Source organism: Clostridia bacterium (assembly GCA_017394805.1).
Classification (GTDB): Bacteria; Bacillota; Clostridia; order Christensenellales; family CAG-1252; genus RUG14300.
The window spans coordinates 1-57,671 of the sequence record JAFPXC010000011.1 but is presented as its reverse complement, the minus strand read 5'-3'; the positions used below and the strand labels follow the sequence as shown (position 1 = coordinate 57,671).

The 57,671-nt window shown below is 47.9% G+C and carries 58 protein-coding genes (1 of these 58 running past the window's edge); 33 read left to right on the top strand and 25 right to left on the bottom strand.

Going from position 1 to position 57,671, the window contains the following annotated elements; translation table 11 throughout:
• From infB to II896_02630, 12 genes are all read left to right on the top strand, one after another.
• On the top strand, window positions 1–939 hold the 3' portion of the coding sequence (infB, locus tag II896_02685; protein MBQ4443552.1) for a translation initiation factor IF-2. It extends 1,701 nt beyond the left edge of the window; the window shows 939 of its 2,640 coding nt (coding positions 1,702–2,640); its start codon lies off the left edge, out of view; its stop codon occupies window positions 937–939.
• 7 nt (window positions 940–946) lie between these two features.
• On the top strand, window positions 947–1,321 hold the full coding sequence (rbfA, locus tag II896_02680) for a 30S ribosome-binding factor RbfA (protein ID MBQ4443551.1): 375 nt from the start codon (window positions 947–949) through the stop codon (window positions 1,319–1,321).
• Complete coding sequence (locus II896_02675; protein ID MBQ4443550.1) at window positions 1,308–2,261, top strand: DHH family phosphoesterase; 954 nt, start codon at window positions 1,308–1,310, stop codon at window positions 2,259–2,261. The genes rbfA and II896_02675 overlap by 14 nt, the downstream gene beginning before the upstream one ends.
• A gap of 11 nt (window positions 2,262–2,272) precedes the next feature.
• Window positions 2,273–3,130, top strand: a complete 858-nt coding sequence (gene truB, locus II896_02670; GenBank protein MBQ4443549.1) for a tRNA pseudouridine(55) synthase TruB — start codon at window positions 2,273–2,275, stop codon at window positions 3,128–3,130.
• The gene (locus II896_02665) at window positions 3,118–4,026 is read left to right on the top strand and encodes a hypothetical protein (GenBank protein ID MBQ4443548.1); all 909 of its coding nucleotides are present in this window, start codon (window positions 3,118–3,120) and stop codon (window positions 4,024–4,026) included. The genes truB and II896_02665 overlap by 13 nt, the downstream gene beginning before the upstream one ends.
• On the top strand, window positions 4,019–4,885 hold the full coding sequence (locus II896_02660) for a TIM barrel protein (GenBank protein ID MBQ4443547.1): 867 nt from the start codon (window positions 4,019–4,021) through the stop codon (window positions 4,883–4,885). The genes II896_02665 and II896_02660 overlap by 8 nt, the downstream gene beginning before the upstream one ends.
• A 117-nt stretch (window positions 4,886–5,002) precedes the next feature.
• A complete protein-coding gene (locus tag II896_02655) occupies window positions 5,003–6,052 on the top strand; it encodes an aminopeptidase P family protein (protein MBQ4443546.1) in 1,050 nt (349 codons plus the stop codon).
• A 10-nt stretch (window positions 6,053–6,062) separates the two neighbouring features.
• Window positions 6,063–6,632 carry an elongation factor P gene (gene efp / locus II896_02650; protein ID MBQ4443545.1) on the top strand — a complete coding sequence of 190 codons (570 nt, stop codon included), beginning with the start codon at window positions 6,063–6,065 and terminating at the stop codon, window positions 6,630–6,632.
• 237 nt (window positions 6,633–6,869) lie between these two features.
• Complete coding sequence (gene polA, locus II896_02645; protein MBQ4443544.1) at window positions 6,870–9,395, top strand: DNA polymerase I; 2,526 nt, start codon at window positions 6,870–6,872, stop codon at window positions 9,393–9,395.
• Entirely contained in the window at window positions 9,392–9,964 is a 573-nt protein-coding gene (gene coaE, locus II896_02640; protein MBQ4443543.1) for a dephospho-CoA kinase, read from the top strand. Before polA ends, coaE begins: the two co-directional genes overlap by 4 nt.
• An 89-nt stretch (window positions 9,965–10,053) precedes the next feature.
• On the top strand, window positions 10,054–10,590 hold the full coding sequence (locus II896_02635) for a lytic transglycosylase domain-containing protein (GenBank protein MBQ4443542.1): 537 nt from the start codon (window positions 10,054–10,056) through the stop codon (window positions 10,588–10,590).
• Window positions 10,591–10,651: 61 nt separating this feature from the next.
• On the top strand, window positions 10,652–11,917 hold the full coding sequence (locus II896_02630; GenBank protein ID MBQ4443541.1) for a serine hydroxymethyltransferase: 1,266 nt from the start codon (window positions 10,652–10,654) through the stop codon (window positions 11,915–11,917).
• A 291-nt stretch (window positions 11,918–12,208) separates the two neighbouring features.
• On the opposite strand, the gene II896_02625 is transcribed toward II896_02630, so the two are convergent.
• Together II896_02625 and II896_02620 are read right to left on the bottom strand one after the other, a co-directional pair.
• Window positions 12,209–13,513: a hypothetical protein gene (locus tag II896_02625; GenBank protein ID MBQ4443540.1), complete on the bottom strand. Its 1,305-nt coding sequence runs from the start codon at window positions 13,511–13,513 to the stop codon at window positions 12,209–12,211.
• 161 nt (window positions 13,514–13,674) lie between these two features.
• Window positions 13,675–14,454 (bottom strand): metallophosphoesterase, encoded by a 780-nt coding sequence (locus tag II896_02620; GenBank protein MBQ4443539.1) that lies wholly within the window; start codon window positions 14,452–14,454, stop codon window positions 13,675–13,677.
• Between the two features lie 142 nt (window positions 14,455–14,596).
• Here II896_02620 and II896_02615 point away from each other — a divergent pair, with 142 nt between their 5' ends.
• Complete coding sequence (locus II896_02615; GenBank protein MBQ4443538.1) at window positions 14,597–14,998, top strand: hypothetical protein; 402 nt, start codon at window positions 14,597–14,599, stop codon at window positions 14,996–14,998.
• A gap of 714 nt (window positions 14,999–15,712) precedes the next feature.
• On the opposite strand, the gene II896_02610 is transcribed toward II896_02615, so the two are convergent.
• The 3 genes from II896_02610 to II896_02600 all read right to left on the bottom strand — a co-directional run bounded on the left by II896_02610 (window position 15,713) and on the right by II896_02600 (window position 18,192).
• The gene (locus tag II896_02610; protein MBQ4443537.1) at window positions 15,713–16,036 is read right to left on the bottom strand and encodes a hypothetical protein; all 324 of its coding nucleotides are present in this window, start codon (window positions 16,034–16,036) and stop codon (window positions 15,713–15,715) included.
• 204 nt (window positions 16,037–16,240) lie between these two features.
• Complete coding sequence (locus II896_02605; GenBank protein ID MBQ4443536.1) at window positions 16,241–17,788, bottom strand: recombinase family protein; 1,548 nt, start codon at window positions 17,786–17,788, stop codon at window positions 16,241–16,243.
• The gene (locus tag II896_02600) at window positions 17,788–18,192 is read right to left on the bottom strand and encodes a recombinase family protein (GenBank protein ID MBQ4443535.1); all 405 of its coding nucleotides are present in this window, start codon (window positions 18,190–18,192) and stop codon (window positions 17,788–17,790) included. Before II896_02600 ends, II896_02605 begins: the two co-directional genes overlap by 1 nt.
• Before the next feature lie 846 nt (window positions 18,193–19,038).
• Here II896_02600 and II896_02595 point away from each other — a divergent pair.
• Complete coding sequence (locus tag II896_02595; protein ID MBQ4443534.1) at window positions 19,039–19,347, top strand: hypothetical protein; 309 nt, start codon at window positions 19,039–19,041, stop codon at window positions 19,345–19,347.
• Window positions 19,348–19,359: 12 nt separating this feature from the next.
• Window positions 19,360–19,620, top strand: coding sequence for a hypothetical protein (locus II896_02590; protein MBQ4443533.1), 261 nt, complete (start codon window positions 19,360–19,362; stop codon window positions 19,618–19,620).
• Window positions 19,621–19,683: 63 nt separating this feature from the next.
• Here II896_02590 and II896_02585 read toward each other — a convergent pair whose 3' ends face one another.
• Window positions 19,684–20,880 carry a cation:proton antiporter gene (locus tag II896_02585; GenBank protein ID MBQ4443532.1) on the bottom strand — a complete coding sequence of 399 codons (1,197 nt, stop codon included), beginning with the start codon at window positions 20,878–20,880 and terminating at the stop codon, window positions 19,684–19,686.
• Window positions 20,881–21,501: 621 nt separating this feature from the next.
• Between II896_02585 and II896_02580 the strand changes: the two genes are divergently transcribed.
• From II896_02580 to II896_02495, 18 genes are all read left to right on the top strand, one after another.
• Window positions 21,502–21,822 carry a hypothetical protein gene (locus II896_02580; GenBank protein ID MBQ4443531.1) on the top strand — a complete coding sequence of 107 codons (321 nt, stop codon included), beginning with the start codon at window positions 21,502–21,504 and terminating at the stop codon, window positions 21,820–21,822.
• Between the two features lie 26 nt (window positions 21,823–21,848).
• Window positions 21,849–22,202: a hypothetical protein gene (locus tag II896_02575; protein ID MBQ4443530.1), complete on the top strand. Its 354-nt coding sequence runs from the start codon at window positions 21,849–21,851 to the stop codon at window positions 22,200–22,202.
• A gap of 63 nt (window positions 22,203–22,265) precedes the next feature.
• The gene (locus II896_02570; protein MBQ4443529.1) at window positions 22,266–23,150 is read left to right on the top strand and encodes a hypothetical protein; all 885 of its coding nucleotides are present in this window, start codon (window positions 22,266–22,268) and stop codon (window positions 23,148–23,150) included.
• Window positions 23,151–23,167: 17 nt separating this feature from the next.
• Window positions 23,168–24,199: a hypothetical protein gene (locus II896_02565; protein MBQ4443528.1), complete on the top strand. Its 1,032-nt coding sequence runs from the start codon at window positions 23,168–23,170 to the stop codon at window positions 24,197–24,199.
• Between the two features lie 32 nt (window positions 24,200–24,231).
• On the top strand, window positions 24,232–24,798 hold the full coding sequence (locus tag II896_02560) for a hypothetical protein (GenBank protein ID MBQ4443527.1): 567 nt from the start codon (window positions 24,232–24,234) through the stop codon (window positions 24,796–24,798).
• A gap of 61 nt (window positions 24,799–24,859) precedes the next feature.
• A complete protein-coding gene (locus tag II896_02555) occupies window positions 24,860–26,551 on the top strand; it encodes a hypothetical protein (GenBank protein ID MBQ4443526.1) in 1,692 nt (563 codons plus the stop codon).
• Window positions 26,552–26,562: 11 nt separating this feature from the next.
• The gene (locus II896_02550; protein MBQ4443525.1) at window positions 26,563–26,712 is read left to right on the top strand and encodes a hypothetical protein; all 150 of its coding nucleotides are present in this window, start codon (window positions 26,563–26,565) and stop codon (window positions 26,710–26,712) included.
• Window positions 26,705–28,831 carry a hypothetical protein gene (locus II896_02545; protein MBQ4443524.1) on the top strand — a complete coding sequence of 709 codons (2,127 nt, stop codon included), beginning with the start codon at window positions 26,705–26,707 and terminating at the stop codon, window positions 28,829–28,831. Before II896_02550 ends, II896_02545 begins: the two co-directional genes overlap by 8 nt.
• A 46-nt stretch (window positions 28,832–28,877) precedes the next feature.
• Window positions 28,878–29,891, top strand: coding sequence for a hypothetical protein (locus II896_02540; protein MBQ4443523.1), 1,014 nt, complete (start codon window positions 28,878–28,880; stop codon window positions 29,889–29,891).
• Between the two features lie 329 nt (window positions 29,892–30,220).
• The gene (locus II896_02535; protein MBQ4443522.1) at window positions 30,221–30,496 is read left to right on the top strand and encodes a hypothetical protein; all 276 of its coding nucleotides are present in this window, start codon (window positions 30,221–30,223) and stop codon (window positions 30,494–30,496) included.
• Between the two features lie 10 nt (window positions 30,497–30,506).
• Entirely contained in the window at window positions 30,507–30,812 is a 306-nt protein-coding gene (locus tag II896_02530; GenBank protein ID MBQ4443521.1) for a hypothetical protein, read from the top strand.
• A gap of 126 nt (window positions 30,813–30,938) precedes the next feature.
• A complete protein-coding gene (locus tag II896_02525; GenBank protein ID MBQ4443520.1) occupies window positions 30,939–34,229 on the top strand; it encodes a DEAD/DEAH box helicase family protein in 3,291 nt (1,096 codons plus the stop codon).
• Window position 34,230: 1 nt separating this feature from the next.
• Complete coding sequence (locus II896_02520) at window positions 34,231–34,872, top strand: DUF4391 domain-containing protein (protein MBQ4443519.1); 642 nt, start codon at window positions 34,231–34,233, stop codon at window positions 34,870–34,872.
• A gap of 15 nt (window positions 34,873–34,887) precedes the next feature.
• Entirely contained in the window at window positions 34,888–36,828 is a 1,941-nt protein-coding gene (locus II896_02515; protein ID MBQ4443518.1) for a site-specific DNA-methyltransferase, read from the top strand.
• Window positions 36,828–37,766, top strand: coding sequence for a DUF2971 domain-containing protein (locus II896_02510; GenBank protein MBQ4443517.1), 939 nt, complete (start codon window positions 36,828–36,830; stop codon window positions 37,764–37,766). Before II896_02515 ends, II896_02510 begins: the two co-directional genes overlap by 1 nt.
• 3 nt (window positions 37,767–37,769) lie before the next feature.
• On the top strand, window positions 37,770–40,853 hold the full coding sequence (locus II896_02505) for a DEAD/DEAH box helicase family protein (protein MBQ4443516.1): 3,084 nt from the start codon (window positions 37,770–37,772) through the stop codon (window positions 40,851–40,853).
• A gap of 5 nt (window positions 40,854–40,858) precedes the next feature.
• The gene (locus II896_02500) at window positions 40,859–41,311 is read left to right on the top strand and encodes a topoisomerase DNA-binding C4 zinc finger domain-containing protein (protein ID MBQ4443515.1); all 453 of its coding nucleotides are present in this window, start codon (window positions 40,859–40,861) and stop codon (window positions 41,309–41,311) included.
• 244 nt (window positions 41,312–41,555) lie between these two features.
• Entirely contained in the window at window positions 41,556–41,966 is a 411-nt protein-coding gene (locus II896_02495) for a hypothetical protein (GenBank protein MBQ4443514.1), read from the top strand.
• Between the two features lie 159 nt (window positions 41,967–42,125).
• On the opposite strand, the gene II896_02490 is transcribed toward II896_02495, so the two are convergent.
• The 19 genes from II896_02490 to II896_02400 form a co-directional block, all read right to left on the bottom strand.
• Window positions 42,126–42,569 (bottom strand): hypothetical protein, encoded by a 444-nt coding sequence (locus tag II896_02490; protein MBQ4443513.1) that lies wholly within the window; start codon window positions 42,567–42,569, stop codon window positions 42,126–42,128.
• Window positions 42,566–42,895 carry a hypothetical protein gene (locus tag II896_02485; GenBank protein ID MBQ4443512.1) on the bottom strand — a complete coding sequence of 110 codons (330 nt, stop codon included), beginning with the start codon at window positions 42,893–42,895 and terminating at the stop codon, window positions 42,566–42,568. The genes II896_02490 and II896_02485 overlap by 4 nt, the downstream gene beginning before the upstream one ends.
• 28 nt (window positions 42,896–42,923) lie before the next feature.
• Entirely contained in the window at window positions 42,924–44,237 is a 1,314-nt protein-coding gene (locus II896_02480; GenBank protein MBQ4443511.1) for a PcfJ domain-containing protein, read from the bottom strand.
• A gap of 3 nt (window positions 44,238–44,240) precedes the next feature.
• Window positions 44,241–44,900 (bottom strand): PcfK-like family protein, encoded by a 660-nt coding sequence (locus II896_02475; GenBank protein MBQ4443510.1) that lies wholly within the window; start codon window positions 44,898–44,900, stop codon window positions 44,241–44,243.
• A 15-nt stretch (window positions 44,901–44,915) separates the two neighbouring features.
• The gene (locus II896_02470) at window positions 44,916–45,134 is read right to left on the bottom strand and encodes a hypothetical protein (protein MBQ4443509.1); all 219 of its coding nucleotides are present in this window, start codon (window positions 45,132–45,134) and stop codon (window positions 44,916–44,918) included.
• Between the two features lie 393 nt (window positions 45,135–45,527).
• A complete protein-coding gene (locus II896_02465; protein MBQ4443508.1) occupies window positions 45,528–46,052 on the bottom strand; it encodes a hypothetical protein in 525 nt (174 codons plus the stop codon).
• Window positions 46,053–46,066: 14 nt separating this feature from the next.
• A complete protein-coding gene (locus II896_02460; protein MBQ4443507.1) occupies window positions 46,067–46,486 on the bottom strand; it encodes a hypothetical protein in 420 nt (139 codons plus the stop codon).
• A gap of 608 nt (window positions 46,487–47,094) precedes the next feature.
• The gene (locus tag II896_02455; GenBank protein ID MBQ4443506.1) at window positions 47,095–48,750 is read right to left on the bottom strand and encodes a DUF4368 domain-containing protein; all 1,656 of its coding nucleotides are present in this window, start codon (window positions 48,748–48,750) and stop codon (window positions 47,095–47,097) included.
• Entirely contained in the window at window positions 48,747–48,998 is a 252-nt protein-coding gene (locus II896_02450) for a transposon-encoded TnpW family protein (GenBank protein MBQ4443505.1), read from the bottom strand. The genes II896_02455 and II896_02450 overlap by 4 nt, the downstream gene beginning before the upstream one ends.
• Window positions 48,999–49,042: 44 nt before the next feature.
• Entirely contained in the window at window positions 49,043–49,282 is a 240-nt protein-coding gene (locus tag II896_02445) for a hypothetical protein (GenBank protein MBQ4443504.1), read from the bottom strand.
• Between the two features lie 1,001 nt (window positions 49,283–50,283).
• Window positions 50,284–50,706, bottom strand: a complete 423-nt coding sequence (locus tag II896_02440; protein ID MBQ4443503.1) for a hypothetical protein — start codon at window positions 50,704–50,706, stop codon at window positions 50,284–50,286.
• Window positions 50,707–50,741: 35 nt separating this feature from the next.
• The gene (locus II896_02435) at window positions 50,742–51,326 is read right to left on the bottom strand and encodes a deoxynucleoside kinase (protein ID MBQ4443502.1); all 585 of its coding nucleotides are present in this window, start codon (window positions 51,324–51,326) and stop codon (window positions 50,742–50,744) included.
• Between the two features lie 64 nt (window positions 51,327–51,390).
• Window positions 51,391–52,158 (bottom strand): sugar phosphate isomerase/epimerase, encoded by a 768-nt coding sequence (locus tag II896_02430; protein ID MBQ4443501.1) that lies wholly within the window; start codon window positions 52,156–52,158, stop codon window positions 51,391–51,393.
• 98 nt (window positions 52,159–52,256) lie between these two features.
• Window positions 52,257–53,192 (bottom strand): glycosyltransferase family 2 protein, encoded by a 936-nt coding sequence (locus II896_02425; protein ID MBQ4443500.1) that lies wholly within the window; start codon window positions 53,190–53,192, stop codon window positions 52,257–52,259.
• A gap of 2 nt (window positions 53,193–53,194) precedes the next feature.
• Window positions 53,195–53,821, bottom strand: a complete 627-nt coding sequence (locus II896_02420; GenBank protein MBQ4443499.1) for a methyltransferase domain-containing protein — start codon at window positions 53,819–53,821, stop codon at window positions 53,195–53,197.
• The gene (locus II896_02415; protein ID MBQ4443498.1) at window positions 53,818–54,324 is read right to left on the bottom strand and encodes a nucleoside deaminase; all 507 of its coding nucleotides are present in this window, start codon (window positions 54,322–54,324) and stop codon (window positions 53,818–53,820) included. The genes II896_02420 and II896_02415 overlap by 4 nt, the downstream gene beginning before the upstream one ends.
• A gap of 4 nt (window positions 54,325–54,328) precedes the next feature.
• Window positions 54,329–55,747, bottom strand: coding sequence for a terpene cyclase/mutase family protein (locus II896_02410; protein ID MBQ4443497.1), 1,419 nt, complete (start codon window positions 55,745–55,747; stop codon window positions 54,329–54,331).
• A gap of 3 nt (window positions 55,748–55,750) precedes the next feature.
• Entirely contained in the window at window positions 55,751–56,299 is a 549-nt protein-coding gene (gene folE, locus II896_02405; GenBank protein ID MBQ4443496.1) for a GTP cyclohydrolase I FolE, read from the bottom strand.
• A gap of 23 nt (window positions 56,300–56,322) precedes the next feature.
• A partial coding sequence (locus II896_02400; protein MBQ4443495.1) for a putative DNA binding domain-containing protein occupies window positions 56,323–57,671 on the bottom strand: 1,349 nt, incomplete at its 5' end.

Here is a 57,671-nt window from a genome sequence, read left to right as displayed (position 1 = left end):
CTCGACAAGAATATCGGCTCGGTGGCCACTATCCTGGTGCAAAACGGCACGCTGCACGTGTCCGACTTCGTGGTGGCGGGCGCCGTGACCGGCAAGATCAAGATGATGCTCGACGACAAGGGCAACAGCGTCAAGCAAGCCGGTCCCTCTATCCCCGTGTCCGTGCTGGGCTTCGACTCGGTGCCCAACGCGGGCGATCAATGCGTGGTGGTGGAGGAGAAATTCGCTCGTTCCATCGCCGAGGAGCGCAAGATCAAGGAGCGCGCCGAGCGCTTGAAACGCACCAATAACAACCTTGAAAATATCTTCAAAGAGATGACCGAGGGCAAGATGAAGGAACTCAACCTCATCATCAAAGCCGACGTGCAAGGTTCGGTGGAAGCACTGTCGCAGGAGTTGAAGAAGCTGACCAACGAAGAAGTGAAGGTGAGCATCATTCACTCGGGCGTGGGTGCCGTCAACGAGTCGGACGTCGTGTTGGCCGCCACTTCGTCGGCCATCATCATAGGCTTCAACGTGCGTCCCGACGCCAAAGCCAAATTGGCGGCGACGAGAGAGCAGGTCGAGATCCGCAACTACCGCATCATCTACGACGTCATCGACGATATCAACATGGCCCTCAAGGGTATGCTCGCGCCCAAGTTCCGCGAGAACCTCTTGGGACACGCCGAAGTGCGCAACGTTTTCCACATCAGTTCGGTGGGCACCATCGCCGGCTGCTACGTGACGGACGGCAAGATAGAGCGCAACGCGGGCGTGCGCTTGCTGCGTGACAACGTGGTCATTTACGAGGGCAAGTTGCAGAGCCTGCGCCGCGTGAAAGACGACGTGAAAGAGGTCATGCAGGGCTTCGAGTGCGGCGTCGGTCTGGAGCGCTACAACGATATCAAAGTGGGCGACGTGATCGAGTGCTACGTGATGGAGCAAATAGAGAATTGACAAGGATATGAATATAGATAGAGTTAATAGTGAATTGTGTCATCAAATCAGTCTGATCGTGCTGCACGAATTGAACGATCCCCGTGTGGACGGCAGTTTGCTCACGGTGATGGAAGTGCGCACGACGGCGGATTTGAAATATGCCAAAGTGTACGTGAGTTATATGGGCGACCCCGCCAAAGCCGAGGAAACCTTCGAGGGGCTCAACCATTGCGCGGGCTTTATCCGTCAACTGTTGAAGACGAGGGTGAAGATCCGCACCTTGCCCGCCTTGACCTTTATTCACGACACGTCCATCGCCTACGCCGCACACATGAGTAAAATCATCGACGAGGCCACGGCGACCATCAAAACCGAAGGAGAGGACGATGGAGAGAATTAAACGATTGGTAGACAAAGCCAAAACGGTGGCCGTTGTGTCGCACGTCAATCCCGACGGAGATACGGTCGGGAGCGCGTTGGCGCTCGTTGCCGTGTTGCGCCGCGTGGGGAAAGACGTGGTCAGCGTATGCGAACACGCATTGCCCGAAGATTTGTCAGCGTTGCCCAACGCTGACATTTTTGCGAAAGGCGACTTGGATCGCGTGTACGACTTGGCCTTTTGCGTGGACGTGGCCAGCCCCAATATGCTGGGGCAGGCGAGCCGCACGGTAAAAGCCGCCCGTCATACGGTGTGCATCGATCACCATCTCAATCACGATTTGATGACGGAAGTCGACTACGTGGTGGAGCGCGCCGCCAACACCGAAAATATGTACGATTTTTTGGCCGAATATTACCTGTCGTATATCGATAAAGAGGTGGCGGAATGTCTGTATACGGGGTTGGTGACCGATAGCGGCGGCTTCAGCTATTCGTCCGTGGACGAACACACGCATTACGTGGCGTCCAAGTTGCTGGCCTACGGCATCGACAACGAGCGGATATGCTACGAGCAGTTGCGCAAACAGAGTTTGAAGTTTATCCGCGCCCGTTCGGAAGCGTACGCAAAGGCATTATATGCCTTCGGCAATCGCGTGGCCGTCATCGTGTTTACACGCGAATTGATGGCGAAATACGGGGTGACCACGGCCGACCTGGTGGGGCCGTTGGTCGAGATAATGCGCGCGGAAGAAATCGTGTTGGCCGTGAGCATGGTGGAGATAGATAAGGAACGCTACAAGATAAGCGTCCGCAGCAAAAAACCCGTGTCTGCCGCTAACGTGTGCAATACCTTCGGCGGCGGCGGGCACTTCTGTGCGGCGGGCTGTCAGTTGAGCGGGTCCGAGGGCATCGTGATTGATATGCTGCTCGAGGCCATCGGCAAAGAACTTCCCGATTGACGGAGGGAACGGTGAACGGATTTTACAACGTGTACAAAACCCCTGATATGACTTCGTCGGACGTGGTCGTCAAGTTGCGCGGTATTTTGCGCACCAAGACGGGCGTGCGTTTTAAGGTGGGGCATCTGGGCACGTTGGACCCCGTGGCGGAGGGCGTTTTGCCCATCGCCGTGGGCAATGCCACCAAATTGTTCAATTATATGCTCGACAAGCGCAAGACCTACCGCGCCACGTTCGTGTGGGGCGAGGAGACCGATACGTTGGATAGAGCGGGGCGCGTGACGGCGACGGGCGAACGCGTCGAGGACGCAGAGCGCGTGCTGGCGGCCGCACGGTCACAGGTGGGCGTTATACGCCAAACGCCGCCCGCCTACAGCGCAAAGTCCGTTGGCGGCCGTCGCGCGTACGATTTGGCGCGGCAGGGCGTAGACGTGGACTTACCCCAAAGCGAAGTGACCGTTTGGTCGATAGACCCGGTAGCGCACAACGCTAGCGAGTTTACCTTCGATATCACTTGTTCGGCGGGGTGCTACGTTCGCTCGATTTGCCGCGATATGGCGAGGGCTATGGGCACGGTAGGCTATATGAAAAAGTTGGTGCGCACCCGTTCGGGTGAGTTCGGGATAGAGGGCGCCGTCGCCCTGTCGGATGTAGAAAAAGATTTGGCCAACGGGTTCGTGCCCCTTGCGGCGTTCGCGCGTGATCTCGCGGTGTACGACGTGCCCGAAACGTATCGCAAAAACGTAGAAAACGGGGTACCGTACCCCATCCATATCGACCAGCCATACGCGCGGATAGACCTCGGCGGCGTGCCTTACGCCATCGGGCACTCCCAAGATGACGTTTTGAAAGTAATATGCAGATTGTAGATATCGAACACGCGGATATTGCCAAAAAGACGGCGCTTGCCTTGGGCTATTTCGATACCTTCCACTTGGGGCATCAAATGTTGCTGTCCGCCGTTTCGGCGAGCGGCTACGTGCCTGCCATGTTTACGTTCGAAGGGGATTTATACGGCGCGTTGGGGCTGGAAACTTTGCCCATTTATACGTGGGAAAGCCGTATGCACTACGCCGAGAAATACGGCGTGCGATACGTGGTGAGTATGCGGGCGGACCGCGCCCATCTCGGGCTGTCGCCCAAGGCCTTCTTTGCCTTGCTGATGCGGGCGAATCCCGCGCTCATCGTGTGCGGAGAGGACTTCCGCTTCGGCAAAAACGCGGTGGCGGGCATCGAGGAGTTGCAGAGTTATTGCGCCGCGCACGGCGTGGCGTTTCGCGCTTTTCCCTTGCTCAAAGACCACGGCGGGCTGAAAATCGGCACGTTCGGCATTCGCAAAGCGCTCGAGGCGGGGGATATGCAAAAAGTTTCCGCATACCTCGGCCGCACCTATACCCTCGTCGGCACGGTGACGCACGGCAGAGCGGACGGCGCCAAGTTGGGATTTCCCACGGCCAACTTCCCTTTGAACCCCTATTGTCAAACGCCCGCTATGGGCGTGTACCTTGCGGGGGTGTATGTCATCGACCGATGGTATCTCGCCGTGTGCAATGTGGGTACGCACCCGACCTTGGGAGATATGAGCGTCAACGTGGAGTGCTATCTGTTGCACTATCAAGGGGACTTGTACGGGCAGGAGATAAAGGTGCGATTGCACGCAAGACTCAGGGATATACGGACGTTTGCCACCAAGGAAGAATTGGCGGCGCAGATAGAGAAAGATTGCCAAGAGGCGGAACGAATGATGGGAGGCGTATATGATTAAATTCGGCCCGAGCGGTACACCCGAAGATTTTACACAAAACCCCGCATATAAAGGCACGGTGGATATGCCCAAGTACGTAGAGGCGTTGGGGCTCGATTGCTTCGAGTACTCCTTCGGCAAGGGCGTGCGTATAGGCGAAGATACCGCCCGCGCCATAGGCGCGGCGTTTGCCGAAAAGAATATCGAAATCAGCGTGCACGCGCCGTATTTTATCAATTTCGCCAACCCCGAGCGGGAGAAAATAGAAAACAGTTTCGGCTACGTGACGGCCTCGTTGGAAGCCGCCCGATTGATGGGGGCAAAGCGTTGCGTGTTTCACCCCGGCTCCCCCCTCAAGCGCGACAGAGCCGAGGCGGTGGCCGATATGCAGAAGAACGTGGCCGAATTGGCGGAGATATTGCACCGGAGCGGATTGGACGACTTTTTGGTCTGTCCCGAGACGATGGGCAAGCAAAATCAACTCGGCTCGGTCGAGGAAGTGGCAGACCTTTGCCGCATCGACCGGATATTCGTGCCCTGCGTGGACTTCGGTCACGTCAATGCGCGCGAGGGCGGTTCGCTCAAGACCGTGGACGATTTCAAGCGCGTGGTGGACGCGTTCGGCCGAGCGCTCGATTGGGACCGCGTGAAGAATATGCACGTCCACTTCTCCAAGATCGAATACACCGACAAAGGGGAGAAGTGCCACCTGACGATGGCCGATACCGTGTACGGCCCCGAATTCGAGCCGTTGGCCGAGGTAATGGTGGAGTACGGTATGACGCCGTATATCGTCAGCGAATCGGCGGGCACGCAAGGCGCGGACGCCCGCTTGATGAAGGATATCTACCTCAAATGCCTCGGTACGCGGGCGAATTAGCGCGGAAAAGGCAGAAAAATCGCCGAAATCGAGCGAGAACGTGAAAAAAATCTTGCAAAATATTCAATTATAATTTATACTTAGAAATGTAGGAAAACGGCAACGAAGAGGTGGCTTATGTTAGGAAAAGTTTTACGCGATTTGGGCGTTGACGCGATACTCGTCAATTCGCCGACCAACACCTTCTACTTCGCGGGGTACAACAACCCCGAGTGCGTCTTGGTGATGTACGAGGACGCCGCCGTCTACTACACCGACGCGCGCTACACCGCCGAGGCCAAAGCGGTCATTCCCGTTGACTTCGATTTGAAAGACGTGCGTTGCACCGATTTCGACACCATCACCGCAGACATAGCGGCGCACGGCGTCAAGAAGTTGGGCGTCGAGATGGACTACTTGGTGGAGAGCGGCTTCCAAGCCGTCGCGGATCGCTTGCCCGCGGTCGCGTTCGTCAACTGTTCGGCGGCGTTGGCCGCTTGCCGCACGGTCAAGACGGACAAGGAGATGGATTGTATTCGCCGCGCCGCCAAGGCGAACGACGTCGCATTCGACAATCTCTTGGGGCAGGTCAAAGAGGGTATGACCGAGTTGGAAGTGGCCTACCTACTGCAATACGAGTATATCAAAGCGGGCGGCGAAGGCATAGCCTTCGACACGATATGCGTCTTCGGCGATCACACCGCTTTTCCGCACGGCCACCCAGGCCATCGCCGTTTGCAAAAAGGCGATATGGTCACGTTGGACTTCGGTACCAAGGTGGGCGGCTATTGCTCTGATATCACGCGCAACTTCTGTTTGGGCGACCCCGGCGAGGAATACAAGACCGTGTTCCATCACGTCCTCACCGCCAACAAGATGGGCATCGAGGCGGGATTTGCGGGCGTCAGCGCGCAATACTTGGACAAAGTGGCCCGCGACTACCTCGAGTCGGTCGGCTTGGGCAAATATTTTACGCATAGTTTGGGGCACGGCGTGGGTATCGACATCCACGAAACGCCCTTCCTGAATACGAAAACAAAGGATATCATCGCCAAGGGCATGACCTACACCATCGAGCCCGGCGTATATATCAACGGCAAGTTCGGCGTCCGCATAGAGGATCTGCTGTACATGGGCGACAGTCCCGAGTTGCTCAGCCGTTGCAACAAAAACTTGATAATATTATAGGAGGCATATTATGGGATTTATTTTAGCAGGTGATTTTAGAAAAGGCGTTACTTTCGAGTTGGACGGCAACGTGATGACCATCGTCGACTTCCAACACGTCAAACCCGGCAAGGGCGCGGCGTTCGTGCGTACCAAGATCAAGAACGTCATGACCGGCGCCGTGTTGGAGCGCACCTTCAACCCCACCGATAAATTCGAGACCGCGCTTATCGAGCGCAAAGACATGCAATACAGCTACACCGACGGGGAGTTCTATTACTTCATGGATCTGGAGACCTTCGACCTCATCCCCCTCAACTACGACATTTGCCAAGACGCGTTGAATTTCATCGTCGACCAAAGCAACGTGACCGTGTCTTTCTACAAAGGCAAAGCGTTCTTGGTGGAGCCCGAGACCTTCGTCGTGCTGCAAATCACCGTTTGCGAGCCCGCCGTGCGCGGCGATACCGCCACCAACGGCACCAAGCCCGCCACGTTGGAGACCGGCTACAAGATCCAGGTGCCTATGTTCGTCAACGAGGGCGACTACATTCGCGTGGACACGCGTGACGGCGCCTATATGGAGCGTGTGAAGAAATAAGCAATTTGCACTTGCCACGGGCGGCATCGCCTTCGGGCGTGCGTGGGCGCGCAAGCGCACCGAATATGCACTCGTCATAAATCCCGATATTTTTTTGCGCGCACGCCACGTTCGTTTCGGTCGTACCGAACGATAAGAACGTGGGAAAACAGCCAACCTACGCCACAACTTTGCGCGGGTTGGCTTGTATTTTATAAACAAATAGGGTATAATTAGGAAAACGATGCGAGGTCTACTATGAAACTGTTACTGTTGGATAGCAATAGTTTGGTCAATAGGGCGTACTACGCCATGCCGTCTTTGCGGACGGCGGACGGCGTGGCCACGGGCGGCGTGTACGGGTTTATGGCTATGCTCGCCAAGTTGTTGGACGAGGAGAAGCCCACGCATATCGCCTGCGCCTTCGACGTGCACGCTCCTACCTTCCGCCACAAATTGTACGCCGAGTACAAGGCGGGCAGGCGGCCTATGCCCGACGAATTGCGCGCGCAGATACCTCTCCTCAAAGAGTTGTTGACGGCGATGCGCCTCCATATCGTGGAGTTGGCGGGGTACGAAGCGGACGATGTGCTGGGCACTTTGTCCAAAGAGGCCGATATGCCCGTCGTCGTGGTGTCGGGCGACAAGGACGTTTTGCAGTTGGTGAGCGACAAAGTGACCGTATTGCACACCAAGAAGGGCATCACCGACGTGATCGCCTACACGCCCGAGCGGCTCAAAGAGGACGGATTGGAGCCTTGGCAGGTGCCCGAACTCAAAGGGTTGATGGGCGACAGTTCGGACAATATCAAGGGCGTGGCGGGCGTAGGCGAAAAGACAGCCAAGTCCCTCATCGAAGCGTACGGCAGTCTGGACGGCGTGTACGCGCATATCGACGAAATAAAGGGCAAGTTGCAAGAAAAATTGGCGGAAGGGAAGCAAGACGCCTATTTCTCGCGCGATTTGGCGACCATTTGCCGCGAGGTACCTTTGACGATTACGGTGGCCGACTGCAAAGTGAACGGCGTATTTCCTGCCGAAGCGCAGACCTTGATGCGCTCGTTGGAATTCAAAAAATTGACGGATAGATTTACTTTTGAAGATGGTGCGCCCGCCGTGGCGGACGTCACGTTCGACAGAGTGGAAATAGCGGACAAAGCGGCCCTAGAAGGGGCGTTGGCCCGGGCCAAAAACGCCGCGCGTTTCGCGTTGGTGCAAGTGGACGGCACGTGGCATTTCGCCACGGGCGACGGCAAAGAGTACGTCGTGAAAATAGGCGACGATATGTTCGCCGAATTGGATACCGAAACCGTGGCGCGCACGTTGGCCGAAGTCCTTGCGGACGACAAGGTGACCAAAGTGCTGTTCGACGGCAAGGCAACCTACTACCAATTCCGCGAGTATTGCGGCGCGTTCCCCACCGAGGACGTCAGCCTGGCCTCGTACGTGCTGGACGCCAACCGCGCCTTCGGCAAGTGCGAGGATTTGTTGGAATACTACGGATACACGGCCGAATGGGCGGCGTCGGCTTTGCTCGTCGTCTACGACGGCATTATGCAAAAACTTGCCGAGGCTTCCGTGGTGCACGTCTATCGGGATATCGAATTGCCTTTGATGCCCATATTGTACGATATGGAGTGCGCGGGCTTCAAGGTGGACGTGGACGTACTGAAGGCGTTGGGCGACAAATTCGGCGCCGAAATCAGCGAGATAAGCAAGGATATCTACCAATTCGCGGGGGAGGAGTTCAACCTCAACTCGCCCAAACAGTTGGCCGTGGTGCTATTTGACAAGCTGGGGCTTCCCACGGACAAAAAGCGTTCGACGGGCGCGGACAAGTTGGAGCACCTTTCTCTCTTGCACCCCATCGTGCCCTATATCCTAAGATATAGGAAGATAAGCAAATTGCAGTCCACCTACGTGTCGGGGCTGCTGCCCCTTTTGGACGCCAACCATCGCTTGCACACCGTGTTCAAGCAGGCGTTGACCGCGACGGGCAGGCTGTCTTCCACCGAGCCGAATTTGCAGAATATCCCCGTGCGCACCCCCGAGGGCAAGCAGATCCGCAAGGCGTTCGTGGCGTCGGATGGCAATCGACTGGTCGTGGCCGACTACTCACAGATAGAGTTGCGCCTGATGGCGCACTTCTCCGAGGACGCCAATATGCTGGAGGCCTACCGCGAGGGGCAGGATATCCACGCGGCCACCGCCGCCAAGGTGTACGGCGTGCCCATCGACGAGGTGACGCCCGAGATGCGCAGTTCGTGCAAGGCCGTCAATTTCGGCATCATCTACGGCATCAGCGACTACGGCCTCAGCGAGAATATCGGCGTGTCCGTCAAGGAAGCAAAGCAGTTTATCGAAAAGTATTTCGAGTTGTACCCCGGCGTGGCCAAATATATGCACGACGTGGTGGAAGTGGCCAAAAAACAGGGGTACGTCACCACCTTATCGGGGCGCAAGCGCTCCATTCCCGAGTTGACTTCCGCCGTGTACAACGTGCGTGCGTTCGGCGAAAGAGTGGCCATGAACACGCCCTTGCAGGGTACGGCCAGCGACGTCATCAAGATCGCCATGATCAAGGTGTTCCGTCGGTTGCAAGCCGAGGGGTTGCGGGCCAAAATGATATTGCAGGTGCACGACGAATTGGTGATCGATACGCCCGAGGCCGAGGTAGACCGCGTGCGCGCCATTCTCAAAGAGGAGATGGAATCGGTGTACGACTTGAAGGTGCCTTTGGTCGCGTCGGTCGGCGTGGGCGATAATTGGGTGGAAGCGAAATGAGATATAGAGTGGGTATATACGGCGGTATGGGGTGCGGCAAGTCCACCGTGCTGCGGCACCTCGCCGAAGCGGGCGCCAACGTGTTGGACGCGGACAAGATCAACGCGCAGTTGCCCCAAGACGCCGCTTATCTCGAGGCGGTGGCGGCGGTGTGTCCCGAGGCCGTTCGAGAGGGGCGGTTGGACAAAGCCGCTCTGCGGCGGTGGGTGCTTGCAAGCGACGAGAATCGCCTTGCGTTGAACGCCATCGCGCACCCGAGGATAGCCCAAATCATAGAACGGCGTGCGGAAAGTGGTCTATGGTTCGTCGAAATATCCGTGTACGTGCCCGATTTCGTCCGAATGGACGAGAGTTGGCACGTAGTGTGCGCCCCCGACGAGCAGTTGAAGCGCGTTTTGGCGCGCGGAGGCTGGACGGAAGAGGAGGCCAAGCGAATGATGGCGGCGCAAACCCAAGGGGGGCTTGCCCCCGCGGACGCCGTGATCGTGGCGAACGACGGCACGACGGCAGACCTATTGCGTCAAGTGGACGAGCGTTATGCCGCATTGCGCCGAGAGTACGGCGCGTAAAGCCCGTTAAGCGAGAGAATAAGCGTCTTCGGCTGTGGTCGAGGGCGCTTTTCGTTAATATTGGGGGCGGCTACCATCATACTATTAGCATGACAGTACGGTTTTGGGTGATCGCGGTGGCTTGCGTGGCGGTGTGCGCGGTGGCGGTCGCCGTTTGTGTTTGTTGCGTGCCGCCTTTGTATATGCGTAGCGTTCGGCGATACGAGCCGCTCTTTCGCGAAGTCGCCCAAGCGGAAGGGGTGAACGCCTCTACGCTGTTGGCGGTGGCCAACGCCGAGAGCGGATTCGATCCCGAGGCCCGATCCAAAGCGGGGGCGAAAGGCATCGCGCAGTTGATGCCCGCCACGGCCGAATGGGTGGCGAAAAGGGCGGGGTTAGCATACGACGAGGCCCTGCTGTACGATGCGGAGTACAATTTGACCGTCGCCGCCAAATACCTCGCGTATCTCGGCGGCAAGTTCGAGGGCGAATGGGTATTCGCCGCCTACAACGCGGGCGAAAACGCGGTGCGCGCGTGGCTTGCGGAAGGGATAAGCATAGAGGATATTCCCTACCGCGAGACGAGGGAGTACGTGCGGAAGGTGACTTTGCTCGAGAAACGCTATCGGCGCATATTGGGCGGATAAAAGCGAGAGAAATAGGGCGATACGGGGCTATTCGTGTTGACACGGCCCTTTTCAATCGGGTATAATAATAATTACTTACGGAAAACAAGCGCGCCAACGCGTGGGGAGGAATACTTTGAAAGAGAAGATTTTTCAAGCCATCGAGAGAGAGGAAAACAGACAAAAGAACTTCGTCGAATTGATCGCAAGCGAGAACTTCGTGTCGCAGGACGTCTTGCGGGCGGCGGGTTCGGTTCTCACCAACAAGTACGCGGAGGGCTATCCCGAGCGGACGTCCGTCGAGGCGTTCCAAAAGGAGTTTCCCGATTACGTGCATACGGGTAGCACCGGCAGGTACTACGGCGGCTGTGAAAATATCGACTATATCGAGTTGTACGCTCGGTATATGTTCCAAAAGGCGTTCCGCACCGATTATCACGTCAATGTGCAACCGCATAGCGGTTCGCAGGCCAATATGGCCGCGTATATGGCCGTGCTCAATCCCGGCGACACCATTCTCTCTATGAGTCTGGACAACGGCGGTCACCTCACGCACGGCAGCGCGGTCAACTTCAGCGGCAAGACCTACAAGATGGTGTTCTACGGCGTCACCGACGAGGGCGTCATCGACTACGAGGATATGCGCGCCAAAGCGTTGGCGTGCAAGCCCAACCTCATCTTGGCGGGTGCGTCGGCTTACAGCCGCATCATCGACTTCGCCCGCTTCGCCGAGGTGGCCAAAGAGGTGGGCGCCTACTTCATGGTGGATATGGCGCATATCGCGGGTTTGGTGGTCGCGGGCGACCATCCCAGCCCCTTCGGCTTGGCCGACATAGTGACCACGACTACTCACAAGACCTTGCGCGGCACGCGTGGCGGCTTGGTGTTCTGCCGTCCCGAATTGGCGCGCAAAGTGGACTCCGCAGTCTTCCCCGGTATGCAGGGGGGCGGTTTGCAACACGTGGTGGCTGCCAAGGCCGTGACGGCGTGCGAAGCGTGCACAGAGGAATATCGCAACTACATTCACCAGGTCGTCAAAAACACGGCGGCCATGTGCGACGAGTTTCTCAAGATGGGCTACGACGTGGTGACGGGCGGCACGGACAATCACCTGTTCCTCATCGACTTGTCCAAGAAGTTCCCCTCGATTTCGGGGCGCATGGTGCAGGATGAATTGGACAAGCACGGCATCACCCTCAACAAGAATTGCATTCCCAACGAGAAGCGTTCGCCCCGCGAGGCGTCGGGCGTGCGCGTGGGTTTGGCGGCCATGACCACCAAAGGATGGAAAGAAGAGGAATGCCGCAAGTGCGCTCGTCGCATCGACGAAATTATCCGCGCGATGTAGCGAGCGAGTGAAGTTTTGCCTTTGGCAAAGCGAAGTTGCTTCGCGGTGAAGTTCAAGGCATAGCCTTGAGTGAAGTGCGCCTATGGCGAGTTACGGTGGTAGAGTGAATTGCCGCTAATTGCGGCGTGAATTGGCCTGCGGTCGTGAATTGATACCCTTTGGGTATCGTGAATTGCACGCTTCGGCGTGCGTTGCGGTGAGAATAGAAAGGGTTCTTTCTATGAGAGAAAGAACCCTTTTTCGTTGGCGTCGAACGTGGCGGCGTAACTACGTGCGCATGGTTCGTGAGGCTCATGGGGTGACGATTTGACCCGAGAAGAGTACCACGCCCTCACGATCGGTGACGAGGAAGCCGAATGGGCGATCCAACACGAAGTCGGCGCGTACGGTATCGAACATTCCCGCCGAAGCGTTCTTCATCGCAATAATGGTGACGGCCGCGCCTTCCACGCCTTTTTTGTCTACGTTAAGCACAACCTTGTGCTTGATGTCCGACACGGCGAGGGGTTGGTCGGTGAGGTCGGAGCCAAAGCCGTTGAACGCCGTGGGCAAATAGTGATTGTGTTCCAAAATATCTTTCAGGGGCGTATCGCTCTCCACGCGGAAAGAGGGGAAGATGCAACGGGTTTCGTAGTTGACGTCGCCTTTGCGGGCGCCGTAGTCGGTGGTGGCGTTGATTTGGGCGAGCGACTGCGCGCTCATCGCTTCGGCAAGGGTGCGCCCCTCTTTGGGCAGTATCAATTTGAAGCGGTAGCCCGCGTCGGTGGTGGTATAGAAATAGGTGGCAGAGTCCGTCTCTTGCACCGTGCCGCTCGTATATTTGCCGATGAGGAATTCGGTTTCTTTGTCCTCGGCGGGCGCGTGGAAGGTGCGCGTTTCCGTCGCCAAATCGCGGCTGTCGAAGTTCCACAGGTCTTTGAAATAAAGGGTGTTGACGATGGCGAGCAGGGTGTCCGCCGTGAGGCCGAAGTCTTGGTCGATAAGCCCCCTCGTCATTTGCTTGATGAAGGCGCGGATATCCTTGTTGGCCTGCTTGTTGTCGTCCGCGAAGGGGGTGCGGTAGGCGCGGCAATAGAGCGCCTCGGCGATGCGATCCAACGCTGTTTGGTTGGTCGTCAGCGCGTTGTCCAGCCAAATGGAGTTGTTGACGTCCACCTTGGTGACCAACGTGCCCTTGCCTACGCCCTCGTATCGCTCGTTGATGAGGCCCATAAAGAGGTCGCCCGTTTTGGCGATCTCCGCATCGCTCATACCGAAGAGCGCGCGAATATCCGCTTTGATGGCTTCGTCGCCCAAATTGTACAGAATGGCCGTCGCCATATAGACCGAGAGGGGAGAGAAGACGTAGTCGTCCTCCGCACCCTCGGCGCACAAGGCGTAGAGTTTGGCCGAGAAGTCGGAGAGTTTAGTACGGAACGCTTCGTCGGTCGAAGCGGTCGCGTCGCCCGAGGCGGCGTAGTTGACTTTGTTCAGGGCCGTGGTGGACGCGGACAGCCGCACGACGCCGGCCTCTGCGGGCGTGGTGCAGGCCACGGCGGCGCACAATAGGCTGCCAATGAGCGCGAGGGACAAGAGTATGCGGAAAAAGCGTTTCATTTCTATCTCCTTTGCCGTACGGTACGGCTACGAATAGATTGTACCACAGTCTTATCGTCAAATCAAGTCGAGATGGCGACGGGTATTCGACTATATAACGAAATAAAACGCCGTTTTACTCACCAAAAAATGAAAAAACGGCGTGCGAAATGAAAATATTGTCAGTCGTCCACGACCAGCACGTTTACCTTGCCCGATAGTGCCGTGCACGCGTCGATGGCGATGACGCCGTCAGCCCGATAGGGGGAGAAATCCGCTCCCGCTCCGAACTCTTCGGGCGCGCCGTCGAGGAAGTGCCCGTACGAGCAATGCCAATGCCCGCATATCACGGTCTTGTCGGGTACGAGTATGCCCGCCCGCGCTGCGTCAATGCCGTTGTACCAACGCGCCTTGTTCCACCTGTCGAGGGTGGCGTCGCGCCAGGCGGGGTCGTAGAGGAATTGTCCGTGCTGTCCTATGGAGGAGAGGTCGATCATGGGTATCCAACCGTGGACGAACACATAGTGTTCGGTCTCGTAGTAGTCGTGCATTTCGGGCATCACGATCCGCATGAACGGGGTTTGACGCATACGCGAGCGTATTTGATAGGGCTCTTCGATCATAGTGCCTACCGAACAGCGGCAGAGGTCGGCGACCGTCTGCACCGTGCGATTGCGATAGTGGTGGGTATAATGCAATCCCAATTCGGCATAGGCGGCGAGATCGTCCACCAAGTCCTCCAAAAGGTCTTCGTGGTTGCCGCGCACCAAAATGACTTCGTTTTTCATAAGGAGGTCGTAGACGAAGTCCTGCATTTTTACCGTCTCTTTGCCTCTGTCCAATAGGTCGCCCAACATCAGGAGTTTTTTCTCTCCAGCATAGTCAAAATAACCCGCTTGGGCGAGGGCTTCTATCATAGGGGTATAAAATCCGTGTACGTCGGCGACTACGTAGAATCTCATAACTATCTCCTTTGATACAGTTATAGGCGAAACGCGCAAAAAACGCAAGCATACGGTGTTGATTTCGGCGAAAAATAGTTGTATAATCTAAGAAGAGCGAACGATGTGCGTGAGCGTCGGATGAATTTGACAAGGAGTGACTATGGGTATTATCGAAAACGAGAAGTTGCAGGCGGGCGAGCGGGTGGTATTGACGCCCGAAAGAAGCAAAACGCCCTTGTTTTGGTCTTGGGTGGTCGGCGTGCTGTTTTGTTGGTTTTTCTTCATTCCGCTCATCAAGGCTATTCGGGACACCAAGCAGTTCGCGGCCACCGAGTACGTAGTGACCGACCGCCGCCTCGTCGTTAAATGCCTGTGGCCCAAAGACGCGTTCAAAGAGAAAGACCTCGCCACCGTCGAAAAGATTCTCGTCAAGAAGAATGCGTTTGGCTTCGGCACCCTGACCTTTGCGGGCAAGGGCGGCGAAAATATCTATTTCGTCAACGTCAAAAACCCCGAAGACGTCCAACGCGAGGTGGAAGCGCTATCTGGCAATCGTGCGTAAACTTTTTTGTTGACATTTTCCAAAACGCGGACTACACTTGGGTTAAGAGGGATTTGCGTTAATAGTTGCCAACCGGTCATGCAGTTGGGGATTAACTTGCGCGAGTCCTTTTTTTATGCTTTCGCACCGTCTTGCGAAAGGATATCCGTGATAGCAGGGCGAGTTCCTCGCTACGCTCGTAACCGTCCTGTCCCTCCCCAGTGGGGGCCTGCACCATCGTATTTTACGCTCATTGCATTCGTACAAGGATAACCGTGATAGCAGTACAAGCCTTTCGCTACGCTCAAGACTGTCCTGCCTTGCCCCAAGGGTTCCGTCACCACCAAGCAACCTTCCGTGCCTAAAGGCACTCGCTTTTTTATGCCCTCGCACCGTCTTGCGCAGAGCGCAGACCGTCGCGGGGCATAAAAAAAGCAACCTTCGGTTGCAAAGGTTGCTTGGTGGTGCCCCAAGGGTGATTATGCTTTAGGCTTTTTGGCGGAACGCGCTGTCAGTGTACTTGAAATGGGCAATACGTCATCGGAAAACTGTAGCATTTCGGTCGCACTTTATCAGCACTTCACTATCACTTTATTCTATAGGCATAGGTTGTTGCACGCACCATAAAAAAGCCCGATGCCGGGGGACAATTCCTCAACATCGGGTTTCAAGCGGTTCGTGTAGCGATATGGTTGTACTATGATTTGCTAGCATTTGCTAGTAAACGCAAGCACTTTAATCCACGGGCGTTTCGTCCTGCTTGGTGTTCTTTGCTACCTCTTTGGCTGCCAATTCTGCCAATCGTTTTTCTTCGCGTTTTCTGTCGTAGAACGCCGACACGGCTTTGAAGAAATACGGCTTGATTTCACCGTAAAACAGGTGCCTATCGTCAATCTCGAAATACACTTCACCGTCGTCTTCGTCGATATTGTTGGGTAGACAAAAGACGTTTTTGATTTGCTCTGCAACCGCGAGCGCGCATTCACGTTCCCACGGGCGGAACGAGATGATGCCATAACTCAAAGTGTCGTAGGTGTCTGCTGAATAACTGATATACATATCTAATCCTCCTTCCGAATGGTTTTCGGTACAGGCGCCCCCGAGCGCGTTGAGACGCCACAACAAAGGGGGAACTCCCAAGGGGACAAGAATTGCCCTTTGGCAGTGGTGGCTCAATGTGCTAGACTGTACAAAAAAGAAAACCCCCGTAGGGGGAAGGAGGATATAGCATCAAGCAGACATGACACGAGCTATGGCATCGGCTTACGCCGACGGATTGTAGGATATTTGTACTCCGAAGCGGTCTGGAGTAAAAAAGTAGGTGGCCTTTTTGAAGACCACCCCTTTTTGTTCTGCTATATGTAGTAGCGTTTCCAATTCCTCTCGCTTGATTTTCGTCGGGTTGTAATCATTGCGGAAGTTGTACACTATCGTTATCTTGTTGTCATCGCGTATTATCGTGTAGATAAAAGTTTTCAGCAACGCTTTTCGTATCTCGTCGTCTTGCGTTTCGCCAAAGAATTGCGATCGCAGGAAGTCCACGACATCAATGGTTTCGAGGTCGGGGCGTACCCGTATCTTCTCCACGTTGATTTCCAGCTGCAAGCGTTGTGCTTGTTCTTGCAGTTCTTCCATACGCGCTTTCGTTTGCTCGGTGATGATGCCCGACTCAATGGCACGCAACAAATTCTCCATCGCACGCTTTACTGTTTGCAACCTGCTCTCCAGCGATTGCAACGTGTAGTCGTCTTTCACGGCTCGGTTGTGCTCTTGCATAATGAGATGAGCAAGCTCGGCGATCATATTATTGTCGGCAACGAGAGCGCAGGTCGTGTTGAATACTATGTCGTGTATCGTATCTCTGTCGAGCGGTCTCGCTTCGCAGTCATTCGGTACGCGACGGCCCCGATTACAGGCATAATAGTAGTATTTGCAGTGCCGACCATGCGCAGAGATGCCGATTAGCGGATGAAAGCAATGAGCGCAGTACATCTTGCCGGACAATAGATAGTTGCTGCTTGTTTTGACGCCGACGCCCAACGCGTCTTCTTGGTGTCGTTGTGAGACTTTTTCCCATATCTCGTCGCTTATGATACGCGGGAATATGTTGTCGTAGACAACCCCATCGTGTTCTACCAACCCCCGATATTTGGGATAGTGAAGCATATCGTATAGGTATTTCACGTGGAAGGAGTTGCCCTCTCGGTTTCGTAGGTTGCGATTATTGAGGGAAAGAAGAATGTCGGGCACGGTATATCCCTGTGCGTATTTGAAATACACCTCACGGATAATGGCTGCCTCTTCTTCGACGATGTACACCTTTTTGCCTTCGACTCTATAGCCGTAGCGAATGCGCCCGCCGGTAAAGTTGCCTTTGAGATAACTCTCGGTCAAGCCACGGTGTACTTTTTGGGACAACTCCATCGAGTAGTATTGGTTCATGCCTTCCAAAAGCGATTCCAAGATAACGCCCTCGGGTGTGTCGGGTATGTTCTCTGTCGCCGATACGACGATCACTCCGTTGTCTTTCAACGTTTTCTTGTGCATGACCGATTCGTATTTGTTACGGGAGAACCTATCCAACTTGTAGACCAGCACCACCTCGAATTTGTGGTCTTTGCTGTCCGCGAGCATCTTTTGGAATTCCGGTCTGGCGTCATTTCTGCCTGTCATAGCGCGGTCGATATATTGATTGAGAACCAATAGATGATGCGCCTCCGCGTACGCGTTACACACGCGCAACTGTCCTTCTATGGACTGTTCGTTTTGCGATTCGCTGCTGTAGCGAGCATAGATTACCGCTGTTTGCATTATTTCTTCCTCCTTGCTTCATACTTTTCCATGCCAATCAAGATTTGTTCGATGATGATTTCCTCGGCAATGTTCTTTTGAGTGATGGGCTCGATGGTGACTCCGTTCTTTTCTAAACGGTGTTTGCACTCCCAAGCGTCAGTGCGTTTTCTTGCGAGCTTGTCCATATCGGTAACGAGTACGGTATCCCATTCGTGACTTGCGCTGTCCAATATCATTTGTTCGCGGATTACTCTCGGTTGTGCGGGTACTCCCCATACTTCTATCTCGGTATAGACTCTTTTGACTTGTATATCGTGTTCTTGCGCATAGCACATGCACTTTTCAATTTGTTCCTCGATATACGGTTGTGCGGGTATGCTGGCATCTCCACGATACCTTGCATAAATGACGGCTTTTTTCATATTGTTACCTCCTTGTGGTTTGTGTTTATACTTCTATGGTACCCTTTGGGACTGTACTTTTGCCATAGACTGAATGGGTGGAAAACCCATCGGATTGCACCTGTTTTGGAATGAAGATGAATCCATTGGAATGAACTGTCAGTTGAGTATCTGTTTGTTTTCGATTTACTGTTCTATTTGGTTTATCTCGAATCATCATTTGGACTCCTTATATATAAATTTGCCAAGCGGCACAGGCGAGGCACCACCGGCCGAACCGCGAGCAAGGATACAGGGGGAACAGTAGATTATTTCGCTTTAGAGAAAAAATCTACCCACCCATTGCGAAGCGGGGCGGACTGTGGTAGACTGCCAAGACGCAAGGCGAATAATCTCTCTTGTGTTTTGATGTGCTAGTGTTTACTAGTCAATTCAAGTCAAGTGACAGTGCCGTCCGAAAGTAGTACAGTCGGGTATGATTTGCGTGCATTCCGTCTATGGCGTTTTTACAGTCCCAAGTTCTACAATGGAAGTATCAAAGGCAAAGGAGGTGAACGCGATGGATGAATTCGTTATTATATCGTTACATAGTCCCGAGTGGAAGGAATTGTCCGACCAAGAGAAAATGATTATAGCGCTGGCATGTTACAAGGCGTACATCAAACGGCTGTTAGGTCAATAAGTGTACGAAAAATACAACGATAAGTTGTAATTTATACTTGACATTCAATGTAAATATGGTATAATCATATACACACGAGAAAAATACTCCGCGTAGTTGTTGGTGTTCGCCCCACCGATGTAGACCATCCTGCATTATACAACCAAAGGGGGTACGGTGATTTTTATAAGGAGGCGGACACGGAAATGAAGAGTAAAAAGCAAGTTAGAGATGAGTTGATGGAAATCAAGTATTACCATTCCTATCGAGATGTTTTTGATGCGCATAATGATGATGTGCGCAGTGAGAGATTGAAGTTATTGAAAGCGTATTATGATGCGTTGATGAAAAACGCGCCGTTGAGATTGTTGCATATCTACTATGAGTACTATTTGACCGACCAGAGCCAAGAGGTACTCGCTGACCGGTTTTGTGTTTCGACAAGTTGCATTTCCAAGTTTTGTCAACAGTTATGCCAATACTTGTCCGATCACAGTGAAGACAACAATGTATAAAGGAGGTAGCCTATGGTAAGCGTAGATTTGAGCGAGTTGGACTACGACAAAGACGCACCGAATAACATATATCGCACCAAGCATTTTATCGTCTGTCAGTACATTGAGATTATGTATGACGACGACACAACGCCGATGGTGGTTAGCCGAGATGTGTTCTTCGCACGTACCACGAAACGCGACAAGTTCTACAATTCCATGTTTGCAGATCGCCGACGTAAAGACGGCCGACGGGTTCACACCGTAATGCAAACGCGTGAATATGTAGCGTAAATTCTTCGGGGTAATGCGTCCCCGCCAATGGGATAATTAGTGATTCCGCTAGTTATCCCATTTTTATTTATCTGGTGTTTCTTGTATAGGCACAAGCCACCGCTTTCCAAAGAAGTCGATTAAAAAAGCGCCGATAGGTGCCGTGACTACGATAGCCAATACCGAGACAAGTAATATCACACTGCCACAGTCTAATCCGAGAGACAGCGCAATACCCCCTATTGAGGCTTGCACTGTTGCCTTGGGCAAATAGGCGAATACGGCAAAAAAACGCTCTCGCCAAGTGGCTTTGGCAAACAGCATACACACGATTACGCCGACGGTGCGGAAAGACAAACCAATGAGTAAGACGACCACCGCTTGCCAACCAACCGATGTGATAAGCCGAAAATCCACGGCTGCACCCATCAACACAAACAATAACACCTCGAAAAACGTCCACAGCGACTTATATCCGTTGGATAACTCCTCCGCCGTATCTTTATGTTTGAAAGCGAGGATCATACCCACTACCATCACGCCCAGTAGAGAGGATATATCTATCCACGGTTTGACTAGGGTTTCCAGCCCTACCATCAATAGGGAAACGGATAAAAGAATAAGCATTTTGGCGGCGAGTGGCAGATGCGTTTTGCGGAAGAGAAACAAGAGGCACACACCTACCACAATACCCAATGCTATGCCAAGTAAGATAGAAACGGGCACAAGGGCAATGGACAACGCGTCGGCTTTGTGGTTTTGAACGATACCGAGGAAGGCGTAAAACAACGTGATTGTATATATGTCATCGACCGATGCCCCCGCCAATACGATAGAGGGAACGGCGTGCTCGGCACCGCGTTTTTCCTCAATGAGTTTGATCATGCGCGGGGAAACGACAGCGGGTGACACGGCACCCAACACGGCACCGAGCAACAGGCTTTCAACCCACGTAAGGTTTAGCAAATAGTGTGCGCCGAGCATGGTGCCCACCATCTCAAAGGTGGCGGGAATAAAGCTCATCAGCAAGGCGGGGGTGCCTACGGACAGCAATTTTTTAAGGTCGAGATTTAACCCCGAACGCGTGAGAATAATCACCAAAGCAATTTGGCGCAACTCCGACGAAATATCCAAGATAGAAGAATCAATGATATTGAGGCAATAGGGTCCAAAAACCAGTCCGACCACGATCATGCCCACCAAGCCCGGTACACGTATCTTGTTGAGCAGCCACCCCACGACAAACCCGACCAATAGTATCAAGCCGAACGATAACAACATCATAACACACCTCCATAAAAAAACGACGCCAACACTTTTGGCAATCGCCAATCGTGTAGACGCCATCAGCCCCGCAGTGGGCGGTTCTCCTCTATCGAGGAAGGAAGTGCATCATTTCCTTATCACCATTATACCACTTTTTATGTGCAAGTCAACAAATAGTTGATTTAATTTTATCCTTAGTTCAATCGTGATTTTTCTTTCATTCGATACAAAATCATGGATTTTCGGTGCGGTTTTCGTGCTGCATAACCGCCATTCAATTCAGGCTCGTTTTGAGACAATCGTGTAGTGAAGTGCTAGTGCATTCCACTACGTTCAATTTGGTTTTTCGCCATTCAAAAACTGTGTTAATCGGGTATGATTCCCACCCATTCAGTCTATGGCGTTTTTACACTTCCAAGGTCTAAACTGAAGATGTGCTTGACGAAACGCCCCTTTCTCGATTGCGGCTTGCAAGGTAAGAGTGGCCACTCCCCAATCGCCCATGACGGAACGTCGTATCAGTTTCAGACGGCACAACTCTACAACTTAATATCATACCATCACGCTTTGCTAACGGCACTTACGGGCATCAACTCAAATCACTGTGCTATCTGGTTACGGGCAAAGGAGACTACTATGGGTAGATACAATTACAGGAACCGTTGGAAGAATCCCCACAAGGCTGGGGAACAGATGTACGCCGAGAAGAAGAAAGGCAAGCATCTCGAAGGCGACAAGGCAGGTCAAGACCTCACCGAGTACGAAAAAGGCGTTCGCGCCGGTTATCTCGAGGCCAATCACGATCACGTGGGCATGTACCACTTTTTCCAATGGCTGAAGCAAAAGCGCGAGCAGGAAGCACAAGAGGCTGCCGCCCAAGCCGAGAAAGCAGCCGCAGCTGCCGAAGCCGCCGGCAAACCCGTCAAGGGTAAAGGCAAGAATGCCGACAACAAATAATCAATATCAAGGAGGGTTGAAAAATCATGGCAAAAAACAGTGTGAGTAACATCGTCGAGCGCGAAATGTTCGACTTCAAAGGAAACAACTACTACCAATACTTCGTGCGTGCCACCTTGCGCGGCCGCGATATCAAGATTCAGTTAGCGCCGAAGGAGAAATCCAAAAAGGCTTTCGAAGTGTTGGACATCGTGTTCGGCGACGCCCAGAGCGCCGAGTTGGTGATCACCCCCTTCGAAGTGCAGGGTGAGAATGGCAACACCATCTCCGGTAACTCCTACGCCATCCGCACGATCGACGAGGACGGCGAAGTGTACGAGGTCAAGGTCAAGCCCTACAAGGACTGCGACAAAGACCTCTTGAAGATGCTGTTGAAATAGCATCGCAAAATCTAACGGGAAGCAGCCCACTAACCTGGGCTGCGATTCCCAAAAGGAGGCTCTATGAAAATCTTAGTCATTATCATTGTCGTTTGCATGGTCGCATTCGGCATAGTGGGTGCCATCGGGTTCTTCTCGGACGGCTTCACCAACTTTGACAAGGAAGGTGTCAAGCAGCAACTGAACTCTCTCAAAGAGAGTGTGCAAGGCTTGACGGACAAAGTTGGAGATGCGTTCAGGAAAGACAAGCAACCCGAGGACGCTACGCCTTGCGAACACGCAAACATTGACGAGAACGGTATGTGTCAAGACTGCGGTCAGTGTACGCACAAGTACGGATTCAACGGCGTTTGTCAAGGTTGTGGCAAATCACTTGACGAAATCCGTGCCGAATGCGAGCACGAATTCGATGGTTGCGTATGTACCAAATGCGGTTACACCGACCACGATGTAGATCCTGACACCTTCCAATGTCGCAAGTGCGGTATGCTTGTCATCAACACCAATTCGGCTTGCCTCAACGGGCATGACCTAGACGCCTACGGCGATTGCAAGTATTGCCACAAGCATATTGAGCACCGTGACGTCAATGGCGACGGCCACTGCGACTCTTGTGGTGTGCAACTCGAAGTGCAACCCGAGCCCGAGCCTGAGCCCGAACCGCAAGAGAAGTACATCGTCAGTATTCATCAACAAAACGTTCCCACTTATCAGGTGGGCGACGAAGCCATCCCTGAAAGCAACAGCATTATGCTTGTGTACTCGGATGACTCGTATGACTTCGCTATCCCCGATTCTATTGATGTCGATACATCAACCCCCGGTGACTATATGGGTGTTGCCTATTACGGCGAGTTCACTTGTGAATTCTCGTATGTCGTAGAGGGCACCGAGGAAGGTCCCACCGGCTCGGGTGAGTCCATGGTCGAGGAAGACGGCGAATGGTAATAAAAAGGAGGTAAATAATGAAAAGAACAATCAGTATCATCAGTATCGTGACGATTCTCGTCATTGTCGCCTGCTCGGTTTCGTTGTGTTTCGTGGGCTGTGAGTCCACCAAGCAAATGAATGAGTCCGTGGCGCCGGGCGACATGCTTACTATCACGCAACTCACCGAGCTGGAAGCCGTATCGCTGGAAGTGACCGCACCTATCTATTTGTCGGGTGGCGATTCGGGCAGTGGCTATACCCAGCAATCGGTTATCGCAGTCATCACGCCCGATTCCGTGCAAGACAAGTATGTGACTTGGTCTGTCGCTTGGGCTTCGGGTGCCGCGTTGTCGTCCAAGAACGTATCCGACTACATCCAAATCGTTCAAGATGGCTCTACCACTTGTACTTTGAAGTGCTTTAAGGCGTTCCGTGGCAGCAACATTATTTTGACCTGTACGACTCGTCAAAACAACAAGACCTGCACTGCTACCATCACCTATAACGGTGTGCCCTCTGATATGACTTTGGGTAGTGCGTCGGGTGCCGCCACCTACAATTTGGGTTCCATGTCCGTTCCCTCGTTGTATGTTGGGCAAACCTATTCCGTTCCCATCAACATGACCAATATCTTCAATGATGTGGGTAGTGACTACAACAACTTCACCATTACGGTTACGGGCGTCGGCACTGTCACGTTGGGCAATTATACGAAGTCTGGTCGTGGTGCCGGTTGGAGTACCCACGACAACACTGTGGAGTTGAGTTCTATCGCCAATCAAATGGTTTCTTGTACCACCACGGGGGCAACACTCAAAATTACCGTAAACAAGTCTATTTATGGCTATTTTGAATCGTCCAATACTTCGCATCCCGAGGGTCTCGGTGAAACGACTACTTGGACGAACAAGGTTTATTCGGTCAACACCGACGCAGATGGTAACAAGCCTTACGTCATCATCACGGTTAAGCAAACCAACTACAACTTCTCGGCAACCTTCAAGTGCTTCTTGGAAGAGCAAGTCGCCAGCGTAGCCATCAGCGGTAGCAACACGATTACCTTCTAACAAGGGGGTGATGTCGTATGACTACCAATGTTATGACTGTCATCATCTATGTGGTGCTCGTTCTAGCGGTAGTTGGCGGTATCGGAGCGGTAGCATATTTCACCTCAGGTTTCACCAGTGATTTCCAAACGTTCTATTTGCGCTACGAGGGTGAAAACATCCTTGAAAGCACAAGTGACATGGTCTTCGTAGACGATTCTGTGTACCTATTTGAGGTGAAATACACCTTTGGTGCTGTAGCCAAAGAGAAGACGGGTTACTCCGTTAAGGTAGTGCCGTGCATCAAGGACAATGATTTCACTTACTTGGTAGACGGTGAAGAGCATCGTTTTAGCGAGCTGAACGACCTAACCTCTTGTTTCGATATTCAGTACAGCAACGATTCTTTCGCAATCGCCGGCAACGCCCAAGTCTTGAATGTCTTGCAGCGTTACCATGAGGGCGCTACCGTGGAGATCGTCAATACCCTTGCAGAGATGCGCGACTACTTCACGATGGTGGTGTACTCGTACAACAACAAGGCGGCAGTCAAGGTGTCGTTCCACGGGATAGATGTGGGGGGTAACTTCCGCATCGAACCCGATCCGGTAGTATTCTAACCAACCCAACTACGGGGGCTATGGGAGACCGTAGCCCCCAATTTCTTTTAGGAGGTATGCTATGAAAAAGTATATTGCAATCGGGTATCAGTACCAACGACTTGTTGCAATTATAGCCGTTTTGGTTATCATTTGCGCCATAGCATTCGGTACTCTGGTACCCATCACAACGGCAAAAGCCGATACCAAGTACAGCGATGTGCTCACCGACCTCAAGACTGACGCCTCATTCAATATCAGCCAATGGGAGAAGCGCGAGAATGATTATTCGCTACAACTCATTACCATAGCGGAAGGCAAAAACGACGAACTGTTTGTTTATGTTTACCAACCCTATGGATATGCACGCACGTATTATGCGAATTACATTCGGCTGTCCGAAACCATTGACAAAGATATAGCGCCGAGAGACTATCGCCTGACGTATATCAATCATTCGAGCGTTTTCTACAAGTACAAGGTCGAGGATTATACCATAACCAAAGAGCCGGTGCGCTACTATGCCGTGATTCAACTCTTGCGACCGTTTATGTCGGAGGTTGACACCCAAGCCGACTACGACAACACAATCAACGCAGTACCTTTCGGCGTGAGCAAACAGTATCGGTTTAGTACCGAGAACGGCGTCAATACGGTATCTTGTATTGACATCGAAACAGTGCTTATCACCGAAAAGTTTGTAGGATTCGTGCGGTACATAGACGATCCGTTCTTTATGATAGGGACAGCCTGCGATAGTCACTTTGTCGCGTTTTCCTGCGACCACGAAATCGACGACTTGCTGGAAGCGGACGTTGAGTACTTTACCCAAAAGGTAACGCTTGAAAAAGAGCATTGGTTCTTTGACTACATCTTGGGTGGGTACACTACCGTGTATCGTCCGACGGATCCCGAATCTCAACCACCTACGGTGGTTACGCTTACCGACGACCAGTATGGTACCTTCGATGCCAAAGGTATGTTCACGGGGCGCCAACACTATGAGTGGAAACGAATCACGTCAACGGCGGACTTCTTGGCAAACATCGAGCAATCATCCATCTATGAAGCAGGGTTTTGGTCTGTATCGACGGAAACACGCCTAACGGATGAAGGGCGTAATGCCATAGCCGATAAACAATGGGTTTTGCAATTCGTGGAGACGCCGTACCAAAACGCAAGTATGGTTGGCTCTACTACCGTCAGTTATGAGCGTACTAACATTTGCAACGTCACGATTTTGCGGCTTATGTTTAGGCATAACGGTACGGTGTACAATCTTGGCGTCGTCGATAATATGCAGACGGGCTCGGATAAACCTGTTACGGAGACGACCTTCGACATCGAGATTAACACCGAGAGTGGTTGGTGGAAGGCACTCATTGCCATCTTGCTTTTGGTGGTATTGCTCATAGTGCTGTGGCCGGCTGTACCCTATATTGCCAAGTTCGTTTTGTGGCTTGTTAGTTTGCCGTTCAAGGCTGTGGGCGGCGCGGTGAAAGCTTGCAAAAAGCGAGAGCCGAAAAGTCCAAACGAGAAAGGTTTGGCAAAAATCGAGCGGCAGCAAGCAAGAGAGCGACGGCGCATAGAACGGCAAGCAAAGCGTGTCAACGTCGAGAAGCTGAAGAATGACATTTGGTCTGGCAAACGAGAATCGGTGCGCTTGACGAAAGCCGAGGAATATGCCCTTAATCACGATCCCGAATGGAAACAAGCCGAGGCAGACGCTTGGGCGGCAATGGGCTACTTCGATGACGGAGACAGCGACTTGTAGGAGGTAGCACGATGAAAAGCCTGAAACGAGCATTGGCTGTTTTGGGCGTATTGATAATGGCTCTACTGCTTTCTTATCTCATTTATACGGGTAAGAAGGCAGCATCCATTACCGATACCACCGAAATAGCAAGAGCAATTATGGGAGGGTATTATGGATAAAAGACAGCGACGATTGAACATTGCAGTAACCTTTATCTTCTTTGCTGTGGCGATCATGCTGGGTGCAAGCGTCTATTACAAATCCTATCTGCGCCTCGCCGAATCTGCCGTGGACTTTTGGAGTTGCTTGAAGCACTACCTATATTTCGTTCTACACCGCCCTATAGACTTAGACGTCACCATCGGTAACAAGTCCCAAGTGATGGAATGGCTAATAAATTGGCCCGAAACTTGGGCGCTATTCAAGACGAAGACCGAACAGTACGGCACGCTTTTGGTAGATGAAACGAATGCAACGGGTTGGCTACTCGCCGAACTCTCCAAGATGGAGAGAGCGTCCAAAATCTTGATAATGTGCTTCCCGCTTATCGCCGGCGTCATAATGGCAATCATAATGCTGTACCGCAAGCCGAACACCAAGCACAACAAGGACACGCGCCCGCTCAAACGGTTCAAGAAACTATCTAACACGGTATATCAGCCGTTCAAACAGTTTGCCATCGGCTACAAAGAGTACCTAACGTACCACCCCAATCTGGTATATTTGTACATCATCATTTGGGCGTTCAACCTCAACTTCGGTGCGATATTGCTATCTGCTTTGGGGTACTACTTCTACTTCGCGTCCTCGTATCAGTTGGGCGGCTTGTATATGCAGGCGGTCAAATTGATCATGGACTTGCAAGTGCTGTTCCTACGGTTCCCATGGTACCTTTTTTTGCCTTATATCTGGAAGGTGTTTTGTCGTTGGAGAGAGCGTATCGCCGATGCACGTTTGCGACACATGGAAGCCAAGAATTGCGGTTTTATCAAGGAATTGCCTATCGTGACGCTCACCTGCGGTAGTATGGGAAAACGCAAAACAACGGCGATCACCGACATGGCGTTATCGCAAGCGGTTATGTTTCGGCAAGAAGCGTACCAAAGGTTGGTGGCGATAGATATGATGTTCCCCTTCTTCCCGTGGATATCTTTTGAGATGGCGTTGCGCCGGTGTATGGAGTACCATACAGTCTACAACTTGGCTACGGCGAGGGAGTGGGTGCGAAAGAAAGAGCAGCGATACCGAAGGCGACAAGACAACGTTGAGCAACTGTATGGGTACGACACGGCGCGATACGGCATGAGCTACGACAACAACCTCAAAACGCTGTCCTTATTCGACGCGCTGGAGATCTACGCACAACTGTATTTCATCTATGTGGTACAGTCCTCTTTGCTTGTATCCAACTACGCCATACGAGAGGACTCTGTTTTGCAAGACGGGGGAAACTTCCCGTTGTGGTACAACAACTTCTTCCCCAAGCGTCGGTTACGCAAATCGCGGTATGCTCACATACTCGATTTCGATACCTTGCGCCTGGGGAAAAAGATGATAGAGGACAACCCGAATATTGGTTCATTTGAGTTTGGCACCGTCGTGATCAGCGAAGTTGGCAAGGAGCGCGGAAATATGTTGGAACTCAAAGAAATCAAGAAAGGTGACGACAAGGCGAATCAGAAAAACGACGACTTCAACCTTTGGTTGAAAATGTGCCGCCATAGTGCCACCGTAGACAATTACCCCTTCATCAAAGTATTTGCCGACGAGCAACGCGCAGCCTCTTGGGGCGCCGACGCACGCGACCTCTGCGACGTCATCACTATCACGGACACATCCCCGAATGGGTTGGCTCTACCGTTCTTCGTGCTAGAAGATATGCTGTGCGATTGGTCTTACAACGGCTTCGGGCGACTGTACGAAAAAATGCGGTTTAGACGAGGCGACAACACGTTGTTGGTCTACCTCTTGAAGAGCGTCGTTTCGTGGCTGTACAAGTACAAAAAACGCATAGAAAACCGATTTGGGTATAGCACGTTGAGCATCGAAAAAGAGCGCGGCACAATGGACTCCAAGCCCGAGAGAAAAAAGTATTATTTGTTGCACCAAAAGATATACGCAGAGCGTTTTGCAACCGACGCATTTGGAGACTTCTTTGCAGAAATGGCGAAGAAAACAAACGTTGGATTGAACGATTATCCGTCATACGCCGGGACAAAGGCAACCATTGACGAGTTGCATCAGCAACACAGTTATTTCATAGAGGGCATTTACTCCGATCCGAGTGACGAGGACTAGCCCTGCCTCTATCCGCGCTCGGGATAAACTATCTTGGAGGTGGAACATGAGCAAATGGTATCCCAATGCAAAGGTGTATTGTGATGGCGTCCATTATATCGCTATCCCTTACGAACCTAACCCTAGCGCAAAGCATAGGCGCCCCGAGGTAGAAGAGATAGTAGAGGTTGACGACCATACGGCGGCACCAACGCAAGCTGAAAGTGAAACGACCGATGCTTGCGAGACGGAGACGCCGGTGGAGGACACAACCTCTACGGAATCTCAATCTACCAAGCGCCATACGACGAAGAAAGCCGAGTTTGAAAGGCTGTATCGAGAGAGTTTTGATTTGACGCCGAAACGCCGGCGCAAGTACATATTGAGCGAGATGAAGAAACTGTTTCCCCACTACAATAAGATGTGGGAGTATGTGTCGGAGAAGTTGGAAGAAAAGAACAAGGCGCTCAATGCCAAGCGACAGCGGTTTATGAGGAAGGCGCACCTCAACAACTTCAATTACTTTGCGACCTTCACATACGACAGCGCCAAGATGGATGAAGTAACTTTCAAGTGGCGGCTTATGAGAACGCTGCAAAACTTCCATACGGCGAGAGGCTGGACTTATATGGGAGTATGGGAACGCGGAAGCGAGACCGAACGACTGCACTTTCACTGTCTATTGAATGTGCCCGAAGGACAAATGGTAGGGATGCTACAAGACACGCGGGAGTACAACAAAAAGAGTGGACGCATGGTGGAATACACCCACAATACCTTCTTCGATGAAAAGTACGGACGCAACGAGTTTGATATGTTGGCGACGAAGGGCCCGATGTATCTGGGCTCAACCATCGACTATATCTTGAAGTACATCGAAAAGACGGGAGAGAAGATTGTGTACAGTCGCGGACTCCCCATGTATGTAATGAGCGACATCGAGGACAAAGACGTGATTATGCGGACAGGAATGGAAGACAAGAAACTGCTACTATTCGAGGATTTTGACTGTTGGGATGAAGGCGTGTACGTCGGCGTAAACAGCGAAGAAACACGCGCCCAACTCCGTAAATCCAACTAACGACGCCTTTCGGGAAATGCCCGAAATGTGTGAGACGGTTCAAGCAGGTGTGGCGTAGCGGTTTAGCGAGCCCCCTGCGGCCGCTCACATCGGACAGTCGAAAGCGCGTAATTGGTTCGGTTGGGCGTTGGTTGATTCGTTGTTAGGCGTGCCTTGTCTTCACGCGCGCGTCGCGCGCGTGCTTGTTTCAAAGACAAGGCACGCCTAACGCTGTGAGACAGTGTTAGACAAGATTTGAAAAACTTTGCAAGGTGGGCGATTTTTGGGACATCTCAACATTGACCTCCTTATCAGTGTTGGCTAAAATGATAGTGAAGGAGGACAAAGAAATGAAAAAAGCATCTCCCGCAGAAATTGTTGTAACGCTTTTTAGTAGCGTTTTGTGGCTCGGAACTTTGATCGCGATGTTCTTTATAAAGCATTGGACTGTGCTCTTCGTTGCCATTCCTCATTGCCTTGCATTTATATGGATGCTTTCATTCGCAGTTCAACATTCGCAGAACAGCAAAACCGAAGAGAAAAAGAGAGTTAATGACCAAAGCCAAAAGGATGATGGAATTACAATGGATGAAATTATCTTTTGGGACATGATAGATGATGATTGAGGAGGTTATTATGGATATTTTATGGTATGACGATGACAAAATGCCCGCAAAGATTCGTTTGATTTCTAAAGGGTTGCAGTGCGCGACAGTCGCAGAGGCTCCGTATGACGATAAACCTTTTACGGAGATGAAGGTAGTTTTTGCTTTGGCTATGAGTCAATGCTTCGAAGACGTGTCAGTGTACTTCACGGAAGAAAACCATGCGATATTGATCAATGGCAAGACGCGTGAGCAAACTCCCGTGGTAGGTTGGGTGTCGCTGTTGAATGTTGCCGATGGTCGTAGTTTTGCGATGTTCCCGCCAGTGCAATGTTGAGAGGATAGCATTATGATTACGCTCATTTTGATATTGATGGTGATATATATGCTTGCCAAGCGCTCTTGACTATATCAAAGATTTTTGATATAATCGTAATACATACGCACGAGGATGAAAGCAATGATTGATATCATCAATAATACGAGCAAATTGTTGGGCGACGACCTCAAAAAGGAGTTGCTGGGAGCAGACAGGGTACGCATAGCGGCATCGTGTTTTTCCATATACGCATACGCGGCTTTGCGTGAAGAGTTGGAAGGCATTGAAGAATTGCGTTTCCTTTTTACTACGCCGACCTTCGTAGATGCTCATATTACCGACAATATCAAAAAAGAAAAGCGTGAATTCTTTATCCCTAAGTTCAGCGAATCTTCCTTGTGTGGCACGGACTTCGAGATACGGTTGCGCAACCAAATGACGCAGAGAGCCATTGCGCGTGAATGTGCCGAGTGGATCCGTAACAAGGTGCAAATCAAGTCTATCAAGAGCGAGGGCTATACGCAGACCTCCGTCAATATCACCAACCACGAGCATAGCACCACATATACGCCTATTGGAGGCTTTACTACCGCCGAGTTGGGATATGAGAGTAACGGTAGCCACTTGGTACAAATCATTAAGACCGACGACGCTAGTTATAGCCGTAGTTTTTTGACGGAGTTCGATCGACTTTGGCAAAATGACGATGATGTGGAAGACATCACTGCTGCCATCGTGGATTACATTTCATCTTGCTACAAAGAAAACTCGCCGGAGTTCATTTACTACATCATTCTGTACAACATCTTCCGTGAGTTTTTGCAAGATCTCGACTCCGACTATATGCCCAACGAGGCTACGGGGTTCAAGAACAGTCTTATTTGGAACAAGTTGTACAATTTCCAAAAGGATGGTGCCGTCGGCATCATCAACAAGCTAGAGAAATACAACGGCTGCATTCTTGCCGACAGCGTGGGCTTGGGCAAAACCTTCACCGCCCTTGCCGTCATGCAATACTATTCCTTGCGCAACAAGTCTATTTTGGTGCTTTGTCCTAAGCGCTTGGAGCAGAACTGGACGCAGTATCAAGGCAACACCAAGGTTAATATCTTCTACAAAGACCGTATTCGTTTTGACGTGCTATTCCACACTGATTTGGGACGCACTTCGGGCAAGAGTGGCGGCATAGACCTTGCTACCGTGAACTGGGGCAACTATGACTTGGTGGTGATAGACGAGAGTCACAATTTCCGTAACAATAACGCCTCCCGCAAGGATAGGGACACGCGCTATGACTTTTTGATGAAACGCATCATGCAAGATGGCGTTAAGACAAAGGTTTTGATGCTGTCTGCCACACCTGTCAACAACCGTTACAACGATTTGAAGAATCAGTTGTTGTTGGCATACTGCGGCAACTATGAAGAAATGAGCGAAACGATTGGTACCGACAAAGACGTGCAGGTTGTTTTCCAGCAAGCGCAAAAGGTATTCAATGCTTGGAGTAAGTTGCCTATCGAGGAACGCCATGCCAAAGACCTTATTGATAAGTTGGACATCGACTTCTCAATCATCTTGGATAGCGTAACCATCGCACGTAGCCGTAAACACATTCAGAAGTATTACAGCACTGCCGACATTGGGCAATTCCCCACACGTTTGCCTGTCGTTTCCAAGTACCCCAAGCTGACGAATAACCCAGCCATCCTCTCCTATAAACAAATCTATGACTTGTTGCTGGAGATGAACATGAGCGTTTATGCTCCGTTGGCGATGCTGTTCCCCTCGCGTATAGACGAGTACGAAGAGTTGTACGAGGTGGATCTTTCTAAAGAGAATCCCAACGCCAACGCTCTTGGACAAGGCTTGACGCGTCAAAAGCACCGTGAAAGCGGATTGAAGAAGTTGATGACTATTGGGCTCTTGAAACGTTTGGAGAGCAGTGTTCACGCCTTCCGCATCACGCTCAAAAAATTGCTTGACATCAATAAAGAGATGTTGGCTACCATTGATAGGTTCTTGGCGGGCGACACAACGGCATCCATCAAGAAAGAGGTTGCCGAATATGCCATCGTTGATCCGGACGAAGACAACGACTTTTCTTTGGAGAAGATAGCTGCCGGCAAGACTATCGAGATCAAGTTGGCGGACATTGACGTTACCACTTGGCGCCGTGAGATTCAAAACGACGCCGATATACTATATCGTCTATATCACGAAATGTTGCGTGTTACGCCCGCAGATGATAATAAACTCTGCGAATTGAAGCAACTCATTGAAGAAAAGATGGCGCATCCGTTCAATGAAGGCAACCGTAAAGTGTTGATTTTCTCTGCCTTCGCCGATACTGCGGATTATCTCTATCAAAACATCAGCGAGTATATGCTGTCGAAGTATGGCATATATACGGCGCGTGTATCGGGTGGTGGCGACAACCGCACCAACATAGGCGGTAGTCCAAACACGGATAGATTGTTGACGCTTTTCTCGCCAATATCCAAGCAAAAAGCGGTCATCTATCCCGACGAAAAACATGAGATTGATGTGCTCATAGGTACCGATTGTATCTCCGAAGGTCAAAACCTGCAAGACTGCGATATTTGTATCAACTACGATATCCATTGGAACCCCGTGCGCATTGTGCAACGTTTCGGTCGTATTGACCGTATCGGAAGCGTCAATACGAGCATTCAGTTGGTCAACTTCTGGCCGGACATCACGCTCGACGAATACATCAACCTCAACAAGCGTGTGTCGGCTCGTATGACCATCGTCAATGCTACCGCTACTGCCGACGACAACATCATATCCGAAGAAGCGGAGGAAATGGATTACCGCAAAGAGCAGCTTAAGAAGTTGCAAGAGGGTACCCTGCAAGACCTCGAGGACGTTGACGGCAATATCTCTATCACGGACTTGGGTTTGAATGACTTTGTAATGGACTTGGTGGCATATCACAAAGAGGTTGGTGATCCTAAAGGTGTCACCAAAGGGCTACACGCAGTAGTCGCTGCCGACGAGTCCAAAGGCATTGAGCCGGGCACCATTTTTGTGTTGTGCAACCGCAATGATGGTATCAACATCAACAAGCTAAACCGCTTGCATCCCTTCTATCTGGTGTATATCCGTGATGATGGCACCATACTTTATAACCATCTTGAGGTCAAGTATGTGTTGGATGTGCTACGCGCTACTTGCAAAGGCAATGCAGAGCCTCTTGCAGATTTGTGTCGTCGATTCAATCGGGAGACAAAAGATGGTGCAAGAATGGAGAAATACAACGAGTTGTTGGATGGTGCCATTGCCAGCATCATTGCGGCGAAAGAGGAAAACGATTTGCAGTCGCTATTCAAGGTTGGCAGCAAGGTGTTATTCCAGCAAAATATGTTTGCATTAGACGACTTCGAGTTGATTTCGTTTGTGGTGATCAAGTAGTATGTTGGGGTTTAGTAGCAAAACCGAAGTGAATAGACGGTTCAAGCAAAGCGAACTGTATAAGGTGATGGACGCCGACAAAAGCGTGCGAGCCGATGGCAAGCAAGTATTGTCGGTTACACTCACCAATGTACTGTCGCCTGCTACGCTCAACTTCCGCACAGTCGGCGAGGTCAAAGAAATCTATGTATTTGCTCTCGACCTCGCCGATAAGACTATCCCCGCTACCTTCATAGCGGCATTGGACAAAGCCATCAATTTGCATACCGTCTTTGTGTTGCAAATTGCCGGACAATCTATGCTCTATGGCGCATACAAAGAGCGTACTGAAAAGGGCGTGAGATGTAGCAAGTATTATAGTACCTCATGGCAAACGGAGTCTCCATCGGTGTTTATCCCGTCGTGGGTGGCGTCTATTGACGATATTTATACCGCTATCATTGACGAGTTGATTCCTATCACCGCCCGTGAGGGTGAACCGACAAAGGACTTCGTCGATAGGTACGAATCTATACTGCGTTTACACAAGGAGATTGCCAAAATGCAAGCCCTTGTTGACGCAGAAAAACAAGCTAAGAAGCGTTTTGAACTGAACGCAAAACTAAAAGAACTTCAAGTTGCTTTGGCAGATGCCAGCGACTAACCATAGGAGATTATTATGGATAAAATTGACATGATTTCGATGGATAATGTGCAGGCGAATATCGCCAAGATACGCGCTTTGTTCCCCAACGCCGTGACCGAGGTATTGCGTGATGGCAAGCCCGTGTTGGCGGTGGATTGGGATGTTCTTCGCCAAGAAATGAGTGATATGCTCATAGACGACAAAGAGGAACGGTATCAATTCACTTGGCCAGACAAGCGCAAGTCTATCCTACTTGCCAATACGCCCACTACGGCAACTCTACGCCCTGTGCGGGAGCGTAGCGTCAACTTTGACACTACCGAGAATCTTTATATCGAAGGCGACAACCTTGAGGTATTGAAACTCTTACAAGAAACCTATCTCGGCAAAATCAAGATGATATACATCGATCCACCCTACAACACGGGCAACGACTTTGTGTATGCCGATGACTTTGCAGAGGATACGGCAGGATATATTTCGCGTAGTGGACAATATGATGAAGCGGGCAATCGTTTGGTACTAAACACCGAGTCTAATGGTCGCTTTCATACGGATTGGCTTAACATGCTTTATCCGCGCTTGAGAATTGCCAAAGATTTGTTAGCGGATGATGGGGTAATATTTATCTCTATGGATGAAAATGAGATTGAAAACTTGAAGAAAATTTGCAATGAAATATTTGGAGAGTTTAATTTCATTTCACAACTTGGATGGCAAAAGGTTTATTCGCCAAAGAATCAAGCTCGGTTTTTCTCTAACGATTATGAATTTGTGCTCTGCTATTGCAAAAATATAAATGTATTCTCATTGGGAATGCTTCCTCGTACACCTGAAATGAACGCAAGATATAAGAATCCCGACAATGATCCTCGAGGTAATTGGAAACCGGGAGATTGTGTTGGTAATGGTGAGCGCAAAAATGGTTATTATGATGTTGTAAGTCCAATTACAGGTAAAGTTTTTAATGTTCCCAAAGGGAAACACTGGGTATATGCGCCTGATACAATGAAGCAGTTAATTGCTGAAAACAGGATATATTTTGGAAAAGATGGTAATGCCTTCCCTGCAGTGAAACAGTTTTTATCAGATGTAACAGGGCGTCGAGCTTCAAGTTTGCTACTTTTTGAAGATTATGGTCATACTGATATGGCAAAAAAAGACATTATCAGGATTTTTCAAGAGTTGGAGCAACCTCCTTTTGATACGCCTAAGCCAGTTAAGTTACTTAAAATGCTTTGTATCTTAGGAACCAAACAGGATGATATAATACTTGACTTCTTTTCGGGCTCTGCAACAACTGCTCACGCCGTAATGCAACTGAATGCAGAAGATGGAGGGAAAAGGAAGTTTATTATGGTTCAACTTCCCGAAAAATTTGATGAATCAAGTGAGGCATATAAGGTAGGTTATCATACTATTTGTGATGTAGGTGAAGAAAGGATACGGAGAGCAGGTAAACGTATAGTAGATGATTCTCCATTGACTACATCCAATCTTGACATCGGATTCCGTGTGTTGCGTGTGGATAGCAGCAATATGAAGGATGTATATTATAAACCTGTGGAAACGCAACAATCTTTGCTGGACTCCTTGGAAAGCAACATTAAGGAAGATCGCACCGATGAGGACTTGTTGTTCCAAGTGATGTTGTCCCTCGGCAAACCCCTCTCCGCCAAGATTGAGCGCAAGGAGTGTACTATTCAACACCGCGCCGTGTATGATAGCAAAATCTATAATGCTGGTGGTGGCTATGCACAACCTCGTACGTTTACCTATTATTGTGTAGATGGCAATGACTTGGTGTGTTGCTTTGAGCCAAACATCACCGATGATGTAGTGCGTGCTATCGCCGATATGCACCCCCTCTATGCCGTCTTCCGCGACAGTTCGATGGGACACGACGATGTGCTTGCCAATTTCGACCAAATCTTTGCGACCTACAGCCCCAACACCGACAGGAGAGTGTTATAATGAGTAGCCATCAAACTCCGTCTATTATATACCACTATTGTAGTTTGGATGCTTTTGTTTCGATTATCAACAACCATAATATTCGTTTATCTAATCTATATAAAACAAATGATTGGAGTGAAAAGAGATATTATGGGCAGATGGTAATAGATTATTTGTCGCAGCGTTGTAGTTTGAACCAAGAGGATATATCAAAACTAAATATTAGACTTGAAGAACTAACTAATCCTACTATCGGACAAACGCTATCTTATGCTTGTTGTTTTTCTGAAGTTTCGGATTCATTGTCACAGTGGAGAATGTATGGTGACAACGGGTTTGGGGTTTGTATAGGTTTTGATGTTGCTTTGTTAAAGAAACTTCGAGCAAATACAATTTTATCATTTGATCGAGTTTTATATCCTAAACAGTTTCGCCGCTCTGATTGGGATGATAGAGTTCTTTCAAGTATTGATTCTATTCCAAAGGATAAATACAATCTTACATTTGTTTTCGATATGTTGATGGCTAGAAGTGCGTTTTATAAGGATCCTAGTTATCAAATGGAAAAAGAATGGAGGATTGTTGTTTCGTCTGATAAACAATATGGTGGATTGATTGATGTTGTTGATCCAATAGATCAAATTAGGATGAAGCATTGGGTTTATTCTTGGCGTGAAGATTGTGGGTTTTCTTTAAGTGGATTAAAAACAACCACAATGAATAGACAATTGTATTCATATTTAGAACTTGGCTTTAGTGGGGTAACAAAAGATTTAATTAAGCGGATTGTATTAGGACCATCTTCATTGGTGCATCCTCACGAAGTCTATGAGTTGTTATGTGAGAATATTCCCATTGAAACAGATGATTTGTCGAGATTGATGGATAAGACTAGATATGATAGAATAAAACGAATTATAAGTGTAGAAAAGTCTATCATTCCATATAGAGGCTAGGCTATGAAATTCAAGTTTAAGATACAACAATACCAAACGGATGCAGTTGACGCCATAGCAAGCGTGTTTGCCGGTCAGTCTTACCAAGACCGCGTGTCTTATATGCGTGACAAAGGTAAGTATGTTGGGCTACAACAAGGAACTATGTTCCTTGATGATGTCGATGCCACCACCGAGGACATATATGGCTTCGGCAATGCTACCATCGAGTTGACGGATGCTCAACTGCTGGACAATATCCGTGCCATTCAATTGCAGAACAATATCAAGCAGTCTTTGGATCTGTCTAAACCTCTTGGGCAAGAATGCCGTTGCTCATTGGATATTGAGATGGAAACGGGCACGGGAAAGACCTATTGCTATATCAAGAGCATATTCGAACTCAACAAGCGCTATGGCTGGAGCAAGTTCATCGTGGTGGTGCCCTCTATTGCTATCCGTGAAGGTGTGAAAAAGTCCTTTGAAATGACGGAGCAACACTTCTTTGAGCAATACGGCAAGAAAGCACGTTACTTCATCTACAACAGCAAAAACCTCAATCAATTGGACTCTTTCTCGTCTAGCAAGAGTATCTATGTGATGATTATCAACGCTCAAGCCTTCGCCGCCTCTCTCAAAGAGGGAGCCAAGAATGAGGCAGCACGTATCATTTACAGCAAGCAAGACAGTTTCGGCAGCCGTCGCCCCATCGACGTTATCGCTGCGAACCGTCCCATCATCATCTTGGACGAACCGCAAAAGTTGGGCGGCGAAGCTACGCAAAAGTCGTTGCGTCTATTTAAGCCTTTGTTTACGCTCAACTATTCGGCTACGCACAAGGATACCCACAACTTGGTGTATGTGCTGGATGCGCTGGATGCCTACAATAAGCGTCTTGTCAAAAAGATCGAGGTCAAGGGCTTCGACCTTCGCAACTTGCGTGGCACGGATAGTTTCGTGTATCTATCCCAAATCATTCTCGATCCCAAGCGTCCGCCGAGGGCAAGAATAGTCTTTGAAATCAATTACGCCAAAGGCATCAACCGCGAAACGCGTTTGGTCGAGGTTAATGATAATCTGTATGAAATGTCCGCCGGTGGCAATATGCCGCCTTTGGAACAATACAAGCACGGATATATCGTCAAGGAGATCAACCCTGTCAATAATACCATTACCTTCCTCAATGGCATCACGTTGGCGGTGGAAGAAGTGCGTGGGAATATTGCCGAACGTGATATGCGCCGCATCCAAATCCGCGAAACCATTATCTCCCACTTTGAGAAAGAGGAACAACTATTCAATCGGGGTATCAAGTGTCTATCCCTGTTCTTTATCGACGAAGTAGCGCACTATCGCCAATATGACGAAGACGGCACGGAATTGTTGGGCGACTTTGGACAGATGTTCGAGCAAGAATACTTGGACGTCCTCAATCAATACATAACCCTATACGAATCCTCCTATGTGCAGTATCTAAAGAGCATCGACGTACATGATACGCATAAGGGCTATTTCTCCATTGACAAGAAGACCAAGCGTGTCGTCAACTCGGTGGAGAAGAAAGGAGTTTGCGATGATGAATCGGCATACGACCTCATTCTGCGAAACAAGGAACGTCTGCTGTCCTTCGACGAGCCGACAAGGTTTATTTTCTCGCACTCGGCGCTACGTGAAGGTTGGGATAACCCCAATGTGTTCCAAATCTGCACCCTCAAACAAAGCAATAGTGAGGTGAGCAAGCGTCAAGAGGTAGGGCGTGGAATGCGTCTTTGTGTCAACCAGAACGGTGACAGGATGGATGATACAGTTTCGGGTATCAAGGTTCATGACATCAATGTGCTTACGGTCATTGCCAGCGATAGTTATCGTGACTTCGTGGCGGATCTGCAACGCGACATCAAGTCTACTTTGTACGACCGTCCGACCAAAGCTGCCAAAGAATACTTTGAGGGCAAAGTCATCAAGGTCGGCGATAATACGCATACCATCACCAAAGAAGAAGCGTATTATATTATGCGCTACTTGGATAAGAATGACTACATCGACTATGATGGCAACGTGACCGATAAGTTCCGTGAAGCAGTCGCAAGCGGTAGTTTTGCTGAGCCGCCTACACAAATTGCAGGTATTATTGATGGTGTGCACAAGTTGGTTGAGGGGATCTTCGACGAGAAGGTGCTGGATGATATCATTGCTCCCGCTAACAAACCCAAGATTGTGGAGAATCCTTTGACGGATAATTTCTATAAGAAAGAGTTTCAAACGCTTTGGAATTATATCAACCACAAGTACGCTTATACCGTGCAATTCGATACCGACGAATTGGTCGCAAAGTCTATTGCTGCTATCGACGCGGGACTCCACGTAACTCAACTGACCTATGTGCGCACGGTGGGTGAGCAAGGCAAAGACTCTTTGGAGTTTACGCAAGGTAAAACCAAGACAACCACATTGGCACATACCGAAGGCTCGACCATCAAGTATGATTTGGTGGGCAAGGTGGCACAAGGCGCCAAGATAACTCGCAAGACTGCGGTGCGCATTCTCAAAGGGATTCAACCCCATATCTTTGGTATGTTCAAGCATAATCCTGAAGAGTTTATCACCAAAGTGGTGGCATTCATTACCGAGCAAAAGGCTACAATGGTCATCGAAGAAATACAGTACAATCCCACGGATGAAGAGCCGTATTCCAGCGATATCTTTACTGCCGAGAAGGGCGTCATCAATCTGGATAAGGCTGTATTGGGTGAGCGTCATATCACGCCGTATGTCGTGGTGGATAGCGAGGTGGAGCGTCATTTCGCGAAAGACTTGGAACACGCGGATCAAGAAGTTTGTGTCTATGCAAAGTTGCCTCGCACGTTCAAAATCCCCACGCCGGTGGGTGACTACAGTCCCGACTGGGCAATTGCCTTCTATGAAGGCAGCGTCAAGTATATTTACTTCGTCGCCGAGACCAAAGGCAGTATGTCTACGATGCAACTCAAGCCCGTAGAGTACGCCAAGATTCGTTGCGCCAAGAAGTTGTTTGCCACTCTCAATAACGGTACCGTGCATTATGACGTCGCAGACTCCTATCAGAGTTTGATGGATATTATCAAGTAGCACTTATGACCGAAGTTTATAATGGGTACGAAGAAAAGTTTTTGACGGGAGCGGCAATCAAGCAGATGTACGTGGATGCTTTTTTGTGCGACGGGCGTCATCATGCAACTGTGCTTGATGTCACTATTCCAGAGTACATCGATTCTACAAGCATCAAAGACGATGAAGAATACCGCATTTTTTGCAATCAATATTTTTGTCGCGTGATGAACAAGAAAACCGATCGACTGAAAACCTTTTTTGCTCATAAAACATTGGAGAACACTATTCATTGTAATCGAAGTAAGGAAAGAGAGCCTATGAAGTGTCCCTTGTGCGGCAATAGAATGGGGATAAGAACAGGTAAATACGGTTTGTTTTGGAGTTGCACTCAATATCCAACTTGTAAGGGCAGTAGTAAAGTAAAACGATTGGGCGAGATTTCGTACAATGGGTTCCACCCATATAATTGTGATTAGGTCGTCATTTGGCGACCTTTTTGTTTATCAAAATTGTCATCTATCTTGACTATCACCTGCGTTTTGTGGCATAATATAGGCGCTACACTTCATCTTAATACATTCGTACCGGCATTTTAGGCAAAAATGCCCTCCTTTTCCGGTACGGATGAAGTGTAGCAACTTTCGGAGCGCATTTTTCGGTGCGTTCCCACAAGGAGCGCACTTTTTGATAGTAACCTTTTGCGGACATGGGAAGATTAGCATGAGCAAAGAGGAAGATCAACGCCTCGTCGATTTGCTACGGTCTATTCTTGCCGAGCATCCCGATACGCTTTTCTATCTTGGGGATTACGGCGATTTCGATGGTACCTGCAACATGATTTTGAAGAAACTGCAAGTGGAGTATCCCGAGCTCAAACGCATTTTTATCACGCCATACATTACGCCGGGGTATTGGCATCTAGAGGCGGCGAAGGAACGCTATGACGAGTCGATATATCCTTTCGAAGATAGTGTCCTTCCTAAGTTCGCAATCTCCAAAAGAAACGAGTGGATGGTCGATCAAGCCGACTTGGTGATAGCCTATGTTCGATGGAGTTGGGGCGGTGCCCGTACAACTTATGAGTACGCTTTGAGACACAAAAAATCAGTTGTGAATATCGCAAATGATTGAAAAATATCATAAAAATAGGGAGTTGTCCATAATAGCGGACAGCTCCCTATTGTTTGGATATAGGCTTTAGCCTATAATAGAATTGTAGAACGGCTACCGCCTCGGTAATCTCAACTGCGCAGGGCGAAAAGCGCAATCACCGAGGGGTAGCCCCTATTTTTAACTGCACATATACATTTCTGCAAAGAAGTCGTCTATCTTGTCGCAGGCATTGTAGGTTAGGTTCCATTTCGTTTGGGTGAATCCCCAATAGAGAAACACGCCTTTTCGTGCCGTATCCACATAGATGTTCGGTCCGCCACAGGCAACCATGACCTCTACGCTACGGTATCTCTTTTGCTCGTCGATGCGGTATTCTACGTCAAAGCATTCATCGAAGTAGTCACCCATGAAAAGGGCCTCCAGCGAGTCCTCGCTGAAAGCCCTGTTGCAATGCGGACAAGTGTACTCATCGTTGTCCTCGTCATATTCATCGTCGTGCCAGAAGATCGTTCCACCACATTCGGGGCAGCGATACACTTCTTTGTTGGCGTACGCTTCGATGGCTTCTGCTATGTCTTTGCAGGACTCAATGCACTCTTTTTCAAAGTCTTCGTTTGTCATAAGGCACCTCCGTCTATCGAATGGTTACGGTTGGGGATATATCCACAGTGCCCGACCATTACGGCATTGTAGATACGGTTGTCGGAGTACCGCTCCTCGAATTGTTGCGGCATTCCTTCTTGTTGGGATACCATGTGCACTTTGCCGTCGCAGATGGCGTCCATACCGCAGTTGCAATCAATGAAGGTTGCTTCATCGCCTATGGCGATGATTTTACAGTCCCTGTCGAGTAAGTATTCTGTGAACTTCCACACGGCATCGAACATTCCCTTGACATCTAAGATGTAGGACGTGTTCTTTTTAGGGATATAAACGGTTGCTCTCATATAAATGTTTTCTCTCATAATAGCCTCCTTATGCTACTTTTTTCATTTGTCTCAGTTGTCGGGTGATGGTAGGCGCCCAAACCTTTTCTATGTACTCACGCACGGGTTGTGTCGGTGCGTTGTTGTTTACCGCATGGAATTGAGCGACGCGGTGTTTTTGTAAGTCATACTCAATCGTGACAAAGGGGATCGTGGGTTCATCAACAAGTCGAAGGAAGAAGATCAGCGAGCGACCTTCAGCTATCTTGGCATCGTAGCCCATACGCCCGACGCAGTGGTGCAGGTATTCTCCCTCGATAGTCAGTTCTTTCTTGCTCTTGGCAATGACCACCGTGTAATCGTCATTCCCCGTTTCAAGGAACCCATACTTGGCAGCCATCTGTTTCACCCCTTCGGCGATCCGGTTCTGCTTTTGTTCTTCTTCCTCGGCTTTCTTGGATGTGTACTCTAAAGTGCGTATGTCATGCCACCGTTTCAACTCGTGGGGATAGCGGTTTTTGCTTTGCGTCATATCCAGCCCGAGATAGAGGCACGCTTTGAGATAATCGTTGTAGGTCGCCGTACTCACATTTTGCTCTTTGAGATACTTCGCCAGCTGCAAGTATTCGTTGTCGGGGATAGTATCAATTACATATTGGAACCCGTCGAGCCTATCTTTGCGGAAGAAGTGCAAGGTATCGGATTCGGTCGCTGTAATATGATGGTCGTAGGCATAAAGGATATGGGCTTGCTTGCAGGCGCTTCTTCGGATGTCCTCTCGGTTGGCGCTCAACCAACGGACAAAGGCTTTGTCTTTCGCCGCTTTTTGCAGTATGCCCTTACGGTATGCCAACATCCCCAACCCGATTTTGGATAGCAATTCGACTTGGGGGTATTTCTCCCATATCCGTAGGTACTCCAGCACGTTGTCTGTGCCGTATTCGACCGCACCGCTGTATTTGTATCGGGTACGGTGTAGGTAGTTCAGGTTGACGATTCGGGCACACACTCCAAACTTTCCTTCGTAGATGCCCCATTCATCGTCTTCCCAATAGTTGCGTTTATCGGATAGCCCTTGATAGTACCATCCTGTTATATAGCCGCAGATATATCCTCTGGCGCAGTCCTTGACGAATACCGTCTTTTTGTCGTGGAGTAGGTGTACCAATATCTGCTTGTAAAAGCGGTCTTTGTTTTGGTCTTGTTTGACCGCAACGGTGACCTTGACGAGTTCGCCATCTACGGTATCGAGATAAGCGTAGTATCTTGTCTGGTTTTGATAGACTTGTGCTTGTACATCGTAGCGGTCTACGATGATTCTCTTGACGCTCTCGGGAATAGGTTTCAAATGGTCGATGTTCATACCTTAGCCCTCCACGATGTCGTCGCCGAATATGTCGAATAGACTGCTACACGGCTTGGGTTGTGCTTTGGGTTGCTCCACGGGGACTTCGTTTTGTCGTTGCCCAACCGTAGGTTGCACTTGCGTTTCTTCTTGTACTTCATCTTGTTCTTCCTCCTCAATGTGTTCTTGGGTAAAAGAAAGAGGGGCAACGGTTTCGTGCTCCTCCTCTTGTTCTTCTTCGCCCTCGTCGGGCGCTTTATCTCTTTCTTCCAGCCAATCGAATAATGACGGCTCTTTTGCTACGGGTTTTGCCGGTGCTGTTTTAGGTGCCGCCGTAGGTATCGGAGAAGGTGTCGGTTTCGACTTGTATGCTTCGCCATCCTCGGTATAGAGATCGCCGAGAATGCTGTCCTCTTCAAAGTAGTGCATCGCCCATCCGTAGACGACGTCATCATCTATCATGGCGTAGCTCGCACCTTTGGCTGCTTGCTTTCTCGCTTGCTCGCCGGCGTATTTCATAAACCCTTCCAGCGTTTTGGCGCTTATCAGAGTTTGACCGTCTTTCTGCACCCGTACGCCGTGTTCAATCTTTTCGGCTAGGGCTTCGGTCGCGTGTTGGCAGAGATAGTTGTACACCTTCGTCTGCTCGGTTCCTTTGTGGGATAAGTTGAGTTGAATCATTGGTATATCCTCCTTTTAGATTTGACAGTAGCGGTTGAATATACGGCGCACGCCCATATATTCGAGGAAGTCACCGACATACAGCGACACCTCATTGATTTCGTCGTCTTGCTCGTAGTCCAATTCTTGGCACATCTCGGTGCTTGCGTCTTGGAGTGCGGCAAGCACAAACGGCATTTCGTTGTCGGTGATCTCACCGATAACCATTTGTTCTTCTTGATAGGTAATAATCATTTTCTTTTCTCCTTTTAGATAGATTTTGCCTTTCGGCTGTGCCCGATCAACCACAGGGCAAGTCAATAGGGACAAGGGTTTGCACCTTTGGTGACGGCGATACCGCCCTTGCGCATTGGCTTGCTCTGTGGTAGGGTACATAGCCACGAAAGGGGAAAGCATTTCAAAATGGGAGTTCATCCCAAATGCCGCCCTTGTATTGGCGCCGTGTGATGTGCTTGATAGCCCATTTCGGATTGTGTAGCAGTTCGTCTGTCTGCCTATCCCTCTGCGGGTATCTCTCAAAGAAGCCCAGCGCCATATTTGCTTGTTCAATGGTGTATGTCTTGAAATGGCATACAAAAATGGGTGGATCACCGTCGTTGTAACCCACCCTAAATCCGTATTTGTATCTCATATTGCTGCTAACCTCGGTAGCGAAGTGTAATTGCGACTCTCCATCAATTTGTGATGCAGTTCTCTGGTATGCGCAAAGCAGTTGTTCCTTGCGTGTTGGTATCCTCTCGGCGTCAGTACCTTCAACTCGTAAAAGTCCTGACCGTCGTGGTGATAGCCTTCGATGTACAGGTGCCCGTTTTCGTCGTACACCCTTATGTTATCCAAGTGTTTGATAAACGAACTGAAGTCGGCAATCGAATCAACGAAACGCCCACCTTCTAAGTTGCCGTGCCAGGTGCCACAGGTACCTACCACGATACAATGGTGGGTTTCTAACAGCGTACGCAGTTTATAGGTGAAGTATCGCCAATCGTCTTCGTTCACAAATTGTTCTTCGCGTTCAATCTCGGCATAGGGCACTTGGGAAGGGCTGTCCCATTCGTTGTCTTCGGCGTAGGTGCAGAATAGATAGTCCCGCACTTGCTCGTCGCGTTCTTGACTGAAGGTATCATCGTATAGTACTGTAATCTTTTTGCACATACTCATACCCCCATTTATGCCACCCGGCGCAACCCGCCATATCTGCTGTGGACGAGAATCGAGCCGAACTCGCTGTCATACTCATAATCTTTGTTCCAAACGTACGCAAAGGCATAGTAGGTATTGGGCTTGTCGTAGTGCATGACCATCTCGTCCCATTCTTCTTTCTCGTCGGGGATGTAGAGGAAACTGTAGCATTCCCCGAACTCGCAGTATTCGTGCGTGACCGCGAACACCAGCGCGTTCCACTTTTCTTCGAATGCCTTGATTTTCGCCATCAGTTCTTCGTCTTGGAACGCCCAATAGCCAATGTGCTGTTCGAAGTAGGTTACGATGCCTTTCTCTTTGAACATCTCTACGAAGTCCTCGCAGAGGTCGAGCTGCTTCATCAGTTGCAATGCTTTGGCTCTTTTCTTTTCGATACTTTGTTTCATTTTCTTTACCTCCGAAAAATATAGATTTGTCTTCCGACAAGAGACCACCACAGCGCGCCCATAAGACGGGGTGTCAACAGAGTATATTTGCAGACAAAAATACGGCGTTGATGCCACGGCGGGGTGTGCTACGGTAGGGAACAGGAAGGCAAAGATATACGGAGGTCAAGATTTTTAGGGGGATTCTATGTGTAAAGAGAGACAAAAATATTTCTATAGAAAGGCAATTTGATAGCCCAAAAAGGTATCTAATAGGTCAATAGACCTATTATTAAATGTTCTTAATGGTAAAAATAGGGAGTCTTGAGCGAAAATAGGTGCCTCGTGACACCTTGAAATAGGGCGGTTCGTGTAAATTTATGGTAGGGCGTAAAACTGCTACTCGAACCGCAAAAGGGGTAAAATAGGGCAAAAAAGGGCGTTTGGTTCGTGAATAGTCCGCTATGCAGTTATTTTGAACCCCGAAACGAACCCAAAAGGGGGTATTTTACCCATTTTGACAACAAAAAAACCCACACGGTTACCGCACTTCCATTAGGGATTTTTCGGTAAGGCTGTCCTTTGAGAATCAGGCGTGGCGTGATGCCACGCCTTTTCTCTTGGTTGTTTTAGTCGAAGTCGGGGATTTCAACGGCTCCGACGAAATTGTAAATGATTTCGATTGTGTGTCTGATGTGTCCGTCAACTTTCTGCTTTTCGTAGATAAGCACCTTGTCGATGAATGCTCGCAGAATTTCAGGCGTCAGCTCCTCAAAGTCGCTGTATTTGTCCACGAGAGTGATAAACTTGGAAATGTCGTCCATCTTGCTCTTTGCGTGGTCGATACTGCTTTTGAGTTTTTCAACCTTTTCCTTTAATTCCACTTGCTCGGCTTCATAGTTGTCGCTCATCTTAAAGTAGCGTTCTTCGGAGAGTTTGCCGGCGACCTTATCTTCGTACAGGCTTTGAATGATCTTGTCGAGTTCTTTTATTCTCGCTTCCATCCCCGTTGCCTCTTTCAAAGATTGGTTGAGTTCCCGTTTCGTTTTGGCGTCGTTTCGACGTTTCAGTAGTTCCAAAAACTCTTCCTTGTTGTCTTGGGCAAACCGTATCGTGTACCGAAGGTCATCCTTTATCATATCCGTTACCGCGTGAACGGTGATCTGATGAGAAGAACAAGTTCGCTTCTTTTTCTTCCGATAGGACGAACAGTTGAAGTACTCCGCCTGTTTCATCGTGGTGCAACGACAGAGATACATCTTTTGTCCGCAGTCGGCACAGTAAAGCATACCGGATAACACACTCATTTCGCCCATTTCCGTTGGGCGACGACGGCTATCTCTGATCTTTTGAACAATGTCGAACGTCTCTTGGTCAATGATCGGCTCTTGCGTATTTTCAAAGATAACCCAGTCCTCTTTTGGAAGATCAATGCGACGTCTTGATTTATAGGATTTCTTAAAGGACTTGAAGTTGACCGTGTGACCGAGATACTCCATATTCTCCAAAATGCCTGCAATCGTTTTCGGATTCCATATTTCCGATTCCTCATGTATTTTTAACGAAGTCGGCAAGTTGTACTTATGGAAATGTATTACCGGCGTGTCAATTCCTCGTTCGGTCAAAATCCTCGCTATCTTCGACGGACCGTATCCTTTTACGCACAGGTTGAATATCTCCTTTACGATCTCCGCGCCTTTCTCTTCGATGATCCACTTTTCTTTGTCGTCGGGATCTTTCATATAGCCGAGGGGCGGGAGATATGAGATATGTTTCCCCGAATTTCCCTTTGCCTTTACTACCGCCCGTATCTTTCTCGAACAGTCCTTTGCGTACATCTCGTTAAGAATGTTCTTAAAAGGCGTGATGTCGTCGTCGGGATTGGTTTCGCTATCGACTTGGTCGTAGATTGCGATAAACCTTACGTCCGCTTCGGGTAGGTAATACTTTGTGTAGTATCCCACGAGAATGTGATCTCTCCCGAAACGGGACATATCTTTGACCACCACGGTGGAGATGAGTCCGTCGTCGATGTCGGCAAGCATCCTTTTGAAGTCCGGTCGGTCGAAGTTACTACCCGAAAAGCCGTCGTCAACGTAGTATCGGATATTTTTCAGTCGCTGTTCGTCGGCGTACTGCTTCAATAACATCTTCTGATTTTTGATACTGTTGCTGTCTCCGGCGAGATCGTCGTCGCAACTTAGCCTACAGTAGAGTGCCGTCCATTGTTCCGTTACGTTCTTTGTTCTTTTATGTGATTTTTGTTGTTGTAGTTGCAAATTCATTGTTTATTACCTCCCGAATTGCATCTCCCAAGCGGTTCCGTGTATATGAGGCTATCGGCGTTTTGCTCAATGAGCCTCTTTGTGATGTCAAACGCCGTTTCTTTGGCGTTCGGCTTTTGTCGGGCAATAATGGTGTAAACCGTATTGCCTATCTTTCTTTCCCTTATTCTCGCAAGCGAGCCGTCGGGTTGTTCTTGATAAATAATTACATTATTTGCTGTGTTGCTCGTAATAATCTCTCCCTCAATTAGATTTTATCACGCAGAACATAGCAGGATTTACGTTACGGCTTCTATTCCTCTTTATTCTTCAAACTGCCGTCTTCTTTCTTTTTCTTCAAGGCTTCGTATCCCTCGCGGATAAGCGTAACCTTTGTGATGTGATTCTCTTGTAGGAAAGCGTTTATCTCTTCAAATAACGGTCTCGGTATCATCGTTCCGAAGTTGCCGCTGGCTTGCTTTCTCTTATCTTTCACTTTCTCCTCGTATCTCCTGCGTGCTTTACGTGCAGGGGTATCTTCTTTTCTTTCCATAAAACCCTCCGAAAAATTATTCTCGTATCAATACACATTATATCCGCTTGAACTGTTTTTGTCAAGCTCTATGGCAAAGAAAAGGGAGTATCCCTTCACAAGAAAGTGGGTTTCCCACTTGTTTTAGCCACGAAAAGGCAAAGTGGTGCCTTTTCCTTTACCTGCTCTTTTTCGGCTCGTATCTTTTGTCCTTTTACACCGTTTTTTCTCCTTATCGTGGCTGTTAATTCATAGGTCGATCTCTTGCTTTCATACGCATTCCTCCTTGTGTGGTTGTATTCAAACAAATATGCGTCGTTAAAAACAAAGGGCGAACAGACAAAACCTTACATGTGTTTCTGCAACACAAAAATAAGGTCTAATCTGTTCGCCCGAAGTCTAAAGGTTCGCGGTTTCGTACTGTTCTCTCCGCCCACTCTTGGGTTTTTATGCGGTTTAAGTCAATACGGCTTCTGCCAATTCTAATCGCTTAACGAACGTTAGCAACAGGCAATGGTATTTTACCTGCCGCCCATATTCAGCTTGTACACTTATTATACAACTTTTGAGCGTATTTGTAAAGGTCAAGGTGTTCGTTTTAACAAACACCTTACCACTTTTTTCACTTTTTTTATTAGCTATTTGCTTGGCTATCCATCTTTTTCGGGAAGCAGGATAAGAAAATAGCTAAGGTTAGCGTATTTTGTATGGCGTCGCCGTCGGCGCGCCGAACAATCGGGAAACCCGATTTTAGTCGTTCTTTTCCCACTTTTCGGATCGCACGGGTGAACGGCACAATGCATACTCCAGCCCTAATCACAGGGCTTCATTCCATATATTCGACGTCCATCGAATATACTCCTAACGAGGACGTCTTATCAAATAAATCAAAACAGACGTGCCGACGCGGTTTTTTCTTGTTCACCTCCTGCTCGTATTTCTCAAACTGGTAGAATCTGCGACTTCGACCGTTACTTTCAACTCTTCTTTGTGTCCAGCAGAAAAGGAATAAAAGATGGTTTTCATTGCTTACGGCCAGCTTCTGATTTCACCTTATCCCATTGTTTATTACATATTACTTGAATCAAATATCTTACTTCATTTGCCGATTCTTTTATTTGATAATCATCATTTTGCAAAAGCTGAATTAATCTTTTTTCTTCGTCGTAAGCGTTATCTGTTGGTTTTAGCCTTAGTATTATACTTGTTTTTAAATATGCAATCTTTTCTCTTTCCACAAGATTATCTTTTTTATCTAACGAAAAAAGAGTGGCAATTAACTGTGCCCCCAACTCATATAACTTATTAATCCATTCCATTCTATATTGAACAACAACGTTGGAATAATGTTTCTTCTTATCAAACAACGTAGTGACAATGCTAATGATAACTGTTATAGAAGATGAGATTACCACAACAATTATTGCCGTTATTGATTCAGACATTTTTGATGTTCTCCTTCGAAAAATATCTAATTAATTCAAATTGTGCCTTTTAATAATAATATTACTCTTTTAACTGCATCATTTGTTATCTCATATTCAGCCTTTGTTGCATCTAACACTACCATATTGGGATACGTTTTTATTCTTTCTTCAAAAGATTTCTGCATACGTCTTAAGATATCATCGTTTTCATTCTCTTTTCTATTGCCGCGTTTGTTTAATCTTTCTGCCGCAAGTGAATAATCCGCTTGCAAATAGAAACACAAATCCAATCGGGGAGCTTGTGCGTATATGGCATGCATAAAATCTTTATAGTATTGTGGAATATCATATGTATCGTTAAGCACTTCAAAATCAATATCATACCTATCGGATATAAGCACGTCGGCATCCACATTAAGATTATAATAATGTTCGGCGAAATCAAAGGCCATGCCAATACGCCGAACAATTTCAAATCCATTTGAATTCTCATCAATTGTTTCCATTAGAGTTTTACAAGTAAAATAGACTTTTGTTTGTTCAACAGAAAGACCGTCTCTAACTAGTTTTTGTTTTAATTTCTCAATTAGGGTAGTCTTGCCTGCTCCATCAAGACCACAGATAGCAATCCTTAACATTTCCTTTTATTTCCTTTGATTTTAGTTCGAGGGTTATATTCGGGCCACTTCGATAATACTTTCGTCAGCAATCGTATTTTTTGCTTAAATAATCCTCGACTATTTTCTTCTGTCTATCTTGATCGTCCTGAAGATCAAGTTCCATGGTGTACCATGTACAATTTGTCGTTTGCAACAACGGCAACCAAACATTTGTTTTAATCGACTCAGCAGTAAACGGAATATGGTTCATTTTTTCATCCTCATAATCATAGACATGAGCATGAATTATTCTATCTTTTATTGATGCAATATCTTTCAATACGCTATCGCCACGCTCCCGTCTCAGTACCTCAACGTGTCCAGTATCTAAACAAATATATAAGCCCTCGATCTCCATACAACGCTTGATGAATTTCATATCAGAAGAAAGGCCGTGGATCAATGTTTCCATACAAAGCTTTAGTCCATGTTCTTGTGCGACGGACACTAATTGTTTCAATCCTTTAATCGCCGTCCCTTCATCTGATCCAGTAGCCGATCCAACATGCAAAACGGCGACACTTAAATCAAGTGACTCAATTGCAGAAAATAATCTACGATAGTAGTTATATGAGTTCAAAAAAACCATATCGTCGTTTATTCCTAAATCCCAAAATCCATAAGGAAGATGGAAACGGACATCTCCATATGCTTTAATACTTTCTCGGACAAACGACATACGTTTTAAATCCAAAGAAAAAGGTAGTGAATTTAAATCCCATTCAAGATATTTGTTTGCTTTAACCAACGAAAGAGCATCATCTATATTCTTACAACACCAGGTTGTATTTGCAAGCTTAACTTTTCTCATACCACTCCTCTACTCCCATTTATTAAGAATAGTGCTTCATTTCTATAGAACTATAAATCAGCATAAAATTCATAATACATTGGAAAACGTGCTAGATGTTAAAATGTTTTTGGAATATATATAACATTCAATTTTTCCTCAATAATCTTTCTTTGATTACTTTCTAGTATTTCTGTCTCAAGTAAAGACTCTATGTTTCTTATACAAGTGGAGATTTCATCTTTATAGTTAAGTGGTTCATTTAATCTAAAAATATCATCAAGTAATTCAAAATATGTATTTACAGAATAGAGAACAGCATTCTGAAAAAGGCATGGAAATTCAAGGCGTATAAATGCAATTAAATCATTTATTATTTTTACTGTGCACATTTTTGAAGGATCAAATGGCCTACGATAGACACTGTTATCTTGAATAATATAATTATATTTAGGACAACCGATATGTATCCCTTTTTGGCATTTAGCCAAAATACGATACATAATCGCTGCATCCTCTTTGTAAGAATAATCTTCAAACAACAAATTATCGAAGACACTTCTTTTATACAACTTACTCCAAACTGCCGCACCAATCAAATTCCAAGAAAAAAACTCTTTTAGTAATTCTATGGTATCCATAATTAGAAATGTTTCGCCACAATGTCGTTTTGAAACAATTCCATTTTTTAAGGTATTATAGCCACACATTGAAATATCGACATCATAATCTTTCAAAGCGCCCAAAAGAGTTTCATACATATCTTTATCAATATAATCATCGGAATCAATAAAACCGATATATTCTCCATGCGATAGGCTTAAGCCATAATTCCTAGCAGCGGAAGCCCCAGCGTGATTTTGTCTATAATAGATTACCCTAGTATCATTTTTGATAAACTCATTTATTATATAAAAAGAATCATCAGTAGATCCATCATCAATAACTATAATCTCTAGTTTTTCATATGTTTGGTTAACTACAGAATCCAAACATTTTTTTATGCTATTTCTAGAGTTATAAACCGGTATTATAATAGATATCAATTCTTCCATAATTATAAATTATCAATTTTTCTTGCAAACAATTTTGCCTTTCCATGATAGTGCAGTGGTCCATGCGTATTGTCTTCTTTAAGATACTCAGAATACTCCAATATTTCAAAATCGGAAAACATGTCTTTTAGTTCTTCCTTTTTAAAATAATGTTTAATAAATAAAGCGCATTCACTTGCATTTTGAATATCTTTTTTGTATCCGGGGTCTTCTTCTGTAAAAACAATAACATATATGTATCCCCCCGGCTTTAGAACTCTTTTTATTTCTTTCACCGCTTCCAATAGATAGTCGTTTTCCATATGTTCAAGCGATGTTAAAGCTACAGCAAAACCTATATCTTTTAAGTTTTTTGTCGCATTGAGAATATCGGTATTTAATACTGATACTTTCACCCCGCATTCTTTTGCTCTTTGTATAATCTTATTTGCTCCGATTTTGCTTGGCTCAATCGCGTATACGTCAAACCCTTGTTTGGATAGCCAAATGGAATTGCGACCTTCTCCTGCACCAATATCTATTGCCGCACAAGGTAACACATTATATTTTTTTAAGCATTCTTCCATTCCTCCAGAATGCTCCTGGCTAAAATATGTGGTAGGAACAGAATAGAAGTTATCAAAATTCATTTTAATGATGCCTCGTATTCTCTAACCAATTGATTAACATAATACCATGCGGGGTTGGTTTCATTATGGGTTTCAATAAACTTCTTCATAAGTAAGTATTCCTCTGTTTCCAAAACGCCGCCAACAATTTCAGGTATCTTTTCCTTTATCCCTCTCATTCTATCTGCATAGCACGCTCCACCATCAGGTAAAGCGGGCATCGCATATACAATTTTGTCAACACCACATTCAATCGCAGCTCCCAAACACATAATACAAGGCTCTAGAGTTGTATAGAGTACAAGAGGCCGTTCACAAGAAAACACTTGCCGTTTTGCGGCAAGCAGAACATTTAATTCTCCATGCGCAATTACCCCACCTTCTCGCACATTAGCGGTAACACCTCTTCCAATTTCTTTATCATTGGCAACTAAAATAGTCGAGATAGGTAACTCTGAATATTCTTTCATACCCTCTTCTGCAAGTTTAATTGCTTCACGCATCCAAAATGAATCATCTCGCATTTATTTATTCCTCCATTTTTTTAGTTTTTTTTACATGTTTTTTTTGATTGTTAGACTTAATAATATCGCTATTTTTTAATGCCATGATAACGCTTGACAAAATATTAATTACAAGTGGGACTATTAATATATCCAAAACATAAGTCAAAATTTTATTTTTGTTTTCTTCTGGAGTTAAGCCTGACCAAATTGCAATAGCAATTATTCCCATTACAGATAATGCAATTGATATAATTATTGCAATTAATGCACTGGTTCTTAAAGAATTATTTTTCTTTTCTAAAGATTCGATCTGGTGCAATATATTTTTTTTCTCCTCTTCAAAAAACTGTTTTTCGTTATCTAATGCTATATAGTTATACTTGTTAAAGGCTTTTTCTAACACCAATAACGCCTCGGCTGTAGACCAGGTTTTAATATCATAGGCATCACTAAAGTTTAAATACCAAAAACCTTCTGAATCCTGGTGATTTAAATATTCGTTGAGTATCTCACTAATTGTTGTTATGTTCGTTTCAAGAATAATAAGCGCAATTGCCATATCAAAAGGTGTGTTATTGTTGTATGTCGCAGTATATTGTCTAGCAAGTGCATCAGAAACTCTAATTGATGATGTCATCAATGGACTCTTCGAGCAAGATTCTAGTAGTTTTTTCAAGCCTTCTCTTCTTTCATGTGATATGTTGGCACCTAAATAGAATAGTCCTCTTAAAATTCTACAAATTGTAGACGAGATTTTAGCAAAATCGCCAAGAGTTAATGTATTGATTTTAGCCGCATACGTATTTATAAAAAAATCCGCTTGTTGATTAAAAAAAGCCACAACCCTTGCGATGATTATTTGATCATCGTTCTCATCTTCTGCATAATCATCAGGATTTAAAAAACCTTTAACCGCATAATAACTCATGAAGATACATTCCATCCGTTGACCCAAATCGCCTTGAGGCTCGCTAGAATCCGATCCCCAATAGCACAATCCATTGGCTTCTCTTTTATGTTGCCTTAACCATGCCTCACCTTTTTTGATTGCATTACGCAACTCTTTAATCCTTTTGCCACTTTCTATATTTCCCCCAACTAACGCCATTTTTAAAACAAAAACACAATGCCCTGTAGTAATAGCAGAAAGTTCCTTGTCGTCGGACATTCCCACATCATTTGGTATCACACTCCAAGCGCCATCTTTATCCTGCGTTTTCACTATGAAATCAATCATGCGAACAACTTTTTCGTATGCTGTCATTTGAATTACCTTAGATGATAAGAAAAACTCTAATGCTTCAGCAGTTACCCATATGCCACTTTTTGTTGACTTTTCATCTTGATATTTTATTCCGCCGTCAGGATTTTGCATTAAAAACAGATAGTTTGCTCCTCTTTTTATTGCATTTTCTATTTTTTTTGATTCGAGCTTTTCCATAGTTTAATACTTTATTATGTCCATAAACATTTCTTGCATTTTAAAATCATCAAAAACCCCTGTAAACATAGTCGTTACTGTTGATGCATTTCGACGCGCAATCCCACGAATATTCATACACAAGTGTTTTGCTTCGATATATATTGCAATACCTTTAGGCTCCATTGAGTTTTGAATATCAGCAACTATGTCTTGCGCTAATCTTTCTTGTAGTTGCAATTTTTTTGCATGCTTATCAACAATTCTCGCAAATTTACTTATGCCAATGATTCTATCATTTGGGATATAGGCTATATGAACTTTACCTATAAAAGGCACAAGGTGATGCTCGCAGATTGAGGAAAAATCAATATCTTTTACCAATACAATTCCGCCGAAGTTATTAGCTTCAAAAGAAGTATATTTTGCATTCGCTCTTGTGGGATTAAGCAGTTCATCACACATATCCGCAACGCGTCTTGGAGTATCCATTAACCCCTCTCTATTAGGATCCTCCCCTATAGCAAGTAAGAATTCTTTTGTTAATTGCTGAATTTTTTCTTTATCAATCATTTGTTCCTCCAAGTTTCTTATCCTTATATCTCCCAATAACCATTTCGACTGGAGCCAATACGTTTTAACGTTCCCTTTTGCTTCATTAAAGTTATACATCTTAATATAGTTCTTCGGTTTACTTGTAGTTTTTCAGCCAATTGATCGACGGTCACTTTAGAATTTAGTTTTATTTGTTCGATGATGGCTTCTTCCATGTCCGTTTTGGTGACATCGGTGACATTTGGTTTGTCACCAATCTTTTTGCCGTACAATGCGTTATGGATCGTCACCTTGAAATAGTTCCTGTCCGAGAAGAACTCGACGTGATTTTTGCCGTCGTTGAAGAGGGCGTTGGTGTTGTCAGTGATCTTCTTTAATCCGGAACCGCGACGCTCCATAAACTTCATACGGGCGAAGATATCCGCGAGGACGGGATTGCGGCGTTCGGACGCGACCACGTCGTCCACTTCTTTGTCAATGATTTTTCCGGACATCATACAGCCGGGCGAAGTGACTTCGAGACGGTCGTCATAGATATCCACGCACACTTCGGCGCCGAGACGAGTGTATTCTCTGTGAATGATGCCGTTAACAATGGCTTCGCGCACGGCTTCTTCGTCGTACTCGGGCATTTCCACGCGCGTCATCCCCGATTTGTGCCATTTCTTCTTGGTATTGTTGCGGACGAACTCCATCGCGGAAAACAGTTGTTGCAATAGTCCGCCCGAGATCTCTTTATCATCCACCGCTTCGCCGTTAACAGACGTTTTTGTCAGTCCGTTCCAACGGGTGCAGAAGATACGGCTATGCGTATAGATGTTTTGGTCGGCGAGCAATACGCCGGCGTTCGTCAGATAGCCGTCCTTATCCACGAGGTTAAACGAAAGATAATCGCTTTCGGTGATCTTCGTCCGCGTAATATTATAGAAAGTCGCCTCGAAGAAGGTAAACGAATAGTCGCTCTTTTTATAGTTGGTTTTCAAGGTGTCGTAGGTTTGGTTGAGACCTTTCAAAACCAATTCGTTCAGAATGTGCGGCGGGGCGATGATGGATTCGTTCCCACTACGGATATAGGCTTCCTGCACGCCGTCCGCGACGTAATAATATGGCGTGGACGTGCCGGCATAGACTTTGACGGTCACGATGGCTTTATCGTCTTCCATAAAGTTAGAAAGTACGTAAATCGGCGTGGGTTTGATACGCTCGTTGATGAGTTGAGATATCTTTTCACCGAGACCTTGCGGATCCACGACGCCGACGGCGACTTTATCGTTGGTCACACCGAAAAAGAGAGTCCCGCCCAGCGTATTGGCAAACGCCGACACGCTTTTGAGCCAACTCTTGGGCTTTTTGACTTCCAACGCCTGTTTGAAGTCGTAATCGGTGCATT

What these genes read in the sequence shown, in the direction of transcription:
- rbfA (MBQ4443551.1), top strand. Translation starts at nt 947, where the DNA reads ATGAATATAGATAGAGTTAATAGTGAATTGTGTCATCAAATCAGTCTG.
- II896_02675 (MBQ4443550.1), top strand. Translation starts at nt 1,308, where the DNA reads ATGGAGAGAATTAAACGATTGGTAGACAAAGCCAAAACGGTGGCCGTT.
- II896_02665 (MBQ4443548.1), top strand. Translation starts at nt 3,118, where the DNA reads ATGCAGATTGTAGATATCGAACACGCGGATATTGCCAAAAAGACGGCG.
- II896_02660 (MBQ4443547.1), top strand. Translation starts at nt 4,019, where the DNA reads ATGATTAAATTCGGCCCGAGCGGTACACCCGAAGATTTTACACAAAAC.
- II896_02655 (MBQ4443546.1), top strand. Translation starts at nt 5,003, where the DNA reads ATGTTAGGAAAAGTTTTACGCGATTTGGGCGTTGACGCGATACTCGTC.
- efp (MBQ4443545.1), top strand. Translation starts at nt 6,063, where the DNA reads ATGGGATTTATTTTAGCAGGTGATTTTAGAAAAGGCGTTACTTTCGAG.
- polA (MBQ4443544.1), top strand. Translation starts at nt 6,870, where the DNA reads ATGAAACTGTTACTGTTGGATAGCAATAGTTTGGTCAATAGGGCGTAC.
- coaE (MBQ4443543.1), top strand. Translation starts at nt 9,392, where the DNA reads ATGAGATATAGAGTGGGTATATACGGCGGTATGGGGTGCGGCAAGTCC.
- II896_02635 (MBQ4443542.1), top strand. Translation starts at nt 10,054, where the DNA reads ATGACAGTACGGTTTTGGGTGATCGCGGTGGCTTGCGTGGCGGTGTGC.
- II896_02625 (MBQ4443540.1), bottom strand. Translation starts at nt 13,513, where the DNA reads ATGAAACGCTTTTTCCGCATACTCTTGTCCCTCGCGCTCATTGGCAGC.
- II896_02620 (MBQ4443539.1), bottom strand. Translation starts at nt 14,454, where the DNA reads ATGAGATTCTACGTAGTCGCCGACGTACACGGATTTTATACCCCTATG.
- II896_02615 (MBQ4443538.1), top strand. Translation starts at nt 14,597, where the DNA reads ATGGGTATTATCGAAAACGAGAAGTTGCAGGCGGGCGAGCGGGTGGTA.
- II896_02610 (MBQ4443537.1), bottom strand. Translation starts at nt 16,036, where the DNA reads ATGTATATCAGTTATTCAGCAGACACCTACGACACTTTGAGTTATGGC.
- II896_02605 (MBQ4443536.1), bottom strand. Translation starts at nt 17,788, where the DNA reads ATGCAAACAGCGGTAATCTATGCTCGCTACAGCAGCGAATCGCAAAAC.
- II896_02600 (MBQ4443535.1), bottom strand. Translation starts at nt 18,192, where the DNA reads ATGAAAAAAGCCGTCATTTATGCAAGGTATCGTGGAGATGCCAGCATA.
- II896_02595 (MBQ4443534.1), top strand. Translation starts at nt 19,039, where the DNA reads ATGAAGAGTAAAAAGCAAGTTAGAGATGAGTTGATGGAAATCAAGTAT.
- II896_02590 (MBQ4443533.1), top strand. Translation starts at nt 19,360, where the DNA reads ATGGTAAGCGTAGATTTGAGCGAGTTGGACTACGACAAAGACGCACCG.
- II896_02585 (MBQ4443532.1), bottom strand. Translation starts at nt 20,880, where the DNA reads ATGTTGTTATCGTTCGGCTTGATACTATTGGTCGGGTTTGTCGTGGGG.
- II896_02580 (MBQ4443531.1), top strand. Translation starts at nt 21,502, where the DNA reads ATGGGTAGATACAATTACAGGAACCGTTGGAAGAATCCCCACAAGGCT.
- II896_02575 (MBQ4443530.1), top strand. Translation starts at nt 21,849, where the DNA reads ATGGCAAAAAACAGTGTGAGTAACATCGTCGAGCGCGAAATGTTCGAC.
- II896_02570 (MBQ4443529.1), top strand. Translation starts at nt 22,266, where the DNA reads ATGAAAATCTTAGTCATTATCATTGTCGTTTGCATGGTCGCATTCGGC.
- II896_02565 (MBQ4443528.1), top strand. Translation starts at nt 23,168, where the DNA reads ATGAAAAGAACAATCAGTATCATCAGTATCGTGACGATTCTCGTCATT.
- II896_02560 (MBQ4443527.1), top strand. Translation starts at nt 24,232, where the DNA reads ATGACTGTCATCATCTATGTGGTGCTCGTTCTAGCGGTAGTTGGCGGT.
- II896_02555 (MBQ4443526.1), top strand. Translation starts at nt 24,860, where the DNA reads ATGAAAAAGTATATTGCAATCGGGTATCAGTACCAACGACTTGTTGCA.
- II896_02550 (MBQ4443525.1), top strand. Translation starts at nt 26,563, where the DNA reads ATGAAAAGCCTGAAACGAGCATTGGCTGTTTTGGGCGTATTGATAATG.
- II896_02545 (MBQ4443524.1), top strand. Translation starts at nt 26,705, where the DNA reads ATGGATAAAAGACAGCGACGATTGAACATTGCAGTAACCTTTATCTTC.
- II896_02540 (MBQ4443523.1), top strand. Translation starts at nt 28,878, where the DNA reads ATGAGCAAATGGTATCCCAATGCAAAGGTGTATTGTGATGGCGTCCAT.
- II896_02535 (MBQ4443522.1), top strand. Translation starts at nt 30,221, where the DNA reads ATGAAAAAAGCATCTCCCGCAGAAATTGTTGTAACGCTTTTTAGTAGC.
- II896_02530 (MBQ4443521.1), top strand. Translation starts at nt 30,507, where the DNA reads ATGGATATTTTATGGTATGACGATGACAAAATGCCCGCAAAGATTCGT.
- II896_02520 (MBQ4443519.1), top strand. Translation starts at nt 34,231, where the DNA reads ATGTTGGGGTTTAGTAGCAAAACCGAAGTGAATAGACGGTTCAAGCAA.
- II896_02515 (MBQ4443518.1), top strand. Translation starts at nt 34,888, where the DNA reads ATGGATAAAATTGACATGATTTCGATGGATAATGTGCAGGCGAATATC.
- II896_02510 (MBQ4443517.1), top strand. Translation starts at nt 36,828, where the DNA reads ATGAGTAGCCATCAAACTCCGTCTATTATATACCACTATTGTAGTTTG.
- II896_02505 (MBQ4443516.1), top strand. Translation starts at nt 37,770, where the DNA reads ATGAAATTCAAGTTTAAGATACAACAATACCAAACGGATGCAGTTGAC.
- II896_02500 (MBQ4443515.1), top strand. Translation starts at nt 40,859, where the DNA reads ATGACCGAAGTTTATAATGGGTACGAAGAAAAGTTTTTGACGGGAGCG.
- II896_02495 (MBQ4443514.1), top strand. Translation starts at nt 41,556, where the DNA reads ATGAGCAAAGAGGAAGATCAACGCCTCGTCGATTTGCTACGGTCTATT.
- II896_02490 (MBQ4443513.1), bottom strand. Translation starts at nt 42,569, where the DNA reads ATGACAAACGAAGACTTTGAAAAAGAGTGCATTGAGTCCTGCAAAGAC.
- II896_02485 (MBQ4443512.1), bottom strand. Translation starts at nt 42,895, where the DNA reads ATGAGAGCAACCGTTTATATCCCTAAAAAGAACACGTCCTACATCTTA.
- II896_02480 (MBQ4443511.1), bottom strand. Translation starts at nt 44,237, where the DNA reads ATGAACATCGACCATTTGAAACCTATTCCCGAGAGCGTCAAGAGAATC.
- II896_02475 (MBQ4443510.1), bottom strand. Translation starts at nt 44,900, where the DNA reads ATGATTCAACTCAACTTATCCCACAAAGGAACCGAGCAGACGAAGGTG.
- II896_02470 (MBQ4443509.1), bottom strand. Translation starts at nt 45,134, where the DNA reads ATGATTATTACCTATCAAGAAGAACAAATGGTTATCGGTGAGATCACC.
- II896_02465 (MBQ4443508.1), bottom strand. Translation starts at nt 46,052, where the DNA reads ATGTGCAAAAAGATTACAGTACTATACGATGATACCTTCAGTCAAGAA.
- II896_02460 (MBQ4443507.1), bottom strand. Translation starts at nt 46,486, where the DNA reads ATGAAACAAAGTATCGAAAAGAAAAGAGCCAAAGCATTGCAACTGATG.
- II896_02455 (MBQ4443506.1), bottom strand. Translation starts at nt 48,750, where the DNA reads ATGAATTTGCAACTACAACAACAAAAATCACATAAAAGAACAAAGAAC.
- II896_02445 (MBQ4443504.1), bottom strand. Translation starts at nt 49,282, where the DNA reads ATGGAAAGAAAAGAAGATACCCCTGCACGTAAAGCACGCAGGAGATAC.
- II896_02440 (MBQ4443503.1), bottom strand. Translation starts at nt 50,706, where the DNA reads ATGTCTGAATCAATAACGGCAATAATTGTTGTGGTAATCTCATCTTCT.
- II896_02435 (MBQ4443502.1), bottom strand. Translation starts at nt 51,326, where the DNA reads ATGTTAAGGATTGCTATCTGTGGTCTTGATGGAGCAGGCAAGACTACC.
- II896_02430 (MBQ4443501.1), bottom strand. Translation starts at nt 52,158, where the DNA reads ATGAGAAAAGTTAAGCTTGCAAATACAACCTGGTGTTGTAAGAATATA.
- II896_02425 (MBQ4443500.1), bottom strand. Translation starts at nt 53,192, where the DNA reads ATGGAAGAATTGATATCTATTATAATACCGGTTTATAACTCTAGAAAT.
- II896_02420 (MBQ4443499.1), bottom strand. Translation starts at nt 53,821, where the DNA reads ATGAATTTTGATAACTTCTATTCTGTTCCTACCACATATTTTAGCCAG.
- II896_02415 (MBQ4443498.1), bottom strand. Translation starts at nt 54,324, where the DNA reads ATGCGAGATGATTCATTTTGGATGCGTGAAGCAATTAAACTTGCAGAA.
- II896_02410 (MBQ4443497.1), bottom strand. Translation starts at nt 55,747, where the DNA reads ATGGAAAAGCTCGAATCAAAAAAAATAGAAAATGCAATAAAAAGAGGA.
- folE (MBQ4443496.1), bottom strand. Translation starts at nt 56,299, where the DNA reads ATGATTGATAAAGAAAAAATTCAGCAATTAACAAAAGAATTCTTACTT.